The following is a 57,671-nucleotide window of genomic DNA, read 5'->3' on the forward strand; positions in this document are numbered from 1 at the left end:
TTTGGTTCATCCGTATACTTTGTTATTAGGGCTATTGCTTTTATTGGTGATCATTTTTTGGAGATATAAAACGATATTAAGAATCATTGACGGATTAATGCTTCTTCAAAGTTTTTTCCAAAGGGCAATTATAATGCTACTAATTCCATTAGCAGGTATTCCTTTCTTTTCAAGTATTATTCTTAAAAGTAATCAATATCTAGGGAAAAATGCGACTATTTTAATTTCTTCTACAGCAAATTTGTTTCGAGATATTGGAAGATTACTAATATTTGGTTTATTACTAATAATCACTTTATGGGTAAAACAACAATTTATTGACCGTCGTTATATAGAATTTATAATAATCTTCTTCTGCTTTGCCTGTGGCGCTTTCTTTGATCAGTTGCTTTTCGAGAGATGTATGTTGGTATCATTACCAATTATCTTGCCTTTAATCATTGTTCTACCAGCTGAGTTTAGTTCTGAATTAAGAAGTAATGAGTCTATATCGTTAAAAACGGTTGCTATTTATATAATGATGATAATTCTTTGTTTATATGCAGGATTTTGTCTTGTTGATAATCTTCGAGCTGGTACTTCATACTATGAATTATTCACTTTTGTTGGGAAATATTAATATGACAGTGTTTGGAATAGTCATTTTACTATGGTTATATTTGCTTTATGTTCTTAAGAGAACAAAGTTAAACGCATTTTTCTTCATAGTTGGTAGTATTGGGTTGTTCCTTATTATTTTAACTTTTAAGGATTTTTTTATCCAAAGCTCGATAAAATCAGTTCTTTATACTATGAAATCTCTATCTTTCTTCTTCAAAGGATATTCAATTAGTATGTCCCGTGATTTTGTAAGCTTTTATGATTCTAAAGTAAAGATTACATATGAATATACTGGAGTTATTGAAATAATCTCACTGGAAAGTTTACTATGCTTTTTTCCAATATATACTGTTTTAGAAAAAATTATTATTGGCTTTTATAGCTGTATTTTGATATTTATAGCCACTATCCTTAGACTACTATTAATTATTTATCTAAGTCGCTACCTGAGTGAAACAATAACCCAGCTTATTATTTGTCGCTTATTATTCTATGTATTTATTGTTGTCGTCTTTTATGAAGTATTTACTCGTCCGCAAATTATTAGGTGGCATTAGATCACTATAGAGTTAGGTTGGTAATAAATTGAAAACGAAGAACAATTTTATTAAAAGTGTGTTCACAGTTATATTTAGTAATATTTTTATTTTGCTAAGTGGTGTTTTAGTTGGCTTTGTCTTACCTAAAATAATGGGTGTTGATGAATATGGTTACTATAAGCTCTTTATGCTTTATGCAACGTATATTGTGTTGTTGTATTTTGGCTTAGCTGATGGGATGTTAGTTAAATATGGCGGACAAGATGATACTCAGATAGACAAATTCAAAATACAATATATAACAAAATTCTTTATAAAAATGGAGATAGTAGTAAGTGTGGTAATGTTTATTTGCTGTGCTTGCTTTTTACAAGGCGAATATAGGCAAATCTTTTTACTTCTTAGTATTTTTACCTTATTAAGTAATATCGTAACCTATTACCGATATTTGGCTCAGGCTATGTTGAAATTTGATTTGATTAGTCGGGTAAACATGTTGCAATCACTTTTGACATGCTTGATTGTTATAATCTGTTTTTCAATCGTTAAGCTTAAATTACTATCTCCATTACCAGCAGTAGTTTATTTGATTCTCTTTTTAGTTGTGTTTCTAATTCTATTAATTGTTTTACACAGTTCATTAAAAAAGACACTTTCTATAAATAAAAAATTGCTAAGAGAAACAGTAACGAACAAGTCTATAGTTGAACTCTTTAAGTTAGGAATTCCTGTTGCAATTTCTTATCAGATAGGTACATTTATTCTCAATATAGATAACCAACTTATTTCAATGTTTTTTGATAACCGTTTATTTGGTATTTATTCATTTGCTTATAGCCTGATTTCAATAATTTCTACTGTGATTGTTCCAATATCAACAGTGATTTTTCCCTTTTTGAATCGTCAAAGTGAAAATACCGTAATGGGGCAATATAGCTTTAATACAGCTATTTTGTTCATTTTTATATATGCTTCTCTAACTGTTTATTATCCTGTTCGACTTTTTATTGAGTGGTATCTACCAAATTACGATGAATCTTTAATATTTTTCCGTTTATTGCTTCCAGGTGTTGGTGTTTCTAGTTGTATCTCAATATTAGTTTTTAATTACTACAAAGTTATTAAGAAATCTAATGTTTATCTTGTTCAAGGTATTGTAACTTTAATTGGCTCACTTGTCCTTAATTTAATTGGGTATTACTTGACTAAAAGTGCTATTGTCATTGCAGTCATCTCCTTAATTGTTCTTTTTTGTTGGTACGTTTTTACTAATACTTATTTCATTCAAAAGTACAAAATTGATTGGAGAAAGAACACTTTCTATCTTGGAGGAATGATTCTAGTTTTTGAATTAACCACACAGATCAGTAATATTTGGATTTCGTTAATTATTTATCTTGTTATATATACTATTTTGACTCTTTGTGTTTATCATGTTGAATTAAAAAGAATACTAAAAGTTTTCTTAAAAAGATAAGTTAGATTTATAAAAAAATAAATAGTCTAATATATGGTAAAATTACAGTATTACTAAAGAAGCGTAAGGAGTTCTTACTTTGCAAGAATATCAACTAATAGCGACTGCTGCTTCTGGAATTGAAGCACTGGTTGGTAAAGAATTACGAAACCTCGGTTACGATACTCGAGTAGAAAATGGTCGGGTACGTTACATCGGGACAATTAAAGATGTCTTAAATACAAATATTTGGTTACGGACAGCAGACCGGGTCAAAATTATTGTTGGTGAATTTGAAGCCAAAACATTCGAAGAGCTTTTTGATCGAACTGAAGCTTTACCTTGGGAAAACCTATTACCTGTTGATGCCCAATTCCCAGTAGAGGGTAAAAGTCATCATTCACAATTACATAATGTTCCCTCAGTTCAAGCAATCGTTAAGAAAGCAATTGTTCGTCGATTGAGTGATGTTTATCACCGGCGAACACGTCTTCCGGAAACCGGTGCTCTCTACCCACTAGAAGTAGCTATTAATAAGGATCATGTAATGCTAACGCTTGATACTACTGGTGACAGTCTATTTAAGCGTGGCTATCGAAAAGCAAAGGGTGGTGCACCATTAAAGGAAAATATGGCAGCTACCCTGGTAATGCTTGCCCACTGGTTCCCTGATAATCCATTTGTCGATCCAGTATGTGGTTCGGGAACTATTCCAATCGAAGCAGCTCTATATGGTCATAACATTGCTCCAGGAATTAATCGTTCCTTTGTTTGTGAACAATGGACCAATTTGGTGCCAGACGGCTTAGCCGATGATGTTCGTGACGAGGCAGATAGTAAGGCCGATTATGATGTTGAACTGGATATCCATGGTTATGATATTGATCAAAATATGATTGATATTGCCCAAGAGAACTGTCGAGCAGCCGGGCTAACCCACGACATCACTTTCAAACAGTTAGCAGTTAAGGATTGGCATACCGATAAAATCAATGGTGTTATTGTTGCCAACCCTCCTTATGGTGAACGACTAAGTGATAAAGAAACCGTACATGAGCTTTATCGCCAAATGGGAAAGATTTACCGACCAATGACCACCTGGAGTAAGTATATCCTAACGGCAGACTTGGAATTTGAAAAATACTACGGTGCCCCAGCAACCAAGAAACGTAAACTCTACAATGGTGCATTAAGAACTGATCTTTTCCAGTATTGGGGAAAGAAAAAGCGTTAGAGTTTATTATTTCTATAACCATTCATAATTAGTAATATTAATCAATAAAATAACTCAGAGTACTTTAAGGTACAACAGAGTTATTTTTTGTTTCAGTTATTTTGTTATAACAAAATATGTGAACCTTTGAGAAGGGAGAATGAAATAAGTGTTTTTATCTGGAATCATCGTTGAACTTGGCTTTTGGATCTCTTGGCTTCTACTCCCTTTGATTTATGAATTTCTTCCAGCGTTATATGGTTTTATTACGTTAGGAATAGCAGGAAGAAAATTAGGAAAGTTGAAGAGACTAAATTATTTGCCTAGAATATCATTGATAATTCCAGTATACAATTCTGAGAATACTATTTATAACTGTATTCGCTCGGTTGCTGATTCAACTTATCCAGATCACCTAGTTAGTATTATTGTGGCGAATAATCAAAGTATTGATCGCAGTTTTAGTGAGTATCGTCGAGCCCATTTTGAATTTCAACAGTTATTTATGCAGTGGATAGATACTACTAAAGGAAAAGCGCGTGCATTGAATTCTGCAATCTATCGTTCAAATGGTGAATATATTATTCACATAGATAGTGATGGACAACTGCAAAAAGATGCATTAATGAATATTGTTAGAGCATTTGAAAATGATCCTGAACTTGATGCACAGACTGGCACAATTCTCACCCAAAAGGACTCAATCAAGAAAACTAGGAGTCCATTATTAAAGTTCCTAAGAGAAAATGAATACTTTGAATATGCTCAGTCTTTTTTAGCTGGTCGTGCAATTGAGTCTCAAGAAAATCACTTATTTACAATGTCAGGAGCTTTTTCAGCTTTTCGCCGAGAAAAACTTCTTCAAACAAAGCTGTATAATATTCAAACTGTTGGTGAAGATATTGATATGACTTTTCAAATTCGTTATCAACTTAAGGGAAAAGTTGCATTATGTCCTGAGGCAATTTTCTATGTTGAACCACTTGATAATTTAGGTAAATTATATACTCAAAGGCAACGATGGCAACGTGGTGAACTAGAAGCAATTCACTATTATATGAATAAAAAACAATTGAGTCTAAAGAACATATTTAAGAACTTTATCGTTCGCCGTTTAATTATGGATCATACAATTTTATTTTTGCGGATTATCTGGATGGCAGCGTTCCTTGTTTTAATTCCGTTTGGTTATTCTCTTAAATTAATTCTGATATCTTTTGTAATTTTGTATCTGCTCTATGTCTTTATTTGTTTACTAAATTTTATTGATATTCAATATTATTTACGCTTTTTTCCGGAGGAACGTCATTACTATGTATCAAAGTTTTATATACTAGTAACCCTCCCGTTATATTACATGTTGTGTAGCACTATTCAGTTTATTGGGATCATTAATTCAATGACTGAACCTGCCGCCTGGAAAGTTGAATCCTTTAGCGCTGAAATGAAAGAAATAAAGAAAATGTTTAGAAAAGATTTAAGGAGAATTTTCAGAATAAAATGGAAAACGAAACATACAGATTAACTTTTTTTCTTAATGCAACTCATATGGTAGTTATAGATGGTAAAAGTTCATCAATTCACCCTCATACGTTTGAAATTAACTGCTTTATTAAAAGCAAAAAAATTATTGCATTTGAAATAATGGAGGATAATATCAATCAAATCCTTAATCAGCTCAATAATCAATACTTAAACGGGCTTGAAGCATTTCAAAATATTATACCAACACTAGAAAATCTAACTAGGCTTTTATATAGAGCAATGAGTGCTAATCTGAAATCGGTTAGTTGTAGGTTAGTAAAACTTGAAGTATCCGAATCACCGGTAAGAACTTTTATGATTGAAGCAAAATAAGGCTCTTAAACTCTAAGGGCTTGTTGCTATTAATTTTCGTAATCTTTCTTGATTTAAGCGCTGGGCTAGTATATAGGTTAACTATTTCCCTTTAATACTGCTAAAAGTATTTGCAGTAATTTGATAACTTACTCAATCGTCAGGGGAATCCTCTTTATTTAATTGGGATCTAAAAACATCCATAATTTATCCCCCCAGGGGGACTTTAGGGGGATTATTTTTGATAAATTTTGTAGAGAATAGCTTATGTTGCTTGATTAAACGGTATTTAATAATATCGAGCTACTCCCCTAGGATTACCTCTAAACAGCTACATATCAATGAATCCTCCCAATATTTATTCAAAGGGAGGATTATTATTATGGAAAACCGTAATAATGCTTTACATTACAAGATGTACAAGTCTGGTAAGAGCATCGTTTATGCTGGACTTGCTACTACTGCCGCTTTGGCAGGTTTAGTATTAGCTAACACTAATGCTACTGCTGTTCACGCTGATGCTGCTACTCCAGCTTCAGCTGCTGTTACTTCACAAGCAGCTACTACTGCTAACTCATCTGCTGCTACTTCAGCAGAAATTGCTAGTCAAGAAGCTGTTGTTAACTCTGCTAGTGCTAATGTTGCACAACAACAAAATGTTGTTAATGCCGCTAGTGATGCACTTCAATCAGCAACTAACTTGAACTCCAATTCAGCTGCTGTTGCTTCTGCAGCTTCTGCTTACAGTGCTGCTAATAGTGACTACTATGCCGCACGTCATGCACAAGCTGTTGCTCATAAGGCTGCTAATGCTGCTTCAGATTCAGCTGCTGTTGTAAGTGGTGTTAATACTGCTGACCTTACAGCTTGGTGGAACCAAAGTGGTCAATCAGACTACAACAAGGTAATGAATGCTAAGAGCACAGCACAAGCTAACTTAGATGAAGCACAAGCTCAAAGTGACTCTGTTGTTAATGCCTGGAACCAAGCTTCTGATGCTGTTGCTGCAGCAGAAAAGGCTGGCCTTAAGTCTGACAGCAATGAAATGAAAGCTTTGAATGCTCAAAAGCGTCTTGCATGGAACAACATGCAAACTGTTCAAAACGCAATTGTAACTGCTCGAAAGCAAGTCAGAGCAGCTGATACAATGCTTAATGACGAAAAGAACGGCATTTCTCTGAATGATGCAAAGGCAATCATGGATCAACTTCCAGCACTAAAGAAGGCTGCCCAAGACGCTGAACAAGCATACAAGGATGCTGTTCAAGCTACTAAGGATGCTGGTGATATTGCAAATGCCAAGTACGATGCTTGGACTGCTGCTCGAAAGGCTAACAACTTACCATACGGTACTGATGATCCAGTTTACCAAAGCTTAAGTGATGCTGCATCAAGCGCTGCTGCCCAAATTTCCCGTGATGAAGCTGGTATGAAGGCATTACCAACTGCTGATGGTACTAAGCTTAGCCAAGCTGAAGAATGGGCTAAGGAAGCACAAACTAGGCTTGATCATACTAACTCAGAACTTCCAACATTTGAAAACAATGTCAAGTTCTTCCAAACTAAGCTTGATGAAGCTAACAAGACTCTTGAAGAAGCTAAGGCTAACTATGCTAAGAATCCTACAACTCTTAACAAGCAATTAGTTGATAATGCTAATGGCTTAGTTGGTACTTTCAATGGTCAATTAGTTGCTGCTCAAACTACACTTACTAATGCTCAAAAGGCACAAAAGCAACAACAAGAACAAGTTGACTACTGGACTAACCAAGTTAAGGGAGTTAAGGATAGTGCTCGTTACGCAGAATTTGTAAACGAAATTAACACTGACAAGGCAATCGTTCAAAAGTTTAACGATGCAAAGACTAACATGAAGAATGCTGCTGCTTCAGCTGAAAAAGTTGCCCCTCTCAAGGCTGCTTATGATGAAGCACTTCAAACTTTGAAGGCCTACCAAAACCAATTAGCCGCTGCTCAAGCTAAGTTGGCTGCCATGAAGGGTGAAACTCCAGTTACCCCAGATCAACCAACTAATCCAGACCAACCAAGCACTCCTGATCAACCATCTGACAAGCCTGGTCAAAACACTAATGATAACAATAACGGTAACACTAATACTAACAAGGATAATGTTGCCTCTAACTTCACTGGTGAAAAGAACGGTAACTACTATGTAAACGGTAAGCAAGTAACTAAGGCTGCTTACGATGCACATGTTGCTAACCAATCACTTGCTACTGTTAAGACATCAGTTAAGGGTGCTAGCGCTGCTGCTACTGCTAACGACTCCAAGGCATTGCCACAAACCGGTAACGAAAATGCCTCAGCTGTTGTTGCATTAGGCGCTGTTTCTGCAATGTTTGGTCTTGGCCTTGCTGCTAAGAAGCGTGAATTCTAATTACCTCTTTTTGGAAGATAACTAGAACTAACTTTATTTGTTCGTACTAATAAGAGAGAGCCTCAAGCATTTATTGCCTGGGGCTTTTCTTTTATGATCCCCACTAAATTATCAGAAAATGAAAATGCAATTAATTTTGATTTCTATATTAGCCGTTGTACTAACGATCCTCAGCACTTTATTATTAATTTCAATATTAGTTTTATGGATTATTAAGAACCGAAAGAAGTGAGTGTAATCATATCATTAATAATCATTATCCTGGGTGGCTTTTCAGCTATTCGAATAATTCTAGGATTATTACTGGCAAATATTCATCAAATCATCTATCTTACAAAAGCAAGGAAAGAAAAATACGCGCCATTAGTATCAGTAATAATACCAGCATATAACGAGGAAAAAACGATTGTGGCCTGTGTCTCTTCTGTACTGAAGCAAACGTACCTAAATCGACAAGTAATAATTGTTAATGATGGTTCTGATGATGCTACTAAAGATATTTTGGATAGTATTGATAAAAAAGTATATTCTAGTAATTCTGTTGATCAGTTATTTGAGGATAGTATTCCATATAAAGAACGATTTATAATTGTTAATCAACCCAATAGTGGAAAAAGTATCGCATTAAATAATGGAATTAGAAATCATGCTAAGGGTGAATTGATAACTGTCTTGGATGCTGATTCTGAGCTAAAGCCAAATTTTTTAGCTAACATGGTTAACCACTTCCAAAGTACGAATGTTATTGCGGTTGCAGCAAATATAAGAATCAAACGGGCTCTCAATCTGATTGAACTGGTTCAATATATTGAGTACTTAGTTGGTTACCAGCTAAAATCATCAGAACAGGTGCTCAATTTAGAGTATATTATCGGTGGGATAGGATCTACTTTCCGGCGTACTATTATGGAAGCAGTAAATCTTTACGATACCGATACCGTCACGGAAGATATTGATTTAACAATGAAACTCTTAAGGCAATTTGGTAATGCATCATATAAGTTTTGCTATGCTTTTGATTGTGTTGTATCCACACCAGCAGTTCATAATTTTAGACAACTTATTAAGCAAAGGTATCGGTGGAAATTTGGACGGTTTAGAGCACTCATCAAACACCGTAAATTAATTTTTAACAAGAAACTTAATCTTTACAGTATCACCTTAAGTTGGTGGAAATTACCTAAAGTTTTTTTCGAAGAATTTTTACTTTTGATAGAACCGGTTATTTTAATCTGGATGTCTATTATTATTTTTATCCACTGTGACTTTTCGATCATATTTTCTATTTTGATTATCTATTTTATTTTTGCGATCGATACGATTATTGTTGAAAGCATCTCAACAAAAGTTAAATTAAAATTAACGTTAGTTTCGCCATTTACATACCTATTTCTATATATCATTAACATTGTTGATTTTATTTGTTTAGTACGTTGTATAGCTAATTTCAGGGAAATCTTATTGAAAAAAGGTCATAGCAAATGGACCCATGTGGAACGTTAAGTAAAATGGCATATCATCATAGGTTAATTCTGTGATGGTATGCCATTTTATAAAAGCAATTACTTGTTTTTCTTTAATGTTTTACGATATTCAGCACGTGTCATCGGTTTATTTTCATCATTAGCTAGCTTGGTTGAAGTAAATGAAACTTTGATATGCTCTTCTTGATTACTATCTTTAACAGCTGGTTGATGACTAGATGGCTTAGAAACTGAAGGGACTACTGGATGGCTCGTTATACTATCAGCAATCTCTAAAGTCTGTTTAGCAGTATTATAGTTACCTTCAATAACCCTTCGTAACTCCTTATTTGGATGGGGATCGTTATCGATTCTTGCCAATTCATTTTTAGAATTTTCCATAATTCTTTTTGATGAATTAATGATCTCTTGTAAATTACGTTCCATATATCCTGCTCCTAAATATTAGTACCTTCTAAATAATTATATCCCAACTTTATTATTTGTATACAAGCACAAGAAAAGCCTCAAGCGAAGAATTTAGTGCTTGAGGCTTTTCACTTATCAGTACGAACAATTAAAGTCAGTTCTAGTTATCTTGGGAGGAGGTAATTAGAATTCACGCTTCTTAGCAGCAAGGCCAAGACCAAACATTGCAGAAACAGCACCTAATGCAACAATAGCTGAGGCATTTTCGTTACCAGTTTGTGGCAATGTAGCAGCCTTAGTATCATTATTATTGTTGCTCTTAACTGCAACCTTTTCAGAAACTAAACCATTGTTAACAGCATGGCTACTACTATTATTTACATTTGAACCATTGTTGTTAGTGATGATGCTATCATCGTTAGTACTGTTTGAACCACTGTTATTGTTATCTGAACCGTTGTTAGCATTTTGGTTCCAATCAATGTTCTTAAGCAAGTTATTTGCTTGTTCAAGAAGTTGTGAAGCCTTAGCAGCGTTAGCAGCAGCTTCGTTAACAACCTTTTGGGCAGCCTCAACGTTTGCTTGAGCATCCTTTAAGTTTTGGTTAGCATTCAGAACATCTTGGTGAGCAGTCTTAACAGCTTCATCAGCCTTAGTCAGAGCATTTTCAGCATCATCGTAAGCTTTAGTAGCTGTAGCTAACTTATCATTAGCAGCCTTAGCAGCTTCGTCAGCTTTAGTTTCGGCATTACGAGCTTCGTCAAAGGCAGTTTGTGCTTTATTAAATGCTTCTTGAGCTGCAGCTTGTGCTTCGTCAGCCTTAGTTTCAGCATTACGAGCTTCATCAAAGGCAGTTTGTGCAGCTACAACGTTTGCCTTGGCAGTCTTAATATCATTAGCAGCCTTCTTGTAGTTGTAGCGAGCAACAATTACTTGGTGTTGAGCACCTTTAAGGTTTTGTTGAGCTTCTGTTAATGCGTTTTGAGCATTGTGTAAAGTAGTTTCTGCCTTTTCGGCTGCCTTTTCAGAACTCTCAACATTTTGTTGCCATTCATCTACAGTACCAGCCTTAGCAGCAGCTTCTGCAGCGTTTGTTTCAGCATTACGAGCTTCATCAAAGGCAGTTTGTGCAGCTGCAACATTAGCCTTAGCAACCTTAACATCATTAGCGGCCTTCTTGTAGTTGTTACGAGCAACAATTACTTGGTGTTGGGCAGCCTTAAGGTTTTGTTGAGCAGCTTCTAGATCATTATTAGCTTTCTTCACAGCTTCTTGAGATTTATTGTATGCAGTTTGGGCATTTTCAACAGCCTTAACTGTATCAAATGTAGCTTGAGCTTTTTGGCTTGCCGTATCAAATGCGTCAGAAGCAGCTTGTTCTGCTTCATCATTCCACTCATTTGGAGTATTGATGTTTTCCTGCTTAGCATCCATGTAAGCATTGAACTTCTCCAAGTAAGTATCATAGTTCTTCATATTATCAACAACACTCTTAGCTTTATTAAGAGCAACTGCGTTTTCATGACTTGGATCGTGACGCCATGCACTCATTGCTTTTTGAAGTTCGTGGTTAGCATTATTGAAAATTTCTTCACGTGCTTGCTTAGAATCAGCAGCATTCTTACTTGCTTTGTCATATGCGTCAGAAGCAGCTTGTTCTGCTTCATCATTCCACTCACTTGGATTATTGATGTTTTCCTGCTTAGCATCCATATATGCGTTGAAGGCTTTGGCAGCAGACGCACTATCAGTATTAGCACTATCAGCAGCATTCTTGTATTGGTAGAGCGGATCATTTTGTGCACTGGTCAAACTATTCTTAGCATCAGATTCTTCCTTACTTGCATCATCAAAAGCAGTTTGTGCATTTGATGCAGCATTTGATGCGGCGTTGTAATTGTTAATAGCATTAACATTGGCTTCGTGGGCAGCATCTAAAGCTGTATTTGCACTAGCAAGAGCAGAATTTGCATCTTCAAGTTTTGCTCCTGCATTATTAGCGTTATTTTGAGCTTCAGTATATGCACTAGCGGCACTCTTAGCATTTTCCAAGCCGTTTTGAGCAGCAGTTACATTATTCTTTGCTTGGTCGGCTGCATCTTGAGCACCCTTAACAAGCTGTTCAGCTTTTTCTAGCGCACTCTTAGCATCATCGTAACTCTTAATAGCAGCAACGTTAGCTTCATGAGCATCATTCAAAGCTTTATTAGCATTAGCTAAAGTACTCTTAGCTACTTCAAGCTTTTCACCAGCAGCATTAGCGGCAGCTTGTGCATCAGTAGCAGCCTTCTTAGCAGCAACTAAGGCATCAGAAGCTGTATTAAAGCTTTGCCCCGCTTCATTTGCTTTCTTTTGAGCGGCCATAGCAGCAGATTGAGCATCCTTAGCAACTTGTTTAGCAGTAGTGTAATCTTCAGCAGCCTTATTAGCGTTCTTAGAAGCAGCGTCTGCAGCACTCTTAGCAGCTTCGTAAGCAGTTGCGGCACTCTTAGCATTAGCAGAGGCACTAGTTAACGTTGTTTGTGCATTGCTTAAGTTTTGTGAAGCAGTAGCAGTATTATCAGTAATTCCCTTAGCTTGGCTAGTTAATTGAGCAGCTTCTGAAGTAGCAGCCTTTGGTTCAGTTGTGGTGCTTGAAGCAGGTACAGTAGTATCTGCATCACTCTTAACAGCAGCAGAGTTTGAAGCAATTGCGTTGGAATTAGCTGTGTTAGCACCAGCAACAGTTGAGTTTGCATCAGAAACAGCATCTGAAGCAACAGCAGTAGAAGCAGCTGAAGAAGTAGTAGCAGTTTGTTCAGTAGCTGGTGTAGCATCAGCGTGAACAGCAGTAGCATTAGTGTTAGCTAATACTAAACCTGCCAAAGCGGCAGTAGTAGCAAGTCCAGCATAAACGATGCTCTTACCAGACTTGTACATCTTGTAATGTAAAGCATTATTACGGTTTTCCATAATAATAATCCTCCCTTTGAATAAACATATAAAAAAAACTAGAAGAGGCACTCCAATCTTTTAGCAATCCCGAAGTTGTTTTTGAAGCAACAGGTGTTTATTCACGGCGGCTTCAGCGCTTCCTTGATGATCTTGACCAGGACTATACCTGCCTTAACCCGCTAGTTGCCAAGAAGCAGCTTGATGGCCTTCGACCGTATAAAACTGATCGTAATGATGCCCGGCACCTTGCCGAAACACAATTTATCATGAACCGGGCAATTACTTATAAGATCAGCCCAACTTACCGTAAGTTAATGGATTTCAGCCGATTTTATCAAGAAGTCTGTAAAGACGTTGCAACTCACAAAAATCGCCTCCACCGCTCACTCCAGCTTGTCTTTCCTGAGATTGAACACGTATTAAGTAATACTAATAATGAACTGTACTGGTCGGTGGTTAGTCGATTTTCTCAAGCAACTCGGGTTACTGGAGAATATACTTTCGCTGAAGTCGCTGATAGTATCCTTAAAGGAACCCATAAGAATATTTCCAAATCCCGTGCTGAACAGATTGCGCATAGTCTTTATTCAGCAGCCCGTCTTTCGTATTCAGCAGTTGATGATGATTCACCTGTCTACCTGCAAGTAAACCACCTGGTAACCCAAATTCAGGAAGGAACCAAGCTTAAGAGCAAGATCATTGAACAGATGACCGTCCTCGCAAAGGAATTACCTGAATATAATAAACTCCTTAGCATTCCTGGATTAGGTGCCCGGACCGTTGTTTCTTTAATCGGTGAGCTTGGTGATATTCGGCGCTTTCGTAATAGTAATGCGCTAAATGCTTTCATTGGAATCGATCTACGGCATTATGAATCTGGTGACTATGTCGCAAATGATCACATTAGTAAACGCGGTAACACGGTTGCCAGGAAGATCCTCTTTAAGGCAATTCAGAACATCGCTTCAGCAGCTCATTACCACCCTAACCATATTAACGATTACTATCAGCGACGAAAAATGGACGCTGGGCAATACGGAACTAAAAAGATCGCAATCGCAGCAATTCACCGACTAATTCGAACAATTTATCATCTCGTCATCAATAATCAATTCTATGATTACTCCTTAGCTACTAAAGGATAACCAGCAGAATTGGATATAGGATCAAGTTCAGTCCACTGTTTAAATCAGCATTAACATTGGGCTTTTTTGTCGTGGATCTAGATCACCGTTACACGCATTCAATTACTAAATTTAAATTAAAGAAAAGTACTAATTGGATCCAATAATTACTTTGAATCATCATTACTATATTAGACTTGTGATAAAATTTTAACTATTTTTAACAAATTATTCTCGTTTTCGTAACAAAATGATAAAGCAATTCACAGATTTATAAGAAGTTGTTCATTAAGTGAGCTAAAGCTGTTTTGGTAGTGATAAGTTAAAAATAGTGATTTATGCTCACGAATCCTTGTCCTTAAGGGATCCTAAATTAGTTCATTAGGGAAGCTCGTTTACCCCCCCCCCACTTCAAAAAGTTCAAATTCGCTTATCCCTTTATCAGTGAAATTTTTTTGAGATCTTTTAGTAATTATTTTCCTGCATTGTAGCTGGCCAACCATCAATTGACTTCTTAACATCAAGATCACGAAGCTTTGCCATTTCCTCACCATTAAGTTCAAAGTCAAAAATATCAATATTTTCTTCCATATGCTTAGTGTTTAATGATTTAGGAATAACAACAATTCCACATTGAATTAAATAGCGTAAGGTGACTTGAGCTGGTGTTTTCTGATATTTATCACCAATCTCTTTTAGAATAGGAATATCTAAGAAACCAGGATTACCTTCTCCCAGAGGTGCATATGATTCATGAACTATATTATTTGCAGTTAAGTAATCATGCATCCGCTGTTGTTGCCAAAGAATATGAGTCTCAATTTGGTCAACAACTGGTTTAATTGACGAATGATCAATAATCTCTTGAACTTGTAGTTCATTAAAGTTGCTTAAGCCAATTGCACGGATTTTACCTTCCTGATATGCATCTTCCAATGCTCGGTAAGTTTCTAAATCATTTCCCATTGGCCAATGAATTAGTACAAGATCAAAGTAGTCCTGATTGAAGTCAAGCAATGAGCCATCTAGCCCTTTCTTAGTCTCTTCATAGCCACTCGTTTGGACCTTAGTTGTTACAAACAGTTGCTCACGATCAAGACCACTTTCCTTAATCGCTTCACCAACGCCCTCCTCATTTCCATAGTACTGCGCAGTATCAATCATTCGGTAACCTAAGCGAAGTGCCTTCGCAACATTCAATAAAGTAGTATTAGGAGTAATTTGGTATGTTCCGAATCCAATCATTGGCATTTCAAGACCATTATTAAGTTTTACTATTTTCATTAAACTCATCTCCTTATCTCTATTATATTATTTCTTTGTTATGATTGTTGTTTTGACAATTAGTTAAAGTAAATATATGCTTATTATTACTAAAAATTTAAAAATAAAAAAGCCCGGGCGAACCCGGACCACCTGAATGCAAGAATCTGTAGGCCATGTTTTGTCGTAGTATAACTATCAGGTAAAAGTTATACCGAGGTAATCATCTATCTCAGAGCATAAAGCTCTCCCCTGGAATCACTTCAATTCGTTATCCAAAGCTCCCCTACCGTAGTTTGGGTTTACCGCTTGAGGGGTTTACCGCGTTCCACCAATAAAGTTTCCCTTATTGTATCGTCACTGTGGCACTTTTCAGGAATACTCGGACATAGTAAAACCGTAGTCATTTCTTCCGCCGTTACCGAATAAATCGGTACCCCGCCTTATTTTTTCAGCGAGCACAAACACTACAGACATCGCAGTCTGTGCGAGCATGGACCTTCCTAACATAACATCAGTTATGCTCAATTACCCAAGACTTGCATCTGAAATTATTAAAGTAAGTGTGAGTCGTTCTCTTGACCATTAGCTCCCATTTGAGCACCAAAGACACGCCGTTCCAAATTAGATAACCGCTTTAAGATATCCATGTTAGTAGCGTTAGAAACTGGTTGAGAAGCAACCCCATTATTCATTGATGAACCAACTTCAACTTGACGGTTAAGTTCATCAACCTTAGCACGAAGTCGTTCATTCTCACTATTTAAACGATCAACTTCCTTGTTAAAGGTGTCATAATCTTTGATAACATCGTCCAAGAAGGAATCAACATCAGCTTCATCGTAGCCTTTTCCGATGTTCCGTTCTTTAAATTGCTTATGCAAAATATCTTGTGGAGTAAATTTAATGTTATCCAATTTATACACCTCAATTGCTAAACTTCAAAAGTACATTAATTATCATACCTAACTCATCCCGCAAATTCAAGCAATTTCGCCTGATATTCACGAAAACCTAGAATTTATCATTTATCTGCTTCTTCCGCTTCCTGTTGACGTTCTTGCCATTCAATGGCTGCTTCCTGAAGTTCATCAAAGTCGATTAAGCGATAAGAATAATCATGGTTAGCTTGATACTTTTGAATTGCCTGGTAACCATACTTTTCCTTTCCTTCATGGTCTGGATCGTAAAGTAAGAGCGCCTCATCGGTATGAGTTAACATGAACTGCTGAAAGGCACGAAGCTGTTGCGGTGACTGATATGGATGATCGCTGACACTCGCACTGAAATCAACAGCCGATTGAAGGTTAGCTAATTTAGCTTGATTATTCTCATTCCATTGTTGACCAAACTCGGTAAACGGCAGCATCATCGAAATCTTCAACTGTGGATAATCATCCCTTAGTTTCAACGCTACTTCAATTGCCCATTGCTCAGTTCCCAACTGAGGACCAGTAATCAACCAAAATTCTTCATCACTCTCTTCTAGTCGTGCTTTTAGTTCACGAGAAAGGACATCTTTGATTACAGTAACTTTTGGATCATCATCCTTGAAAACATTTAATTCATAGCTCCGGTAACCCGTGATCCATAATCGACGCATTTAATCGCCACCTTTTTCTACTATTATATAGGTAAAGTTATTTTTAGAGGAAGTGTTTATTTACTGCAATATAGACCAAACGTGTTCTCCATGACCTTCCTCGAGCTAACGTTCTAGGCAACCGCCAGGAACTTGCTAGAGCTAATGTTCTAGGCGACTGAGCCGAAATGCGTTCGCCATGACCGCAACTTCCGCCTAGCTATCCCGTCCTTGATTGTAAACAATCATCGTCCGGGATTTTCTAGTGCTCAGTTGCTAATTCGTCACGGCTCGCACTCTAAATTTAATCATTCTGTATCAATCATCTTGATGTATCTCTGGTATAATACTTCTAGTTAGGAGAGTGATCAATGGTGAATATTCACTATCCCAATGGTCAGCAACCGAAGCGGGAGTATAACCCGCAACGAGATTTGCCGACCCCCCATCAATCGATTTACGCAAAACGGGGAATGTCACTGGAAGATGAAATTAATCATAGCAACCAGTATTATTTAACAAACCACATTGCCGTGATTCATAAGAAGCCAACACCAATCCAGTTAGTAAAGGTTGATTACCCGAAGCGAAGTGCTGCCGTTATTAAGGAAGCTTATTTTCGTCGACCATCAACGACCGACTATAACGGTGTCTACAAAGGCTACTACATTGACTTTGACGCGAAGGAAACGCGGAATAAGCGATCATTCCCGTTGAAGAATTTTCATCCCCACCAAATTCGCCACATGCGTGAATGTATCAAGCAGGGTGGGATCTGTTTCGCATTTATTAAATTTACCGAATTAGATCTTATTTATTTACTACCAGCTACCAACCTGTTTGAATTCTGGGATCAGCAAGAATCCGGCGGTCGAAAATCAATTCCGCTTGCTTCAATTGAGAAGTGCGGCTATCAAATTGGTTACCGACTTAATCCCCGTCTTCCGTACTTGGAAGCAGTCGACCGAATTATTGCTAATACAAAGTAAAAGGAGAATATCATGTCGAATAACGATGAACCACGGCGCGAAGATCAGTATCGTGCTGATGGTAGTTATGATGATGGCGGAAAAAAGCCATTGTTAAAGCGCATCCTCCTCTGGATAGCAGGGGCAATTGTCCTCCTGTTCGTGGCTGGATGTGCACTATTTTTCTACTACGCTTCAAGTGCCCCGAAGATCAGTCAACGGGAATTATCAAGTCAGAACACAACGATTATCTATGATGCCAACAATAAGGTAATTTCTCGGCTTGGTGCTCAAAAACGGGATTATGCTAAAGATTCGCAAATTCCTGACACTTTGAAACACGCGGTAGTCGCAATCGAAGACCGACGTTTCTATAAGCATCATGGGGTTGATGTTCGGCGAATTTTCGGTGCCGCGATCAATAACGTGATTGGTCGTTCAGACGGAATGCAGGGTGGAAGTACCCTAACTCAACAACTGGTTAAATTATCGGTCTTCTCGACTGCTCAATCTGATCGGACCTTCAAGCGAAAAGCCCAAGAAGCCTGGTTAGCCTTAAATGTTGAACGGCACTTTAGCAAGGATCAAATTCTTAAGTACTACATTAATAAGGTTTACATGGGTAATGGGGTCTACGGAATGCGAACTGCTGCCCAGTATTATTATGGTAAAGAATTGAAAGATTTGGATCTTTCACAGTTAGCCTTGCTTGCCGGAATGCCTCAATCACCAACTAACTACAATCCGCTTGCTTCGAATACTAAGTACGCAACCGCACGGCGGAATGAAGTTTTGAACGCGATGGTTCGGGCTGGCTACATTACTAAGTCTGCTGCTCAAAATGCTGCCAGTGAAAGTGTTACTGATGCCCTCGACCCAGATCATGGTGACGTTGAATCAAGTGAGACTAACGTTAAGGAAAAGATCGTTGATCCGTACGTCAAGGAAGTTCTCGCTCAATTACAAGCAGAAGGATACAATCCAAACACTGACGGCTTGCTGGTCCACACCAACATGGATCTGGGTGCTCAAAAGAAGTTATACAACGCTGCAAATAGCGAAATTTCCTTCCAAAACGACCAAATGCAAGCTGGGGCAGCCGTTACCGATCCGCATAACGGTCAAGTAATTGCCATGCTTGGTGGCCGTCATTCTAACGTCATCTATGGACTTAACCGGGCTGTTCAGGAAAACCGGAGTTCTGGTTCTACCGCTAAGCCACTGATGGATTATGGTCCGGCGATTGAGTATCTTCAATGGCCAACGTTCAAGACCGTTTCTGATACGAAGTTCTACTGGCCAGGAACAAATAAAGTTCTTCACGACTTTGATAACAAGTACAAGGGGAACATGACAATGCGTTCCGCACTGGTCGAATCACGAAACGTTCCTGCTATTCGGACACTGCAGGAAGTCGGTATTAAACGGGCAACAACCTTCTTAGGTGGCTTAGGAATTTCGCAAAAGGATCCTTACACCCTCCAAAACGGGATTGCCCTCTACATTTCCCCACTTCAAATGTCAGCCGCCTATGCAGCCTTTGCTAACGGTGGAACTTACTACAAGCCATACTACATTAGCTCAATCACCACCATGGATGGTAAGACTAAGACCTACTCTCCTCATGGTAAGCGAGCAATGAGTAAGGCAACCGCATACATGATGACTGATATGTTAAAGGGCGTCTTCACTAACTCTGCTTCTACTGGGACTTCTGCTTACTTAAGCGGTGTTCACCAAGCTGGGAAGACAGGGACAACCGACTTCCCTAACCGGAACCAATCAGGAGTAATGGATTCCTGGATGGCTGGCTACACTAAGAACTACTCGATCGGGATCTGGACTGGTTTTGATCACCCAATGAACGGTGGTGCAATTTCCAGCCAATACGAACGAACTGCGGTCCTCCTCTACAAGAGCATCATGCAGTACCTCGACGAGCAAAACCATGCTTCAAACTGGAAGATGCCTGATACTGTTGAAGCTGTCCGGGTAAACGGTAAGCGTCAACTTGTAATTAAGGATTCCAAGTGGGCATTAATGTATGGCGCTTGGGATGGCGGTGATGATGATAATGAATCATCCCGTTCCGACTCTAGTTCAAGTTCTAGTTCTTCTTCAGGTAGCCGGAGTGAATCAATTTCTGAAAGTCGCTCCATTGAAAGTATTTTGAATGGCGGCTCAAGAAATGAAAGCAATTCATCTTCAACTACACAAAGTAGCAGTGCTAGTTCTGCTTCATCTACTAATCCAACACCACCAGCTCCGAACACTGGTAATGGTCAATAATTATTAACATAAAAGCTAAAGGAGTAGTTAACGTTTGCATTTCAGACGTCAGCTACTCCTTTTAAACTGATAAATTTTAACTTGTTTACTTTGCCGTTAACCCGCCATCAACAATAAACTCAGAGCCGGTAGAATAATCAGCTTCATCTGAGGCGAGAAAGGCAACCATTTGCGAAACATCTTCTGGTTTAGCGATTCGCTGCAACGGAATTGTCTTTGCGAACGCCTTAACTTCATCACTATTATCATTTTGCTTAATCATTGGTGTTTCAACAACTCCGGGGTGAACCGAGTTAACACGAATGTTATACGGTGCTAGCTCAAGGGCGGCTGCTTTGGTCATCCCCCGAACAGCAAATTTAGTGTCAGTATAACCGATTGCACCACCAACTAACCCATCAATTGATGAAATGTTAACGATACTTCCCGATTTCTGGTTCTTCATTACTTCGCCAACGTACTTGATTCCAATAAAGGTTGAAAGCTGATTAATTTTAACAATCTTCAAGTAATCATCGACGCTATAATCAAAGATTGACTTAGTAATACTAATTCCCGCATTGTTGACTAACACATCAATCTTGCCAAACTTAGCTAATGTTTCCTTAACGACCCTTTGCCAATCCTGTTCGCTCGAAACGTCCTGCTTAACAAAAAGCGTCTTTTCACCACTCGGGTCAAGTTCCTTCGCTAAAGCTTCACCCTTTTCAGCATTAATATCAGTAATGACAACCTTAGCACCATCCTGGACAAAGAGACGGGCATGACTTGCACCCATTCCCTGTGATGCACCAGTGATGATTGCTACTTTACCATCTAATTTACCCATATTCATTTCCTCCATTCCGAGATACTAAGCATCTTTATAATTTTAATTATAACGACTGTCTTTTCATTAAGCAAAGAATCGGCTCCCTTAACCATAATCTAAAGCATCAAATGCCCCATAATCGTTAACCAACCTGCTAACGACTATGAGGCATTTTAATTTCATTATTCACTAAATGTTCCGTACGCTTCATCCGTAACAGCATTACGACATGGTAGGTAACCATATTGACCATTGCCACGTGGTTGACGGATCCAAACTTCACCATCATGCCGTGACCAGGCATCATAGTCAATCACTGAACCTGCCGGTAATTCCGCAATTGCAGTCGAGGTTGGTAGCGCACCCCAGCGCAAAGTTAATGGCCGATTACTCGTGAACCGCCCAACTTCACGGTGCCAGGTATCACCAAGATTATCAGTCCAAGTCTCGTTATTTGATATACTGCTAGCAGAAGAGTCTCCAGAGATTATTGGTCGTGAACTTACCTGTCCAGTGGGATTAGCTAATCTTTGCCAACCATCCCGATCCACTGTAGCAATCGAACGATCCTCGTCATCCCCCGCAAATTGCCATAACGTATATACCGGCCATGGTGCAGTGTTAACCTGCATATCCGGTACCTGCCAGGAATGCCAATTCATTGATGGGTACTTGGCAACCCAGAGGCCACAATCATTCGCGCAATTAGCAACCTGCCAAATTGCCGATTCTTGAACATAGATTAGCGGCCAGACGTTTGTTTGCCGGTGCACTTCATCAACAAACTTTCGGACCCAATTTGGGTTACCCCAAGCAGCATTTTGGTACTGTTCCCAATCAACTGCTAAAACCGCTTCACCAACCTTCTCTCGAATATGATCGAGAAAATATGTTGCCTCGGCGACCGGGTCATTGCCACCCGCATAGTGATAAAGACCCAATAAACGACCGTTAGTTTTCGCTAAAGAATACTGGTATTCATATTTTGGATTAACATAGCCCGTTCCCTGGGAAACCTTCACAATTGTCCCCTGGGCATGGGGATCAGTTACTATCCAATCCGCACTTCCGGAAAAAACGTCCGTAAAATATAGTGCCATCTGCCCTCACTTCTTCCTTATTAGATAACTTCATTATACCTTTTATGAGAAAAGGGTTGGCTGAAGCATTTTGAATTGATGATGGTCTTCAAAAAATTTGGCCATTTGGAGAAGCAAGCTTTCATTCCCTTTTCGGGCAATAAACTGGATTCCTAGTGGAGTTCTATTAGCCCAAACATGGGTCGGCAAACTAATCGCTGGTTCACCGGTCATATTTGCCTGTTCGGTAAAAGGTGTATAGGTCAGCGCCGGAAGCCATTGATCATAAATCAATTGGCGCTGCTCTTCTGGTGAGAGTTCTGTAATATTTTCCATTCGCTTGCGGTCGTTTGGCGTAATCAAGTCATGATCAATTCGGGGCGCCGGTTGAGCATTAGTTGGCGTAAGGAATAATGGATACTGATCGTGTAACTGATCATGAATGTAGCTTGCATGATCCCATTGACTTAATGCTTCACTGTATTGAGCCGCTGAAACATTCACACCGGTTTTCCAAAGGGCATAGGTCAATAATTCCATATCTTCTCGCTTAGCAGGCCGCCCAAGATACCGTTCAATTCCATCAAACATTGCTGCGGTTTCACCAGCATTCATCGTGTAATAACTATTCATTAGCGCTCTACCATCAACTGGATCGGTAAATTCAGTACATTTAAATCCTTGATCACTTAAAAAAGTTACTGCATCCAAGACTGCTTGCTTAGCTTCGTCACTGACGGGGGTTCCAACCGGCGATTTGACTGTATAGCCAATTTCGATATCTTTCATTGGCTGTTGCAAAATGCGATTAAATCCGGGAGTAAACTTTGGCACTTGAAAAACTGCTGCTGATTGAACAGTTTGTAACTGATCTAGTAGCCGGGCAGAATCCTCAACTGAGCGTGTCAGAGCAAAGTTAATCGAGGCTCCCTGCCAAGAGCGCCAATCCCTCGGTCCAGTTGGTACACGACCACGAGTTGGTTTTAAGCCAATTAGTCCTGACCAGCTAGAGGGAATCCGGATCGAGCCGCCACCATCATTTCCGGCAGCTAACGGAACCCAGCCAGCGGCCACCGCAGCAGCTGATCCGCCAGAAGAACCGCCAGGGGTAACCGCAGTATTCCACGGATTCCGGGCTGGACCAAAGAGCTTCGCGTCAGTAATATTTTTCCAACCAAACTCGGGGAAATTAGTCTGACCAATAATGATAAACCCCGCTTGTTGCAAGGCTCGAACAAAGTTACTGGTCGATTGGGCAATATTATTTCGAAATAACTTATTGCCGTTAGTATCTGGCTCACCAGCAAGTTGTTGACCCAACCCTTTAATCAAGATTGGAACACCCAGAAACGGCTGCCCATGATCAACTAGTTGCCGGGCTTCCTTCAGGGCTGACTCCGCACGCAGGTGAATCACTGCATTTAGTTGCGAGTTCTCCGCTTTAACCTTTTCAATTGCGGCACTTACTAATTCAAAGCTACTGACTTTCTTTGCCCTAACCATATCCGCTAATTGATAAGCTGGTTTCCTTAATAAAGAATGAATATCCATCTATTTTCTTCTTTCTGATAATCACAGTTACAAATAGGCATTTATATTATAAATCGTCTACTAGTCATTGTAAAAGCGTTTTCAATTCAATATACTTTAGGTTAGTAAATTAATTTGGAGATGGTTCGATTGAATTGGGAACACTGGTTTAACATTCCCGGATTTTTTGATGCACCACTAGCCTGGCAGTCACTACCAACTATTCTTAGCGGCTTACCGTTATCAATTATCCTGCTGGCAATTTGTTTTGTCACTTCTAACATTGTTGGTGTCTTGATAATGCTGATGAAAATTAGTAAATACCGACTTCTTCGTGGGGTTGCTCGCTTCTATATTTCCTTTTTCCGTGGTGTTCCAATGCTAGTTGTACTTTTCTTGACCTACTTTGGATTGAACATGGCTGCCCTGCCCGCGGCGATCCTCTCTTTTACTGTCGTCCCAAGTGCTTTTCTTGCTGAATATTACCGGTCCGCTCTCAAGGGCGTTAGTCAATCTCAATATGATTCCGCGCGCGCCTTGGGAATGTCCTATTTCACCATGATGACTTACATTATTTTGCCCCAAGCCTTTCGGATCGTTCTTCCGTCATTGGGGAATGTCTTACTCGACATGTTTAAGAGTACCTCCCTTGCCGCAATGATTACCGTTTCTGAAATGTTCATGAAGGCAAAAGTCGTCGCTGGAGTAAATCAGGATTACATGACCATTTATATTGAAATTGCCATCATTTATTGGATTGTTTGCTGCATTCTAAGTTGGGGTGAGCAGAGAGTTGAAAATCATTTACAACTTTACGTTAATGAATGATCATTCTTAATAATGTTTATCATTATGGAATAGTTATGCAAATGTGATTGAATTGACTAAATAATCGGAATATAATTAAAGTGTTTTCACGTCACTATCAGAATAAATTACAGGAAGAAGTCTCCTACATGAAGAAAAAATTTTTGACTATTCTCTCAGTAGTTGTTTTAACAATTATTGGGTTGTCTGCTTGCGGAAAGAAGAGTGCTGCAGACAAAGATACCTGGACCGTCGCAACATCTGGAACCCTTTACCCAACTTCCTATCATGATCCGAAGACTAAGAAGCTGACTGGTTATGATGTTGAGGTTATTCGCGCGGTTGCTAAGGGACTCCATAAGAAGGTCAAGTTTAAAGAGTACGATGTTGATGGGATGTTAACCGCGGTCAAGACTGGAAAAGCGGATATGGCAGCGGACGACTTTGCCATTTCACCTGCCCGCCAAAAGAACTATCTGATGTCATCCCCAATTAAACATTCTTTCAATAGTTTGATTGTTCGGCAGAGCGATAACTCTGGAATCAATAACTGGAAAGACATTAAAGGAAAGAAGTCTGCCGGTGAAGCTGGAACCAATTACCAACGATTAGCACAACAACTAGGCGCCAAGTTAGTTAACTACGACAATGTTTCTAACGATGTTTATATGAAAGGCGTTGCCAGCGGGAAGACCGACTTTATTATGAATGACTACTATCTTCAAAAGTTGGCCCTCAAAGCACAACCGAATAGTGGGCTTAAAATCAAGCAGGGAATGTACTTTACCACGAACGAAGATGGTAAGGGTGAAGGAATCGTCTTTAACAAGAATGACCAAAAACTGCAAAAACAATTTAACGATGAATTAGCTAAATTAAAGAAGAACGGTACCTTATCTAAAATTGCGAAGAAGTACTATGGCGCTGATGTTACTAAGAAGCCGAATGTTCATATTGACCGTCACTTTACAATTGAGAGTAAGTATAAGGGGGATTAGGGAATAAATGAAAAGGATGTCCAGAATTAACGGGCATCCTTTTTTGTCACAATTATTGCTCTCTTTTTCCATGCCAAAGTTTAATCTATAAGCAACGTCGATAATAATGTATAGAGATATTGATTAGGTGTTGTTAACTCAATATTATACTTTTCTTCGATCTTACTTAATCGGTAATTCAGAGTCGATCGATGGATTTGCAACTCAATGGCTGTCTCTTTTTTGTTCTCACGATTAATTAGGAATGTTTTTAGTGTTTGAAATAGTTTTTGATCCTTTTCTTTTAGCTCCAGCACCTTTTTACTTAGATAATTACTAAGCGATTGATCCTGACTAATATGATCGATTAAATCTGCTGCAATATAATCGTGATATCCGTTAATCCCAACACTTTTCCCAAGCTTAATTGCCCGGTCAGCTTGTTGGTAAAACTGGTTAAATTGATGTAACTGAGTAAAAGCATTACTGATTCCTGCACAAGTGCTATTTGCTTTCAAGTATGGGTCTAACTCCTGAATAATGGTTTTAAGAATCGTTGGGTTACTATCCTCAATGACATAAACGTCATACTGTTCATAATGAAAAACGACAAACTTTGTCAGAATTGTTCCTAATGGTTGAAGATTGGAATGCGGCGTCTTAAGGCATAAAACCCGTAACGGTCTCTTTAACCGATGTGGATCAAATTGTAGCCGATTCTGAATCTCATTAATTGAAATGTTAGGGCGAACCAAAATATCTCGTAATAGTCCCTCAAGATTGCCACCTCGTGATTGATACGGAAAATTATGAAGACCAACCGTTGCCGCAATTTTATCAGTTACTGATTCAATAACAGCCAAATCCTTCTGAAGTTTACTCTGCTCTTCAAGCACAATAATCATATAAAAGTGATCATCATTCCGTAAAATAATCTCTTGAAGGTAGAACGGTAATTTAAAACCAGATAACCGGCATACTCGACCAGAAATTATCTCAGTTGAATTAAAAAGCTCAGCTAATTTAGAATTAGTCTTTCCACTTACACTAATATAACCTGCCCTAACACTTTTTTGCCAATCAGTTAATTGGTTCCGGTTACCCGAACTGTGTCCTAATAGCTTTAAACTAGAATCAAAAATCAAGAGCGGGTTAATTATTTTTTGCTGTAAAACATGAAGAATCCTTTTAACTGGTTGCTTGTAAGAAAGTGATTGGGATAACTGATCTTCCCATTTTAAATACTGAATAATCTTACTCTGAAACTCAGTAAAAAATATTGTCGCTGAGTTTTTAGTAATTAACCATGATTCATCATTATTACATGGCCTTTGATCTACAATCAGAATGTTTCCGATCAGTTGCTGGCCTAGAGGATCCACCACTTGAATAGTTTTTGAGTGTAATTTAAAGTTCACTTGATTAATTTCAACATCCAGTAATTCATTGTTTAAATTGTAACGATCTACAATTGAGTCTAAGAATAGTTTTAGTTTCATTTCATGTTTCTCCTACATTATGTAGTAATAATACGCTGAAAATTGACGATAATTGAATGATGATTTAGCAAAAATCCATCACTATACTTTAATTATAGAATGTGAAAGGAGAAACAAGCAATGAGCAAAATAATTATCAATGGAGTTGATGGCAATCTTGGTAAGCAAGTTGTTACTGATATTACTAACTTAATTCCAAAGGAACATGTCATTCTTACTGCTCCTTCTAAAGAGCCATTACAACAATACCAAAAGCTAGGGTTCAAAACAGCAGTGGTTGATTTTACCTATACCGAAACTTTGGATCCCGTTTTTAAGGATGCAGATAAAGTTTTATTAATTTCAATGCCATTTGTTGGTAAAAAACGTCGCCAAGCCCATAAAAACGTGATTGATACCTGTGTAAGAGCAAACGTTAAACAAATTATTTATACCTCTGTTCTTTCATCAGCTAACCCATTAAATCCAAGTGTAGAAAATATCGATCATGGCTATACAGAAACCTTAATTCAAAACTCACCCCTTGATTACATCATTTTACGTAATTCATTATTTGCTGAAGCTTTTATTTCTGACTACCTCAGAGCAGTTGATAATCACGAAGCAGCGATTAATAAAAATATGGGCACAGGGCGTGTCTGGTTTATTTCCCGCAAAGATGCCGCATTAGCAATTGCTTTTGCCCTTAATAATACCCTACTTCACCGAGAGGTTCTCAACATTAACGGGATTACACCATATAGCTATCAAGACTTTCTTAATATTGCCAATAAAGTAACTGGAGCTAATATTAAATACAAGCAGATAACCGACCAGGAACTTTATCAATACTTTGATAGTATCCATGTTCCACGAACCACTGATGGAGATTTTTCTAAAAGTCCAATTCAGGCAACATCTGAAGGAATGGTAAGCTTTGGAACGACTGTAAGAGAGGGATTCCTTGACGTTCCGGTCAGCGATTTCGTCCAATTAACTGGTCACCAGCCGATTACAATGAAATACATGTTTGAGCACCAAGACGAGTTTCTTCTTGGTGAACGTCACACAACAGAAAAATAATGGAGGATATAGATAATGGAAAAATTAATCGTTACTGGAATTGATGGCAACTTAGGAAAAGTAGCTGCGCAAGAAATTCAAAAGTTAGTACCAGCAGATAAGCTAATTTTTTGTAGCTATGATAAAGAAGCATTGAACGATTACGAACAATTGGGAATTGAAACGTACCAGACTGATTTTAATCATTATGACGGTCTAGCAGAAGCATTTCAGCATGGCGCCAAATTACTTTTAATTTCAATGCCATTTGTTGGGAAAAAACGTCAAGCAGCTCATAAGAATGTCGTTGACGCTGCTAAAAAAGCTGGCGTTAAACAGATCGTGTACACTTCACTCGTCAATGCAGATGATCCTACTAACCCGAGTGTTGAAAAGAAAGATCATATCTATACTGAAAATTATATTAAGGATTCAGGATTAGACTATATTTTTCTTCGGAATTCACAGTATGCAGAAGCAATGATTACTAACTACTTTACCTATGTTAAGGGTGATGGGATATTAAAGAATAATCAAGGTAATGGTTTGATGGCTTATATCTCCCGACGAGATTGTGCCAAAGCTGCAGCTTATGCACTAGCTTCGAATGACTATCATCACGCAATTTTAAACATTAACGGGCCTGAAGCCATGACAATTAGTAAATTCATTCAAATTGGAAATGAAGCAACAGATAATCATGTTACTTATCAGGAAATTACTGATGAACAAAACTATGAAGTCTTTGATGCAATGGGAGTTCCTCGTACCACAGATGGTAAATTTAAAGAAGATTCAGAAGCTCCATTCTCTAGTGATGGGATGGTAACTTTTGGCCAAGCAATTCGTGAAGGTAAAATGAGTCTCCAGACTAATGATTTTCAAAAATTAACTGGAGACGAGCCACTAACAGTTAAATATATGTTTGAGCATGCGGATGATTTCCAGATTGGTGCACGGCATTCGGAAGATAAGTAAAATAAATAACCTCCTCAAGGCTAAATAAAGATTCAGTCTTGAGAAGGTATTTTTTATCTAATGGCAGATGAAAATTACTTGTTTTGGAACACGAGGTTAAGGAAAAGTGAACTATCATTTTCACCTTATTATTTATACTAAAGTATGATAACCTATTATAGACAAGCGTAGAAATAACCAAGGAGGAGTATTTCTATATGAAAAAGTTTGTATCGGTTTTGGGCGGAGTAATTGCCGGATTATGTTTATTCATTACACCTACTCTAGCTAGTAGGACGCAGCTTACCGTTAATATCCCAGATGGTCACAATGCACAAGTGACAAATCAAAGTATCAAAATTGACTCTGAGAATGACGGAAGCGTCACCTTTACAGGTAAGGCTGACAAAGATGCGGTTATCACTATTGAAAAGCATAACGGTAATAAGCATCACTATAAGGTTAAACCTGATGAGAATGGTAATTTTACCAAAAAGATAAATCTGGCTACCTCAACTAAAAAATGTAAATTTATTGTCTCAGCTAAATCTACTGAGGAAAGTCAGAGTAATAAAGAAGTCTTTGTAGTAAAAAATACTGCTTATGTTAAGCCAGCTCCCCAAAATGATGATAGTAGCGCATCAAGCGAGGAAGCAAGTAGTATATCATCTTCAAGTTCATCCATTGAAAACAATGGAGACATGAAGACCGATGAAGCTAATGGTTTAATAGTTGGTAATTCTCGTTCAAAGATTTACCATACACCAGACCAACAAGGTTATCATATGAATTCCGCCAATGCTGTTTACTTCAATTCTGAAGCTGAAGCATAAGCCGCCGGTTACCGGAAGTCATTAAGATAAATAAAAGAAGTTAGGGATTCATCTATCCTTAACTTCTTTTATTTATGCTTCTTTCATTTCTCTTAAAGCATTAGTTGTAACTTGAGAAACATTAATATTATTCTCTTTCGCCCAGTTATTCAATCCTTCTGGGAGTGAAATATTCCGACGCACGGTTTTACCATACTGGTTAAGCCACTTTGCCATATTCACTGTAACCCACATAACTGAATCGTCTTTACCAAGTTTCCACTTTCTCGGATCTTGTACTTCCGGATAGTCCGCCATATCACTAATCATCGTTGCTATAGCATCTTCCGCATGAAGGATAGCTTCCTGCATAGTTTTACCATCTGTAACCATCCCCTTAATATTTGGAGAAGAGATCCCATAATAATGACCTGCCTCATCATTACACTCTGTTACAATCACTGGATAAATTAAAATTTTTTCTTTCATAATTAATAGTTAGTATGCCGTATTCCTATTACTTATTTAATTTTCAACTTGGCTTCTTGTATTATTTTTCTTTGTGTAAAAGGAGTTAGCTCTTTGCTATGCATGGGAACCTCAGTCATGCGGCCATCTGGATGAACAAACTTTCGATGACCACCACTTTTAGCAACTTCCTTAAATCCAACTTTCACAAGATAGTGAATCATTTTTCTTGCCTTAATGGGCATACCTTTACCTCCTCCTTTGATTATACACACTATCTTGTGTATATCAAATAATTGAGCAATTTATCTTTCACTAGATTTACCCCTACCAATTAACTTAATTGATGGTATCTCCGTTATACCCTCATTACCAATCTTTAAAATACCATCATATAATGTCCTTGCTAGCATACTTTCAGGTAAATTATAGTTACGACCAAAATTTCTTAAATTCCAATCCTCTGCAATTGCTCTTTGACCTCGCGATTCTAATCCTGTTATCACTGAATTAGCAGCTCTTTTCTTTGGTACTTTTTCCTCGGTTTGCCACTGAACTACGTAAGCAACAGAGATATAAATTAACCGCCAGATTTGACCGATAGAAAAATTATTTAGTAAATTATTTAATACCAAATTTGTCTTTTTTCCTGGATTGAAATTAAAGCCAACAGCCTTCATTCGATAATTCAAAAATTCTATACACTCTGCCAAAGCCAATTCTTTCCAAAAACCTAAACTTATTTTAGGTTCTAAATAAAATTCTTCAGATTTTGGATACTCTAACATCCCAATTAATTGATCATGATTATCGTTCTCGCTAGTTACATTAAGCAGATAATCGACTTTATAAATATAATAAGTTTCAGGGAAATTCTCATCGGTAAAGGCATCGAGTGATGATTCTGGATCAACTAAAATTATAGCTTTAGATACTAAATTAGATAAAATATCTTTGTTCATATCTGCTAACGGTGAAAGCTTCCCTTCCGCTAACTTACTCCCAATTATTTTAGTTGTCTCCTCATTCAAACCAGTTTTTAACACCGCTGCTAAAAGTAACTTATCTCTTAGTGTGAGTTCTTCAATTTTTACTTTCTCTTTAGGAACTAAATAGGTATCACGAACCTTATTACGTAAATTCTCTAAATACTTTTTCTCTTCCTCCAAACAGTTTTCACAACGACAATATTGTGAATTCTGATGCCCACAAATTGGACAGTATGGTTCACCACTTAATCCAAGCCCGTCTCGACTATGCAAATTAACGATCATTTTTTCATTGTCATAAGGACATTTTTTATCCACAACTATTGGAGGAAACTCTTTTATTAATTGAGGACTAAGTATATTTAAAATGATACTTCGTAATAATATCTTTTACTTTTATTTTATTCGTATAATAATCTGCAATTATATTTTTGACTTCAGTTTTATCTAAATTTCTTAATCGATTACCTATTTTATCCCAACAAAAGTTTATTTCACCTTTATTTTCCATAACGTTATCTCCTTTCGAACATATGTTTTTACATAATAATACATCAATTTTTGCTCTTTAGCAAACGTTAGTTCGAAAAGGGGACCTTCACATTTTTAATAATGAACAATATCGCTAATCGCTATTACTAACACCCATACGCAAAAAATCCTTCTAAAATCAGCTTAAGTTACCAATTTTAGAAGGATTTTATCCGATTTTAATCTAATGACGGGATATCTAAATTTATGAGTTGCTGTTCAAACCGTCTGATAGTACTCTGATCAAAGTCACTATCTGTAAGTAAATACAAAATAATTTCAATTGGATCAATTGTCGCCGACTTGATCATTTTAACTAATCGTTTATTCAAAGTTGACTGATGATTATCCAGCAATTCAAGTGCATTCGGATATGTCCTTGCCTGTGAAGGAGAGTGTCCACGCAATGACCATTTTGGCGTAATGTTATAAAGAGCAATTAAATTCTGAACTAACTGTTCCAATTCTGCTCGATCCTTGCATCCATAGTCTTGCTTAAGGAGCATTTCATTAATCTCACTAAATAACGGATTTATTTTGTCTGATGTCCAAGTTCGGAATTTTCTAATTGTATCGTTTATATTATCCAATAATTTAGATTCAGGTATTCCCAGAACGTCCTGATAAAATATTTTAAGGTTCTTCAATTGTGGAGAATCTTCAACATAATCTTCATCAACGTACTTTAGTAAAATTGTTCGCTTTGGAATTGCGAAAGGACGTCCTTCAGTTAATTCGTGAAGGCTTGATAGGCTATCAGGAGCAGTTAATAATTCATGATTGATTATCGTCATTTGTGGCGAAGAAACAAGACTATATAAATGCTGGTTCTGGTATTGAAAGCGTTCAATTAATTGAATAAAATCATCAACTGACAATTCTAACTGTGGATTTTGTCGACGAATAATCCGATAAGCTTGATCGCAGGAAATTACACCATACAAATTAGCAAAAGCATCAAAATAATGTTCAATCAGCTCATCAATCTCAGCACTAAATACTGGACTACTTGCTTCTAATGCAGCTAAAAGTCTTTGATTTTCTTCTCGAAGCATTTGTCGTGCTTCTGCAGCACTGAATTGTGGCTTTAAAGTCTCAAGCTGTTGCTGATAAAGAGCACCAATAATTAATTTTTGACTACGAAGAAACTTATAGAATTTATTTAATGCTGTCTTAGTCTGACGCAACTCTTCTACAGAAAAGCCAGCATCCAGAGCCAGTTCTAGATCAACGACTTCATCCCCAAAAAGATTTTCTAAGTTACCAGCTAAGTAACCACTTAGAAAATCATCAAGGCGATGATGGTGTCGAGTAATTGTTTTCCGAGAAAGATGTTGACTTAGTTCATCGGTAAAGGCACTAATTAGTATTTGGTTAAGCTGAATTAGTTTATCAACATTATGATCAATTTGGGCGGTTGATTGTCTAAATATCTTTTCACGATTAATTTGAATACTTTCTATTTAATTAATAATATTTTTTAGTGACGACTCTGCTGACATAATTTCTCCCCTTAGTAGTAATGCACCAGGTTTTACTTATCCTCACCAACTTCATCCATAAACCTTCCCAACGCCTCTTGCCACGTTGGAACTTCAAATCCAGTTGCTTTGACCTTATTCAAGCTCATGATTGAATGCCGCGGACGGTAAGCCTTTTGCGGATATTCGGCTGAAGTAACGGGGCTAACTTCAACATTTTCATTTTTTAAGATCTCTCGAGCAAATTCATACCAAGTACAAGAATCATCATTTGATAGCTGGTAAGTACCATATGGGATCTGATGGTCAATTGCATATAGCATAAATTTAGCTAACGTCCGCGTCCATGTTGGCCGGCCGACTTGATCATCAACTACTGTTAAATGATCGTGAGTCTTAGCTAGACGAAGCATCGTGTAGACAAAGTTCTTTCTATATTCACCGAACACCCAAGAGGTCCGAATAATATAGTACTTATCCATAATCGACTTAACAGCTTCTTCACCAGCTAATTTTGCCTTTCTATATTCATTTTTTGGATTTGTTGGTGCGGCAACTTGGTATTCACCTTCGCTAGTCCCATCAAAAACATAATCAGTGCTAATATAAATCAGCGTTGCGCCAAACTGTTGCGCGGCATTCGCGATGTTTTTCGTTCCCTGCTCGTTCACTTGCCAGTTAAGATCCTTAGCTTCATCTTCCGCCTTATCAACTGCAGTATAAGCTGCACAATGAAAGACAGCTTCCGGCTTTAATTCAGTGAACTTTGCTTGAACTTGAGCTCGGTTGGTAATATCCAATTCTTTCGAACCACAGGCAACATATTCAATCCCCCGTTCATCAAGCAAGTGACACAGTTCAGTACCCAGTTAACCGTGAGCACCAGTAATTAAAATTTTTGACATAAATGAAATTCACTCCTCTAAAAAGCAAAACCTCAGAACTGATTTAACCAGAACTGAGGTAATGTTAGTTCTACACCTACTCCCAAGGCCCTTCGAACTTGGTCCATAAGATTATCTCAAGTCGCTTTTTTCTATGTCAATTATAACAGGGAAATAAATACCAACATTGCTCTTTAAGAAGAGACATCGATATTCATAAAATACATACCTCTTACAATTAACACTTTACTCATTTACCAATACATTATTATTCTTAGTGATCTCTTCAAACCCAGTAACATCAGCAATTCCATCTTCAAGTCCAGTAAGCGCAGTATTAATGGTCTCTTTTTAACTTAACTTTATGAGTAAAGTCATTCAACACATAATAGAATTTAGCATTAGATCTTGACGGAAGCGTTACCCGAACGTCAAAATTAAATGCTTTGGCATAGTTCAAATCATTAGGTCGAGCAGAAGTTTTTACTAAACGCTCAACCCCTGATTTACTAGGAATTGAAAAGTCAAAATGAGATGAAATACCGTTTCCATTCGCGATTTCAACATTAGGAGTATATAAAACTTCTTCTTTAAGTAAGAACTCTTCAATAATATCATTAAATGCTTCTTTGACATTTCCCTTACTTAAATAAGAAATATCATTAATCCTCATAATCGCTTGTAATAATCGATTCTTCGCCACTGCAAAATTATCTAGAGAAGTTCTGATTAACAATGCTTCGTCCTCTCTAGTAATCCCAAAATCATTTAATGCGTTCGTATAAATTCGCCAAGCTACTTTAGAGCGACGATCAAGATGAATCCCAGTATCCTCTAGATTTGCAATGGTATAACCAAAATCTGATACTTCTACTTTATCCTTAGATAAGAAACGGGCATACAAATTAATATTATCGAAATTAGTATCAATAAATGGCGTACTAATTGAAACGTAGTCGTCTTCAATATTTTTAAAAATTAAATCATTTTTTAGCCATTTATAGTAGTTATTTTCAAGTAAAAAAGCATTATTCAAGGGATTTCACTTCCTAGTCGTACTATTTATATGCGTATAGCCTATAAACTGATCAATTCCATCTTTTATCTTTTTATATTCTTAAACTCTTCGATACTACTAATGGGAATCACATTTTTTGAGATATACTTTCCTGCTGGAGAATATACGTGTGCATGTGAACCTAATACAACAATTTCATTATCTGTCCCATAGTTATTCGTATGTCGTAGATCATCACCAAAATCTAACCTAATTAAATGAATTCGATTATCAATAAACATAAGGCCAACAGAAAATCTAGTAGCAATAGGCGTTGAATGAACTTGAAATTGATATATAATCTTTCGCTTTTCATCTTCTACTGAAGTTCGATAAGTATGAGAAGATAAAATTAACGTTTGCTGAATTTGATTAACAATTTCTTGATATTCCAATTCATTAGTTAGATTCTTCTCGGCTTCAATTAGAGTTCTCACTTCGTTCTCATTAAGATTATTGATGTCCATTATCTTAGTTTATTCCTTCATAAGTAATTACACCTAATTATACATTAATAAGATACATATTGAACTATTCAAGAATACAAAAAATCGTAAATTAGGCTCTACAATTTTAAGTACTGATGGATTTAACATCAGTGCTTATTTTGGTTTAAATTTAAAATAAAAAACGAAAGATGGTTGGACCCCGTCTTCGTTTAAGAAAGGACCATCTTTCATGAATTATTCTACCAGAGTTGCCTTAGGAGTTAAAGATTACCACCTAGAATTAGATGACAAACACTTTTCTGAACCGATTGAAGACCAAGGCGACCGAATCGTTATTCACTTCATCCAATCTTATCCATTACGCTGCCCACGCTGTGGCCAGCTCATGCTTAAAAATGGCTTTAGGACCGTCAATGCCCTTGGTCCCGCATTCCACTATAAACCGACGATTTGGTCCATTCGGAAACAAAAATACCTCTGTAAGCCTTCTGATGACTGTCCTAATATGGTAACCAGGCTTGCCCAAGTTAAAGATATTGATTACCACACTCATATCGCCTGGGCCATTAAGCAACGGGCAATGATGCTTCTCACCACTAATCAATCACAGAAAGACTTAGCTAAAAGCCTGGGTGTTTCTGACTGGACAGTTCGCCGTGTTATCACTAACCTTGATAGTTCCTTCAAGCCCAACTACCGTTGGCTTCCCCGGCACCTGGCCTTTGACGACTTCAAATCTGGCAAGATGGCACCCAGTGGAATGAGTATGATTTTGATGGATATTGAACGCCACCGAACTTTGGACATTATTCTTTCCCGCCGTAATCGTTACTTACGGAGCTACTTTCTTCGTTACGACCGTTCAGCCCGCTTAGCTGTCCAGACCGTTACGGTCGATTTATACACCCCTTATCGGCGCCTAATCCAAGAACTATTCCCGAATGCCATTATTCTTGCGGATCACTTTCATGTCGTTGCCCAGGCCTACCGTGCCCTTAATCAAATTCGAATCCAAGCCATGAACAATGCTGGAAAAGGAACTCACCAGTGGCGAGCGCTGAAACACTTCTGGAAGCTCATCCTAACGCCAGCGAATGATCTCAAGTATGATAACTACTGGTGCCGGGCTAACTTTGGCTATGCCCAATTGACCGATGTCGAAGTTATTCATCGCTTGCTCGATTTTGATGAAGATCTTGCACAGGCTTACCGCTACTACCAAGACTTAATCTTCGCCGTCAGTCAGCGAAGTCGTAGTCGACTAAACCAACTGCTTACTACCAAGCTAACTGCGCTTCCTCACCCCCTGCAAAAGGTACAGCGGACATTGCGCCAGCACAAGGAAGAGATTCTGCATAGCTTTAAGTATGAGGGCTACACTAATGGTCCCGTTGAAGGAACCAACAATAAAATCAAGGTCATCAAACGGGTTGCCTATGGATTCCGAAACTTTGCCAATTTCAGAATCAGAATTCTCCTCGCTCTGCCTAACACTTATATCGCCATTAACTGGAAGAATAAGCAAACAGCTCGTGCCAAAGTCCAGGCACGAGCTGCTTAACAAAATTTATTCTATTTTCTCATCAGTACTTCTTGACGAAGAGCCTTTCTATTTCATGCGGAATTACTTCGCATTAGTTACTTAACACTGACTACTTGTTGTCATCCTTACGCTTCTTACCGCCTGCAATGCCAAGAAGAGCAAACATTGCGGAGATGAAGCCAAGGTCAGCTAACATTTGAGCGTTACCAGTATTACCAGTTTGTGGTAATCTCATGTGACCCTTCTGACTAGCAGCTGCGCCATTACCAGCTCCCGTACCAGTAGCACCGTTACCAGCAAGACCTGCAGCACCGAAGTCAAGGCTTGATGCAACTTGACCTGCACCTGTGCCGTAACCGAGGTTAGTAAGACCACCGTTACCAGTGAGGCCAGTATTACCAGTGTTGATTACACCGTTGCCGTTATTAGCAGCACCGTTGTTACCTTGGTTGCCATTGTTCTTACCACCATTATTGATGCTGGTTGAAGTTTGGCCACCATTGCTACCGCTGACACTTGAAGCGTTACTCAAGCTCTCACTGAGGCTTGCGGATAATGACTCAGATGCACCAACGCTGATTGAGTTACTCAATGAACGACTTGCACTATCACTAAGGCTAGTAGATACAGAGTTGCTCAAGGAGTCAGATACTGAAGCACTGTCAGATAATGATGTGCTCAAGCTCCGTGATGCACTATCGCTAAGACTAGTGGATTCGGATTGACTACCACTCAAGCTGGTGCTCAATGATGCAGATTCACTAGAACTCAAACTAGTTGAAGCAGAGTTGCTCAAACTGTCTGAAGTTGAAGTACTGAGTGATTGACTTGCACTTGCACTAACACTTGCAGATGCACTAGCACTTTGTGAATCGCTGAGACTAAGTGATGCGGATTCACTAGTACTCAAGCTAGTTGAAGCGGAGTTGCTGTCACTGATTGAGTTACTCAATGAACGACTTGCACTATCACTAAGGCTAGTAGATACAGAGTTGCTCAAGGAGTCAGATACTGAAGCACTGTCAGATAATGATTCACTGTCTACCGTTGACTGAGAAGTGCTTTGTGATATAGAAATCTTAGTGCTCTCTGAAGAACTCATGCTACTTTGTAAGTCATTTCCAGGCTGGTAAAGCAGTCCCACATATGTTATGGGGTTATGATCATGAACACTATATTGGTAAACATTATTAACTTCTGAATTACCTTTGGTCACCTTTACCGTACCATCTTTATTAATTTCAGCAGTGGTTTCAGGAGAATAACCTGTCGAATCTGACGTGACTAATTTCCACTTAACATATAACTGATTGCCATCAAGAATGCCGCTATTTTGAGAGAAGTAATTATCGTTAAGGTTTCCTCCAATATTACTAATGCTTTCACCATAAGTATTAACTACTAATGGACTATCGACTGTTGTCCTGAAAATCTTATTCAGTGTGAGACCAGGTTCATCTTGTATAAAAATGACAGTAGCATTCTGATTAATATTAACCGTTGTATTTTTCGATGAGGAAAGCATGTCCACTACATTAAATCCATCATTTGCATAATACAGAAGCCCTAATTGACTAATAGAACCGCTATTGAAGTTGACAATATTTTGACCATTATTATTAAAATCAATAAGTCCTGTAGTTACCGAATTAGTATCATCCATAACATTATTACTATTATCAGTGCCAATTACAGCTTGACCGTTAGCATTGATAGTATTAGTACCATTACCTTGCATTAAAATACCAGTCCCAGGAGTAGTCATATATATATAACTACCCTTTGCAAGATTTACCGTAGCATTCTGAGGAACTGTATCAGTCATACAAATCAGTGATGATGTATGTAGTGGTGAGAGCAACTCAACTTTACTACCCTCGGCAGTATTAAATGACACGTCATTACCATTAAGAAGAATATTCCCGGTAGAATGTGATCCATTCTCCATTGGTTCATCTGGATAACCTGATCCAAAACCACCACCAGGATTTACAAAAGGCGCAACGTTTTCAACCATAAGTATTGCACCACGTCCAACATTCACACTACTTTGATGACTAACATTATCACCGGTTGCACGAATACCCCAATCGGTATGTCCAGTATATACGCTTAGTTTTGAATTATCTGCAACATTTACACCATTACTGGTATAAATTAAGCTAGAATTGCGTTGAGCAAGTTTACCTGTAAGGTGCGTTCCCATTCGGAAGTATTTTGTAGTATATACTTTTCCTTGTGCATGTTGCTCATTATTTAAGTAATATCTTGCAACTCCAGTAACAGTAGTATCTCCTTTAGCGGTAAATGTCTTGTCGGCACCAAAGGTATCTGTCCATATAGCTGTACCACCATAAGCAGTAACATTATTATATGTTAAGTTTTGTGCACCACTACCAGTTAATGCAATTGCACCACGTTGACTTGCATTAAATAACGTTGCATCGTTAACCGTAACGTTAATCTTCTTCGACTGATTACTATAGGTAGTCCAAATTTCATTTGTCCCAACATTTAAGGTGTGACCATTCCCGTTGATCGTAAAGTCATGATCAAGGTTCATCTTCCAAATTTGGTTATTGTAATTAGCGCCAAGATCAATATCGTCTGTTAAATCGACTACAGTAGTTGTCTTATTCTTGATCGCAGTAACGAAGTCCTGGGCGGTCCCAACCTTGGTACCTTCCTGTTCAGTTACGGCATTCTTTTGGGTTAGGTTAGACTTCAATTGTTGAGCATTAGCTGTTCCATTGCCGGAAAGTGTGGCTAAGTTCAACGTTTGTGTGGCTAACGAACTAGCCATTAAACTAGCAACTGACGTATTCAAACTATCAGTTGAGCCGGATGTAGAACCACTAGTACTATTTTGACTGCCACTTAGGTTGTTTTGTGTACTGGTGCTTTCGGAATCTGTTGAACTACTAGTGGAGCCAAAAGTACTGGAAGAACTAGAAGCTGAATTAGAGTTTGATGCGGTAGAACCACTGGTACTTGAACTGCTTGAAGTAGAAGAACTAGTGGAATCACTGGTTGTTGACGTACTGCTGCTTTCTGAAGTTGAAGCATTGCTCATACTAGTTGAGTTAGTACTGTTGCTGTTTGATTGAACATTACTTTCTGAGTAAGTCCGTGATTGGCTAGTACTATTAGCGGTTAAGCTATCAACGGTACTAGAGTTTTGGTTGCTCACGGAAGCTGAAGTTGATTCAGTCTGAGAAGCAGTCCCTAAAACTTGTTTGCCGTTTAAGTTAGCTTGCTTTTGAACATTAGTATCGGCAAAAGCATTTCCAGTCATCATTGCACTACCACCAAGAACGGCAGTCATTGCAGACAACCCTTTAATATAAGCTTCTGTCGTGTCACTTAATTTACTTTCGTCTAATGCATCTGGGTCAGCATTCTTTGCCTTGACACTGTTCTTATCTTGAACAGCAAGAAGCTTGAAGAACCGATCCAGAGAACTCATCTAACCCTGGTGAGACTTGTAAAGTTTTACTTTACTGTCATCAGAATTGAACATCTTCTTTTTATTTCTCCGATTGACCATAAAAAGGCTCCCTCTCATTAAATGGTTAAGTAAATGTAATGAATTAATTAAGAAAAGGAAAAACTTATTAAACTCCTATCAAGTAGTAGTAGTATACTACAATTCCCGGAAATGTTAACGCTTTTGATTGAATTTATTTATCACATGTTTACTTCTCTGTAATGTCACTGTTAAGGCATTTATTGGCATTCAATTATGCGTTTGGTTAATGAATATTGAAAAGCAGTCAATCACTCTATTTAACGGCATTTAGTAACTTCAAATAAGTAATGTCATTTTGAAAAATACAAATTTATTTTTTATTTAAAGCCATTTGACAAAAGAAAAAACTTCAAACAATTATTTTATCTAATGAAATATCCATCATATGTTGATTGTCTTATAGACTTTTTAGCGATTTTTGTACCGTACTTTTGCTTTTTAGTTTTCAATTGATAACTTAGGTTTAAAGGTAAAGGAAAAGGAACTTAACAGAAGTTGTTTATGGCTTCTATTAAGTTCCCGTCGACAAGTTTCTTCTATTGAATTGTTGGTTGATAAGTAGTGCAGATTTTACGACCGTTGCGCATGAAGACGCAAACTGTTTGGGGATCAACCGTCCCAACAAATGACCGTTCTGGGTAGTAAGTAATTAATCCGCTATCAGTCTCAATCTCTGCTTCACCAATTCGTTCACCATTTGCCGTCATTTCAATAACTGTCGTTGTCTTGTTATTTTTAACAAAAACTGCTGGCTGAGCAGCCGAGATCTTCATATTCGGAAGAACCTTTCCCGCAACAACCTCAACCTTTGATTGACCATTCTGACCATTAACATATGTGGTATTTTTTATATCATATTTTGCAACGTCAATTGTAAAATCAACCTCGTGTGAATCGCCATTTGCGGTTTTCGCTAATAGCCTGATTGGTGACGTTTGACCACTAAATCCAGTAGCCGCTTCAAAATGAATTTTGTTTCCCTGGGTTAAGGTAAAGGTATTTACCCCACCGCCAATTAGCTTTTGCTTTAATACTTTAGCTGGTGTTTCCTGACCGTTAACCACGAAGCTTAACTTAGTTACCGGCAATTCCAAAATTGGCTGACCATTAGGAAGGATTAACCGCCGTGCCGTAATTTGCGGAACATAACTAGAATTGCTGTACAGGTTATTAATCATCGTCTGGTACTGCTCAATCGTTAGGTTAGTGTATAGGAACAAGCTCGTTGTTGTATCACTAAACATGATCCTTCTCTGCAAATGATATTGTGGAAGAAGAGTGTTTGGCTGATATTGCAAGAAACCAACACGAGAGAACTCATCATTAGCAATGATGTAAACCGGTGCAATCTTGCCCTCATATTGAAGGTCATTATTATAAAAGGCTACCTTTAACTGGAATAGCTTATCAGTTGCGACAAACGTTAATTGGTAGGTTCCCACGTTAGCACCAGCAATTGGCTGACCGTTGTCATCAGCTCTTAGTGCCGGTAAAGTAGCGACCGCTTGTTGAGCACTCTTCTGGTTAAACGAAACAAATTGCGTCCGTTGCGGATCATTAAGGTATGGCGAGGTGCTCAATGCAAATGAGGTTTTGACGCCCTGATCATTTTGAATATCAATTGTCTTTTCCTGAACCTGTGTCCCTAACAAGCCAAAGCTTTGTTGCCGACCACCAATAAACATATTAGCAAGGTAGATCTGGGCATTTCGCCCCTCTTTTACAATTGTAGTGGGATCAAAGCTGGTAATTTGATTACCATATTGATCAAGCAGGACTCCTTGGGGGGCCTTCAAACTAATTGGATCATACTTTCCCGCCGCATTAGGGGAGAAAGAAACTACTTGAACGGGGTGCTGCATATCACCACTAACTGAATTGATGATAAGCGAACCCTTCGTTTTACTCTTATTTTGGCCCATCCCAGCATTAACGTTGTTAACCAGTGCAGCGTTACCGTCAACCTTGCCGGAAACGGACCGACCGGCCACGTTATTAGGTTTGGTGTTTATTTTTTGATCATAATCGGTCATTTAACGTCCCTCCTGCAAGGCTTTCAACTGATAACCTTAAAATTTTCTTAACATTATTTTAACCTAATATTAGCCCCTTCCATTCTTCTTTTCAAGTGACTTGTTAAAAAAATAACAATAAATTTATTATCAAGTGTTCAAAAAGATAAAAGGCCAAGTAAACACCGTCACTTAGCCTTTTATCTTTTTGAATAGAGGTATAATTTTCTTCTATTTTTAACGTCCTTAATTAACAAATCGTTAAACTACTGTTAATTAAATGCTCAGTCTTTAAATACTGGTTGATAGCTACACTTAACCACCTGATTGTCATTCAGGTAAATCAGAACAGTAATCTCATCCAATTGGCCGGTATAACCTGATAACTGAACCAGGTTAATCTCGCCAGTTGCTGGATCAATTTGTGCCTCGCCAACAGTTTGCCCATTAGCAGTAACATTAATAATTGTTGTGTTACTACCATCCTTAGCAAAGAAGACTTGCTGTACATTAGCCTTCTTTAAGGAAACATCAGTATTTCCAGCACGAAAAACAACTTGATCCTTTTGGTGGTCAGCAGAATGGTTAATTGCCGGTTTTAGGATTGTGGTAACGTAATCGACCGTATGGCGATCACCATTAACTGTTGTTACGCTCAGCTTAACCGGAGCAACTTTACCGCTAAATTGCTTTGCCGGAACCACATTAATTGCGTTTCCCATAATTTTAAACAGGTTGCTCTCCCCATTAGCTAGAAACTGTTTTAGCTTTGAAGCATTCGATTGCTTACCATTAATAACAAAATGGATCTCTTTGATTGGAATTTGGAGAAACTTCTCGCCGTCTTGACCATCAACTTCTTTAGCAACAACTTGGTCAACCTTTGCCTTCACTGCAGCAGGATTAACCAATGCTGGTGTTTGCGGTTGGGTGATAGAAATTGTTTGAATCTTCTTTCCAGCAGATTCCGTTGTCGTCTGTTGAACATCCGGTTCTGTTGATAATTCATTATTAGGTACCGCAGACTGCGCATTCTCAAGTTGTTTCCGAAACATTGACCGATAATCAGCCAAACTCATCTTTGTCCGTAAAGAGAGCGGTTCGCCCTCCCCTGTTGCCGTCGTGAATGCAGTCGCAACAAATAAGGATTTTGCATTCTTATTAGTCGATAAGTCTTTTGGTGCTGATTCACTTTCTCTTTTGAGCGATTGTGTCGGTGCTTGACTAGTTGTTAAGACCTGTTTATTGTTTGCTGACGTTTCAGATTTATTTTCCATAATATTACCACTGCCTTTGTTAAATCATTATTCCGTTAGCAGAATCGCGGTTATCTTATGGATAAAATCCACAAGAACACAGTAATTGTTTTCCATTAAATTACTGCAATAGAAGCTAACCTCTTTTTCATAATTCAGTTGATAGATTAATTCATTACTCAACTATTACTATAACCCTAGTAAACTGATTTCGCAATGTACAAATTTATCCTAAAACTTTTTCAATGCGTCTCCAAGAAACTTCCAATAATCTAATAAAAGTGACATGTCAACCACGTTCAGATTATCCAAACTTAATTTAGTCATATCATTTACACTAACCCGCAAGATATTGAGGAAGCTGGTCATTCGCACAATTTTAGCCTGCTGAACCTGTGGTAGTCGATCTAAAATAACAGTTTGTAATTCTTGAAGGACACCGTCATAAAAACCGACCTTATCCGTTGCTTGAATTGGGAAGGCCTCAAAGATTTCTTCACTTTGCTGGGCAAATGATTGGTGCCATTGATCCATAGCTGTCCAATATAGCTGGTATAATCGCTGATCATCCACTGTCCCTTTTTCAGGATGGTAACGATTAACCGCTTTCCACTGTGCAAGGATTTCGAGGTATAGGGACTCATGTTGCGTCCATACCTGGTCTTCACGGTTAGCGGTAATCCAATGCTGAAGATCATCAATTAACTTTTGCGGATTAGTATTTTGATCCACTCAAAAAACTCCTTTCGGTCTCCAATAATATTAAATTTTATTCCCCGTGACTAAAAAATTGCGCAGCCTTAATTGCTTGCTGCCAGCCATCATAGAGAGTTGCGGCCTTTTCTGGTTCCATTTGTGGGGTAAATTCATCCCCAATCTTTGAGAGCTTCTTTACTTCATCTTGGTCGTGCCAAAAGTCAACTGCAAGGCCAGCAAGAAAGGCTGCCCCTAAGGCTGTCGTTTCCTCCATTGCTGCCCGTTTAATTGGTGTTTGTAAAATATCAGCCTGGAACTGCATCATGAAATTATTCCGTGATGCTCCACCATTTACGGTTAAGGCTTTCAATGGCAAGTTAGTATCCTTAACCATCGTATCAACGACATCACGAGTCTGGTAGGCGATTGACTCCAGAGTTGCCCGAACGATGTGCCCCCGATTAGTTCCCCGGGTCAAACCAAACATGGCACCACGGACTTCCTGATCCCAGTATGGCGCTCCAAGTCCGGTAAACGAAGGAACAACGTAAACACCACCAGTAGTCTTTGCGTCAACAGCCATTTGTTCTGACTCGCTCGCATGCTTAAATAACTGCAGGCCATCACGTAACCATTGCACTGCAGACCCGGCAACAAAAATACTTCCTTCAAGGGCATAGTACGTTTTGCCGTTGATCCCATAAGCAATCGTTGTTAACAGGCCATTATCCGAAAGGGTCGGTTCCAGTCCCGTGTTCATCACGATAAAGGCCCCGGTCCCATAGGTATTCTTAACCGAACCCTTCTCATAAGCTGCTTGCCCAAATAAAGCTGCTTGTTGGTCCCCCGCAATTCCAGCAATTGGGATCTGCACACCAAAGAAGTGGTAATCACCAGTATAGCCATAGATTGCAGAACTCGGCTTGACTTCTGGCAGCATTGCTTCTGGAATATCTAATAATTTTAGGATATCCTGATCCCACTTCAGATCGTGGATGTTGAAGAGCATTGTCCGGCTCGCGTTAGTAACATCCGTAGCATGAACCCGTCGACTAGAAAGGTTCCATAATAACCAAGTATCGATCGTTCCAAAGAGCAAATCACCATTGGCTGCCTTTTGCCGTGCTCCAGGAATCCGATCCAAGATCCACTTAATCTTGGTTGCTGCAAAGTACGAGTCGATTACCAACCCGGTCTTTTGATGAATCATGTCCTTATAGCCGTCTTTAATTAGCTGTTCAGCAATCTCACTAGTTTGTTTTGACTGCCAAACAATTGCGTGGTAGATCGGCTTACCGGTGTGACGATCCCAAATAACGGTGGTTTCCCGCTGGTTAGTAATCCCGATGGAAGCAATCTTATATGGTGGGATCTGAGACTTGATCATAACATCCGAGATTACTGACTGGACAGCATCCCAAATCTCCATTGCATCATGTTCAACCCAACCAGGCTGCGGAAAGTATTGGGGAAACTCTCGTTGGCTCATTGCTACTTTATTTCCTTGGTGATCAAAGATGATCGCCCGCGTACTAGTGGTCCCTTCATCAATTGCCATTACATATTGTTGTTCATTCAAAATTCTCATCCTTTTCAAATTAAACTCAGGAACGGTCGAAAAAAGGGAGCCAAGCTAACTGCCCAGCCCCCTCTAATGCTCTGTTTACTTGTCGCTAACCATCTTGCCAGCAACGCTGTAACGGTCTTTTCGCATTTCATTTAAAACGATGTGAATTCGTTCAGCTGGGACATTAGCATCCTTTGAAATAGCAGCTGTAACATCCTTTACCAAGGCCTTTAACTGTTCGTCAGTCCGACCTTCAAGCAAATCAATATGTACTAATGGCATTTGTATGCCCTCCCTTGTTAAATTTACTTAATCTTACCATAATCGACTATCTTCCGGCAATTATTCTTATTAACCACGACGACCAAGCCGTTTCCGTACTTCGTTAACAATCTCATACGGCCCGGTGTAAAGAATGTGATCACCATATTCAAGAACAGTATCCCCGCTTGGCGAAATTGGCTTATGCTTGCGGTAAATTCGACTAACCGTAATTTGATCAATAAATGGTAGGCTGCGAAGTTCAATACCAACATAACGCTGATTATGAATCGTTGCTTCAAATAATCCTGAGTGAGCACTCATCAGCATTTCAAAGACCGATGGTGATTCAATCAGCGAACGCAGAACACTATTCTGGACCACAAAGCTATTGAAGATTTCTACTCCGAGACGGTTAAGCTCATCAATATGTTCGGTTGAAATCTTTGGGTTTTGAACACTCGCAATTACCCGTTTAACACCATGTTTTTTTGCTAGGACTGCCATTTGATAATTCTTATTATCATTTCTGAAGCCAAGAACCATCACGTCAGTATCAAAGTAATCACCGTTATCAAGCGCCTGCTCATCAATTTTTTCAAGGTATTTTAGATCATCAACCTCGCTGTTGAAAGTCTTGTAGTTATCCTGGTTATCGGTCAGCATCCGAACAACATACCAATTATGGGACAACTGCTGGGCAACCGGAACAGTTAGGGTATTCGCACCAATAATGACAACCCGTTCCTTAACCAGGTCTTCTTTATTTAACTTATAGGTTGAATTAAAGACGATTGGTGCCACGACACAAACAATCACGGCCGCCAACACGAAGGCATCTGATTGCGTATTTGTAATTGCATGAAGGTTCTTAGCCACTTGTAGTGATGGCAGTACCAAAGTAATGGTTGTAACGGTTAGGAAACTACCAGCAAACGAATTTCGGCTGTTAAACCGCCGACGATAGATTAACATTGTTGGTAGCTTGGCGATAATAAAGCAGGCCACCAAAACTGGAATTAACGCTAGTGCAGTACTATTAGCAAATAACGATTTTAGATCTAATCGGACCCCCGTCATAATAAAGAAGATCGGGATAAAGAAGCCGTAACCAATTGAAGTTAAATTTTCCTGAGTAGCCTCGCTTGGTTCCAGTAATTTCATAACCATTCCAGCAAGGAAGGCTCCCAGAATATTTTCTGCCCCAACTGATTCAGCAACCGTCACCAGAGTAAAAATCAGGAAAAAGGCTAATCGAATATCAAGTTGGGTAGTCGCCTTAGAAACATTATTGAACCAGACATAGGGTTGACGGAACCGACGTAAAAGGAAAATGGCTGCCAAGAAAAGAAGCACGATTAGCCAAAGACGCCCCGCGTTGTGACCATAAATTGAGGCATAAAATGTCAATGCCAACATCGGAATTACTTCACCGAGGACAGCGGTTAACAAGAGTGTCTGCCCCATCGGTCGACCGAGGATCTCCTTTTCCTTAAGCGTTGCGATAACAACCCCTAAAGCAATCGTTGAAAAGAGCAACGTTGCCAGTAGAATATCAGAGAACAGTCCAGTGAAGTAAAGGAACACACCCAGCAGAAAGGCGGTAATAATCACACATGCGAAACTAAGGACAGCGATTGAAACTGGGGACTTAGCATCACGTTTTTTCTGACCAGGGGCTTTTTTAAAGAGGTCAAAATTAATTTCCATTCCGGAGAGGAACATTAAGATAATTACCCCTAAACTAGAAAGCAACGTCAGTGAAGACGTTTCCTGAACAATATTAAAGGCACTCTTCCCCAGGAGAATTCCCGCAACGATTTCTGCAACGGCGGTTGGGATACTTGAAACCTTAAATCGAGCCATTGCAATCGGGGTAATAAGTGCCGCCAACATAATAATTAGCATTGATAACTGTTGCATAATTTTCCCTCTCTTACGAAAAAAATAATCAACCTATTATATGATCTTTTTCTAGTACACGGCAAAAGAATTCACTGGGTGAAATTTTCACTGCCAATCTAAGCGGTGTATAATTAAGAAAGAATGTTAGTGAGCAACCGCTGTTTTAAGAACAATTTGGTACTCACACTTAATTAATTAAAAGGGGTTTTAAATATGCCAAACAAATTATCCGCTTGTACGAGTATTTTGATTGGAAAAAAAGCCAGTATTGATGGCTCAATTATGATTGGTCGAAACGAAGACGCTAAAGCCGCATGGCCAAAGCACATGGTCGTTCACCCTCACGGTGCTGTGCCACGTAAATTCATTTCAAAAGAAACTAAATTGGAACTTGAACTTCCTGATGACAGTGCTCGCTACTCCGCTACACCTGAATGGACTGATAAGTACGGGTTATTTGAAGAAGACGGAATTAACGAGTACAACGTTGCAATGAGCGCAACCGAAAGTGCCTATTCCAATAGTCTGGTTTTAGGTGCTGATCCACTAGTCAAGAACGGCCTGAATGAAGAAGCAATGGTAACCGTTGTTTTGCCATTCGTTAAAACTGCTCGTGAAGGAGTTCTCCGTCTTGGTAATTTAATCGCCAAATACGGAACGGGCGAAACTAACGGTGTCCTATTTGCTGACGATAACGAAGCTTGGTACTTTGAAAGCGGTGCTGGCCATTACTGGGTTGCACAGCGAATTCCTGATGATTGTTATGCGGTTGTTGCTAACCAATTAGCAATCCAAGAAATTGATTTTAACGATCCAGATAACTTCATGTTCCATCCTGGGATCCAAGAATTCGTTGAAAAGAACCATCTTAATCCAGAGCCAACGACATTTAACTTTCGTAAAATCTTCGGAACAGCTGACCGGTCGGATGCAATTTATAGTGAACCACGGGTTTGGATCGGTCATCAAATGTTCAGTCCTCGTCAAGCTAGTGCTGAAACACCAGAATCAACTGAATTACCATTCTTGATGAAGCCGGATCGCCTTCTTTCAGTGATTGATGCACAAAACTACTTGAGCAATCACTATGAGGGAACCGAATTTGATCCGTTGACGAGCAGTCCGAATGCTCACAAATATCGGCCAATCAGCTTAGCTAAAACTCAAGAATCACATATTCTCCAAACCGGCCGTAAGGGTCCAGATATTCACTGGCTCGCCATGGGGGTGGCTAATGAAAGTACCTACGTTCCATTCTTTAACGGGATTACCAAGTTGCCAGCCGCCTATGGTCGAGGAAAACTACCGGCCCAATTAAATTCCGCTTACTGGATCTTCAAACATGCCAGTGTTCTGGTTGATAGTCACCTTCATGACTTTCTTCCCCTACTACGGGATGTTCAAAAGGAACGGAACGCCGCTGCACAAAAGTTAATTCGCGAAACTGATACTAAGGCAGCTGCATTGCAAGGGGATGCATTAACCAACTACTTAAATGATCAAAGTGACAAATTTGCTAATGATACCCTAACCGCTTATCGCAACCTCGCAATGGAGTTAATTACGAAGATGACTGATTACTGCGAGTTAAACTTTAAGACGGATGAAAATTTGTAATTAGTATTATATTCAAACTGAAAAACCAGCAACACCAATTACGATGTTGCTGGTTTTTTGTGTTGGCTGTTTTACTACAAACGTTGGAGTGAAACAGAAATTTGCTAGCGTTTCTACTGCAACAGAGCCAAAACGCGCTCGCCCTAACCTTCCTCGAGCTAACGACCTCCACCTCCGACGACGAGACGTCGTTCGGTGGAGAAATCGTTAGCCACCGGAAGGTTTTAACGGGCTCGCGCTCTACCTCAAACGTGCTTCGCCCGAGTTCCCTAGAGCTAGCAACCTCTCTCCTAGGCGCAAGCCGCCTTCGTCGAGAGAAATTGCTAGCTTTCTGGGAACTCTTTGGGGCGAAGGCACTCTACTTATTATTCAGCACAATATCCGATGGCTTTACTTCACTACCGAAGTAAGGCTTGAGTTGGCTATTGTAATCTTTGGTAAAGAAGTCTTCCTTGTTTAACTTGGTAATTTCCTTATTACTCCAATCGAGGAGGGACTTGTTCCCCTTCTTTACGGCTGGAGAGATGTATTGCTTAGGACCGATACTCTTAATACCAACAGTGTACTTAGGATTATTCTTTACCCAAGCGTAAAGGTATGAGTTGTCATCGGCAAGTGCTGCGGCCCGGTTATTCTTCAAGGCATTAAATTGTTGGGTCTTTGAATCGAACTTCAATAGTTGAACACCTGGTTGCTTACTGGTGAAGTAGTTTTCAGCAGTAGTTCCCTTAGTAACGATGACCTTCTTACCTTTTAATTGACTAACCTTAGTGATTGCCTTCTTCTTTGGCGAAACAACCCCAACGGATACTTTCATGTAAGGCTTGGCAAAGTCAACAACCTTCTTCCGCTCAGGAGTAACGGTGAAGTTAGCCAAAACAATATCAGCCTTATTCGAGTTCAACGTATCAACCCGGTTGTTAGCGTTAACTTGAACAAACTTGGGCTTAACACCAAGATCCTTCGCCATCCGCCGTGCCAATTCAACATCGTAACCAACACGCTTACCATCCTTGTTCACCCAGCCATATGGTGGTAAGTCACCAAAGACGGCAACCCGTAAAGTCCCCCGCTTCTTAATTGCGGAAACGGAACTAGAATCACTTGCAGCATTTACGGTGGCTGGCTTAAGGTAACTTGAACCAGCGAGCAAGGCAACTGCTCCTGCTACAGCAACAGCACCGGCAATAATCTTTTTCCAATTAATCTTCAACATATCAATTCTCCCTTTCTAAAACTCCATGCTTGATAAGAATTCTTCTGCCCGAGCAGTTTGCGGATGTTCAAAGAACTGCTTCCCTGGTGTCTCCTCTAAAATTCGACCGTTTTCCAGGAAGAGAACCTGATCCGCAATCTGTGCCGCAAAATTCATTTCATGAGTAACAATAATCATCGTCATGTGATCCCGGTCAGATAACTCCTTAATAATCTCGAGAACCCCCCGCACCATTTCTGGATCGAGGGAGGCGGTGACCTCATCGAAAAGCATTAGTTCAGGATGCATCGCTAATGCCCGAACAATTGCAATTCGTTGCTTCTGACCACCTGACAACTGACGAGGATATGAATTTGCTTGGTCTGTCAGATCAACCCGTTCCAATAGGGTCATTGCTTCTTTCTTAACCTCTTCCCTATTCCGCTTCTGGACCTTTGTCGGTGCTAAGAGGATATTATCCAAAACAGTCAAGTTCGGGAATAAGTCGTAACTCTGAAAAACCATTCCGATCTTTTGGCGCAACTCCTGCCATTCCTTTGGTGAAGGGTTAACCTTATTTCCCTTGAAATAGATGCTCCCATCCCGAAACGGCTCCAGACCATTCAGGGTTCGGATCAACGTACTCTTTCCAGAACCAGAAGGGCCTAGTAACGTCACAACCTCGCCCTTCTTCAATTCAAAGTTAATGTCATGAAGAGCTTGCCAATCACCATAAAACTTATTTAAATGTTCAACTTTAAGAATTTCTTCTGCCATATTACCACCTACTAAAATTAATGCTCTTCTTTTGCAGTGAGATGCTTTGCCCAGAGAGATAATGGGTAGTCAACAATGAAGTAGAGGATGAAAATCAGACCATATATCCAGAAAATACCGGTTGGGTGCGTTTGGTTATTTGCTTCGATGATCTGTTGACCAACATTGATGACATCCATAACACTAATCATCAGCAATAGCGAGGTTGTCTTAATCACCCGCGTTGCTAAGTTGATTGTTGCCGGGAGTTCCAGCTGGATTGCTTGGGGCAACAGGACATAACGGAATAATTGCCATTGGTTCAACCCCAATGCTAATCCTGACTCACGCTGGTGTTTAGGAACCGATTCAAGCGCTCCCCGAACAATATCGCTAAATTCAGCTGCAACCCACAAGGAGAACGCCAGAACTGCCATCCAGGTTGCCGGCAAATTAACATTAAACTGTCGCGGTAAAATGTAGTAAACCAGGAACAAGAGAACTACTGTCGGCACAATCCGAAAGAACTCGAGGTAAAGAAGCAGGATAAACCGAATAATTCGACTAGGCAGGGTTCTTAAAAGACCGAAGATGGTTCCCAGTAACAAGCCAATTGCTAACGAAACAACCGCAATCCAAACCGATGTCCACAGCCCACCCATTAACCGGGCAAAGTTTGTTCCTTCAAATAAAACACTAATTCCCGAATGAGCCATACCGAACCCTCCTTTCAAGCCAGTCAAGCACTATGATTACCGGGATCAAGATAATTGCGTAGGCGATTACCAACACAAACAAGTACTCGTTTGACCGGTAGTACATTCCAATCAAGTCAAGAGCCGTATTGGTCAGCTCTGGAATTGCAATTACGGAAAAGATTGACGTTTCCTTGATTAGGAAAATGATGTTAGCCGCCAAAGCCGGAACGCTTAATGACAATCCCTGCGGAAGAATAACGTACCGTGCAAGCTGATACTGATTCATCCCCAGTGCTTCACCAGCATCAATCTGGGTTTGGCTAACCCCATTAAAACCACCGGTAAATCCTTCGGCCATGTATGCCCCGCCAAGGAAAATCAACCCAATAATCCCACAGGTCTCGGCCGTCATTTTAATCCCCATTACCGGAAAGGCATAGTATAAGAAAAATAGCTGAATTAGTAATGGAGTGTTCCTTGCAACCTCAACGTAAACGTTAAGAACCTGCCGGAGAACCGGAATCCGAAAGTACTGTACTAAACTGGTGATAATTCCAACAATGATTGAGCCGACAATCCCAACTAGCGAAAGCCAAAGAGTTAATTTGAACCCTTGGACAAAGTTGGGGAGGCTCTGTTGGATAATCGTCCAATCCATATAAAGATCATCCTCTCTTTTCTTTTACCGCGAAGTGAAAAAAGGCTTACAATTCAAATTCAGAATTGTAAGCCTAGTTTGTTAATAATCAATCTAAAAATAGCTTGATTACCTTTGATTTTACTAGAATACAAATTACTGAATTTTAATCACGCCAAAAAACTTGTTACAAGCAACGCAACAAGCAGAACAGAATTCATTTGGCATGACATTATTCAGCATAATCTGTACTCCCTTCGTGATGAATTAATTAAATTCTACCCGATAATGGCTAAAAGTCAATAGAATATCCTAACTTTTTGTAAGTTATTAATTGAACAAGATCTCGTTTTAGCTAAAAAATACTTACCAACGAGGTTAGCAGAACAATAATCAGGATAATCCCCATAATAATCTTGGCCGGACTAAACTTTTCAGGTTTCTTAGCATACGCTTTTCGGTGTTCCTTTTCAACGTGGTTCAACCGGTCAAGAGCATGTTTCTCTACCATTGATTCATTATCTTTATCTTGCTTTGCCATTTGTCAACGCTCCAATCACTTCTTTGTACTGTTCAACAGTCGCATCATTAGCATGTTCACGCTGGGTATCGATTAGTTTCTCCATCAATGCTGGCTTAAGCAACGCTGTCAAAATCGTTTGGGTCATTTCTTTGGCCTGGTTTTGATCAAAAATATTTTGTGGCGCAACAAATTGCGGTTCATGCAAGGTGTCCTTAAAGCCAAGGATTAACATGTTTTGTTCAAACGCTGCCCGGACACTATCAAGGATTTCACTCCCCCGGTTAATATCAAGGTAAATGTCACAATCTTTCAATAATTGCAAAGCCCGTTGACGGCTAACATTTGGATAAACCGTTACGTTTGGTCGCTCACCAAACGCAAGGAGCTTCCCGGACATTTCGGTCACCGCAGCAATATGGAATTGAATATTTAGCATTGCCCGCACTAATTCATCTAAATGATCAATTTGGTCAGAATTAGTCATAATGAGAATTCTTGGTTGCAGCTTATTCCCCCGTGGGTGCGGGTAAATCATCCCCAAATAGTGAAGATCGTCAACATTACCAGTACCATTAGGGAATAATTCGCGCCGACGCATCCAATCACGATGACGCTGGAAAACGATATGCTTCGTTCTTGTCTTCTTGTCTAGTAAGTACTGCATATTTCCGGGAATTTTTGCACCGGTATCTTCATTCCAGAAGAGCGTATCTGAACCGTCAGCCGGCAATTGATCCATTACCCATAATGGGTAGCTAAGGGAATTGTAGAAGATGTGATCAAGGTTATACTTTCGTAATTGAAGATAGAATGTGACGAACTGCGGTAATGAAGTAAAGTGGCGGTGAATCTTCTTGGTATCTAAGAAAATATCGCCAGCAGTAAGGTTCCACTCAATCACAATTTTGCCGTGATTATCAAAATACTTTCGGTACTTTGCCTGACCATTCTCATAGTAAGTTTTAGCAAATAAGTGCCCATGATTATTGTAATGATCGACCCATGAAACCGGCCCAATATCATCAGACCAGCGAACTTCCTTCACCAGCCGTGTGTTATTTGTAGAACTATAAAAGATCTGGGCCTTTCTCTTGTCTAAATCATAAATCCGGCCCTCAGAGGCTGTACTTAGGATTCGCCAATAATACGGAATCTTAAGCTGATCAAAGTACAACGGATCATGGTTATCAGTCAAATTACAGAAATACTTAAACGGCGAATCAACATCGTCAGGCAAGAAGCCATCATCAACCATCGCTACTGACGGAATCTTGATCTTTGCCGCTTTTTGTGAAAAGAGGAAGTCACGAGAACTGCCATCATATTTTTCAAATAGGTTAATCATGTTTTAATTCCTCCAATAGCTTTCCCCACCGCTTAGCAACGTTATTGGTGAGGTATGGTTCCGCAAGGTCATAGGAGTGCTGGATAAATTTCTCCTGATCAGCGGTGGTAAAGAGTTTGATAACTGCATCAGCTAAGAGGTCAACCTTCTTATCATCGCTCCAATCTTGGGTATATGGTAATAAGTAACCGTTCTTGCCATCATCAATGAAGGTCTGGTTACCATATGGCACGTCAAACCCGATCATCGGCAACCCTGACCCAACTGCTTCCAGAAGACTCAAGCCAAAGCCCTCACTAGTAGAACCAGCAATATAGGCTGCATAATTCTTATAAACATCGGTAAGGTCATGTTGCCCCATCAACCGAATATAATCATTTGCATGGTACTGGTTGATTAGCTCAGTCAGCCGGCCCATTTCGCCACCCTGACCGTAGATATCCAAGGTAACGTCTGGAACTTCCTTATGTGCCTTAGCAACTGCCTTTACTAACCAGTCAATATGCTTTTCAGTAGCTAACCGCGAGGCAGTAATTAGTGAATGCGGCTTCCGCTTAGTAGTTGGCTTCATCAACTTTTGCAGGTTTCCCACCGGAATAGTAGTAACGTTCGGTGTCACGTTCTGGTATTGCTTAAATTGCTTGGATAACAGTTCACGCTGCTTATCAGTGGCCACGATAAAACTAGCGACATCCTTTGTATGGGTAAACTGGTACTCGTAGAAGTTATTCCACAAAACATTCTTCTTGTTGGTATAGTGTTCATCATAGTGATCTGCATGAACAACAATTACTAACTTAGCCGGATTATGATGTTCAAAAATTAACTGACCATTAATCAGAATGTTTCCATCATCCTCACGGTCAAGAATAATTGTGTCATCCTTCGTCAGGTGAAGTCGTTTTAACATTTCAAGGTAAAGAGCGTTCTTTGAATAATAAATCTGATCAGTGAATTCAAAGACTTCATGCTTTCCCCGCAGATGTTGAGTATAAGCAACGCTACCATCCTCATTATAGAAGTCACGGTAAACTACATGGTTACCGTTCTTTTCACCGCTATAATATTCGGTTGCGTATTTCGTGTATGAATAGAAATCACGTTTTACCATTGCCCCATTAGCAACGTAGGAAACCTGATCAATCGTCTTCTTTTCGGGATCATGGAAGCGAACATTGATCGATAACCCTTCTTCATCAGAAGTATAGAAATAATTCTTCCCCCCATTGATCTCCTTACAGTTAAAGCTCCGGTCTTTAAGGTTAATATCATCCGCAAACTTACTCAGGGGATAATCTGATGGTGCAATTTTGACATCAGTAAAGAAATTGTAGAACCAGATGATCTCATCGTCAGAATAACCAAGGTTTTTCGTTAAGTCCTCAATGTTGTTTGCCAAGATTAGATCCGAAAAAATAAACTTAGCTGGTATTTTTAATTTTCGTAATGATTGGGCGCGGTAAGCCTGGGCGTACTCGACACCGCTGCTTGCCCAACCAATTCCGAGGTTGACATTATATACAGTCATCTAATCGTCCTCCCGTTTACCTAGTTGAAACTAACCACTAGTTGGTTCTTCTTATTTAACTTAATCCGACTAAGCAGCAAGTTATCAACCGCTTTTTTCCGTGCTTCACGCAGCATGTTTTTGTATGATTCAAAGGCCTTTACTTGATAAATATAACCGGGATCACGACCAGAAAGCGACCATGGCTCAACAATAATCCGTAAATCATTGAGATAATTAACCTGATCAGTCCAACAACTATCCAAGGCAGTTAACAAGGCTGAACGGTAAAACTGGTTTAACTGTTCAGTATTAATCAGCGTCTTGTATTTCTCCTTGAGAATATCTGTACATAGGTTTTCCAGGTACTTTTTTCAGTGCCTTACGGTTATACATTAAATTATCGGGAATCTTAACTTCCTGATAAGTAAAATGCTCGTTAATCAAATGTTGCAATTGACTAGGCGACCAATCTGTCTGGGTATTAAGGAAGTCGTCAATTCCTTCGCTTAACCAGTTACCAACGGTTCGTTCGAGACGGGCATTATTCATCAACTTTTCCCGTTCCTTATAGAATTGGGTTCGTTGAATTCGCAGGGCAACTTCGTACTTGTTAGTCTTCTTCCGTGACCGGACTTCACCATCAGCTACCCGGCTCTTTAGCATTTCCAGACTTAAGCGAATCCGAGGACTTGTAAGCTCCTTCGGCATTGCCCCCTTACGACGCTTTTCAACTAACTTGCGGTACATCTTCTTAAACCGCTTTGTACTTGCCTTTGCAATATAACTATCTTCCAACGAAATGTAGAATTGGCTAGAACCAGGATCCCCCTGCCGTCCAGCACGACCGGCAAGCTGCAGCTTAACCCGTTCTGGTAACATTTCAGTCCCAATAACAGCAAGGCCGCCCTTCTCCTTAACACCAGGACCCAACTTAATGTCAGTCCCCCGTCCGGCCATGTTAGTTGCGACCGTAACGGCTCCTGGCTGACCAGCATCCTTAACAATGGCAGCTTCACGGGCAATGTTAAAGGCGTTCAAGACGTTGTGCGGAATTCCGCGGTCAAGTAAGAGTTCCGAAATAATTTCGGAATTTTCCACCGAACCGGCAACTAGCAGGATTGGTCGTCCCGCTTTATGGAGCGTGATGGCATCATT

48 protein-coding genes, 1 other RNA gene and 2 pseudogenes (2 of these 51 cut by a window edge) are annotated in these 57,671 nt (G+C 39.2%); 18 read left to right on the top strand and 33 right to left on the bottom strand.

The genetic code is table 11. The annotated features are described in order from the left end of the window. From HUK45_RS00570 to HUK45_RS00605, 8 genes are all read left to right on the top strand, one after another. Positions 1 to 619 carry the 3' portion of a hypothetical protein gene (locus tag HUK45_RS00570; protein ID WP_191910616.1) on the top strand. 614 nt of this gene lie to the left of the window's left edge, so 619 of the gene's 1,233 nt are visible here — the last part of the coding sequence; the start codon falls outside the window, past its left edge; the stop codon is at positions 617 to 619. A gap of 1 nt (position 620) precedes the next feature. Next, positions 621 to 1,157 (top strand): exosortase family protein XrtG, encoded by a 537-nt coding sequence (gene xrtG, locus HUK45_RS09780; RefSeq protein ID WP_102169317.1) that lies wholly within the window; start codon positions 621 to 623, stop codon positions 1,155 to 1,157. Between the two features lie 28 nt (positions 1,158 to 1,185). Beyond that, a complete protein-coding gene (locus tag HUK45_RS00580) occupies positions 1,186 to 2,616 on the top strand; it encodes a lipopolysaccharide biosynthesis protein (RefSeq protein ID WP_102169318.1) in 1,431 nt (476 codons plus the stop codon). Between the two features lie 79 nt (positions 2,617 to 2,695). Continuing rightward, positions 2,696 to 3,829: a THUMP domain-containing class I SAM-dependent RNA methyltransferase gene (locus HUK45_RS00585; protein WP_191910617.1), complete on the top strand. Its 1,134-nt coding sequence runs from the start codon at positions 2,696 to 2,698 to the stop codon at positions 3,827 to 3,829. 148 nt (positions 3,830 to 3,977) lie between these two features. Next, on the top strand, positions 3,978 to 5,333 hold the full coding sequence (locus tag HUK45_RS00590) for a TIGR03111 family XrtG-associated glycosyltransferase (protein ID WP_191910618.1): 1,356 nt from the start codon (positions 3,978 to 3,980) through the stop codon (positions 5,331 to 5,333). Further along, positions 5,309 to 5,665 carry a 6-carboxytetrahydropterin synthase gene (locus HUK45_RS00595; protein ID WP_102169321.1) on the top strand — a complete coding sequence of 119 codons (357 nt, stop codon included), beginning with the start codon at positions 5,309 to 5,311 and terminating at the stop codon, positions 5,663 to 5,665. The genes HUK45_RS00590 and HUK45_RS00595 overlap by 25 nt, the downstream gene beginning before the upstream one ends. Positions 5,666 to 6,026: 361 nt before the next feature. Next, complete coding sequence (locus HUK45_RS00600; protein WP_191910670.1) at positions 6,027 to 8,042, top strand: LPXTG cell wall anchor domain-containing protein; 2,016 nt, start codon at positions 6,027 to 6,029, stop codon at positions 8,040 to 8,042. Between the two features lie 228 nt (positions 8,043 to 8,270). Further along, on the top strand, positions 8,271 to 9,545 hold the full coding sequence (locus HUK45_RS00605; RefSeq protein WP_191910619.1) for a glycosyltransferase family 2 protein: 1,275 nt from the start codon (positions 8,271 to 8,273) through the stop codon (positions 9,543 to 9,545). Positions 9,546 to 9,604: 59 nt separating this feature from the next. On the opposite strand, the gene HUK45_RS00610 is transcribed toward HUK45_RS00605, so the two are convergent. Both HUK45_RS00610 and HUK45_RS00615 read right to left on the bottom strand, forming a co-directional pair. Beyond that, positions 9,605 to 9,952, bottom strand: a complete 348-nt coding sequence (locus HUK45_RS00610) for a hypothetical protein (protein WP_191910620.1) — start codon at positions 9,950 to 9,952, stop codon at positions 9,605 to 9,607. A 165-nt stretch (positions 9,953 to 10,117) separates the two neighbouring features. After that, entirely contained in the window at positions 10,118 to 12,886 is a 2,769-nt protein-coding gene (locus HUK45_RS00615; RefSeq protein WP_191910671.1) for a KxYKxGKxW signal peptide domain-containing protein, read from the bottom strand. Positions 12,887 to 12,936: 50 nt separating this feature from the next. On the opposite strand from HUK45_RS00615, the pseudogene HUK45_RS00620 reads away from it, so the two are divergent. Further along, positions 12,937 to 14,013 (top strand): annotated as a pseudogene (locus tag HUK45_RS00620) (IS110 family RNA-guided transposase); the annotation flags it as partial. A 444-nt stretch (positions 14,014 to 14,457) separates the two neighbouring features. Here HUK45_RS00620 and HUK45_RS00625 read toward each other — a convergent pair. The 4 genes from HUK45_RS00625 to HUK45_RS00640 form a co-directional block, all read right to left on the bottom strand. Beyond that, positions 14,458 to 15,276 (bottom strand): aldo/keto reductase, encoded by an 819-nt coding sequence (locus tag HUK45_RS00625; RefSeq protein WP_191910621.1) that lies wholly within the window; start codon positions 15,274 to 15,276, stop codon positions 14,458 to 14,460. Between the two features lie 144 nt (positions 15,277 to 15,420). Then, positions 15,421 to 15,795: RNase P RNA component class B (gene rnpB, locus HUK45_RS00630), an RNA gene on the bottom strand. Positions 15,796 to 15,809: 14 nt separating this feature from the next. After that, positions 15,810 to 16,172 carry a cell division regulator GpsB gene (gene gpsB / locus HUK45_RS00635; protein ID WP_191910622.1) on the bottom strand — a complete coding sequence of 121 codons (363 nt, stop codon included), beginning with the start codon at positions 16,170 to 16,172 and terminating at the stop codon, positions 15,810 to 15,812. Between the two features lie 107 nt (positions 16,173 to 16,279). Continuing rightward, positions 16,280 to 16,858, bottom strand: coding sequence for an SLOG family protein (locus HUK45_RS00640; protein ID WP_191910623.1), 579 nt, complete (start codon positions 16,856 to 16,858; stop codon positions 16,280 to 16,282). A 353-nt stretch (positions 16,859 to 17,211) separates the two neighbouring features. Between HUK45_RS00640 and recU the strand changes: the two genes are divergently transcribed. Together recU and HUK45_RS00650 are read left to right on the top strand one after the other, a co-directional pair. After that, entirely contained in the window at positions 17,212 to 17,826 is a 615-nt protein-coding gene (recU, locus tag HUK45_RS00645; protein ID WP_191910672.1) for a Holliday junction resolvase RecU, read from the top strand. 12 nt (positions 17,827 to 17,838) lie between these two features. Beyond that, on the top strand, positions 17,839 to 20,094 hold the full coding sequence (locus HUK45_RS00650) for a PBP1A family penicillin-binding protein (RefSeq protein WP_191910624.1): 2,256 nt from the start codon (positions 17,839 to 17,841) through the stop codon (positions 20,092 to 20,094). Between the two features lie 85 nt (positions 20,095 to 20,179). Here HUK45_RS00650 and HUK45_RS00655 read toward each other — a convergent pair whose 3' ends face one another. The 3 genes from HUK45_RS00655 to HUK45_RS00665 form a co-directional block, all read right to left on the bottom strand. Continuing rightward, positions 20,180 to 20,923 (bottom strand): SDR family NAD(P)-dependent oxidoreductase, encoded by a 744-nt coding sequence (locus tag HUK45_RS00655; protein ID WP_191910625.1) that lies wholly within the window; start codon positions 20,921 to 20,923, stop codon positions 20,180 to 20,182. A 164-nt stretch (positions 20,924 to 21,087) separates the two neighbouring features. Beyond that, positions 21,088 to 22,005 (bottom strand): GH25 family lysozyme, encoded by a 918-nt coding sequence (locus HUK45_RS00660; protein WP_191910626.1) that lies wholly within the window; start codon positions 22,003 to 22,005, stop codon positions 21,088 to 21,090. Between the two features lie 42 nt (positions 22,006 to 22,047). Next, positions 22,048 to 23,535, bottom strand: coding sequence for an amidase (locus tag HUK45_RS00665; RefSeq protein ID WP_191910627.1), 1,488 nt, complete (start codon positions 23,533 to 23,535; stop codon positions 22,048 to 22,050). 120 nt (positions 23,536 to 23,655) lie between these two features. On the opposite strand from HUK45_RS00665, the gene HUK45_RS00670 reads away from it, so the two are divergent. Both HUK45_RS00670 and HUK45_RS00675 read left to right on the top strand, forming a co-directional pair. Further along, positions 23,656 to 24,342, top strand: a complete 687-nt coding sequence (locus tag HUK45_RS00670) for an amino acid ABC transporter permease (RefSeq protein ID WP_191910628.1) — start codon at positions 23,656 to 23,658, stop codon at positions 24,340 to 24,342. Positions 24,343 to 24,470: 128 nt separating this feature from the next. Continuing rightward, complete coding sequence (locus HUK45_RS00675; RefSeq protein WP_191910629.1) at positions 24,471 to 25,319, top strand: transporter substrate-binding domain-containing protein; 849 nt, start codon at positions 24,471 to 24,473, stop codon at positions 25,317 to 25,319. An 80-nt stretch (positions 25,320 to 25,399) separates the two neighbouring features. On the opposite strand, the gene HUK45_RS00680 is transcribed toward HUK45_RS00675, so the two are convergent. After that, entirely contained in the window at positions 25,400 to 26,797 is a 1,398-nt protein-coding gene (locus HUK45_RS00680; protein ID WP_191910630.1) for a PucR family transcriptional regulator, read from the bottom strand. Positions 26,798 to 26,917: 120 nt separating this feature from the next. Between HUK45_RS00680 and HUK45_RS00685 the strand changes: the two genes are divergently transcribed. The 3 genes from HUK45_RS00685 to HUK45_RS00695 all read left to right on the top strand — a co-directional run bounded on the left by HUK45_RS00685 (position 26,918) and on the right by HUK45_RS00695 (position 29,628). After that, on the top strand, positions 26,918 to 27,859 hold the full coding sequence (locus tag HUK45_RS00685) for an NAD(P)H-binding protein (protein WP_191910631.1): 942 nt from the start codon (positions 26,918 to 26,920) through the stop codon (positions 27,857 to 27,859). Positions 27,860 to 27,874: 15 nt separating this feature from the next. Further along, positions 27,875 to 28,816, top strand: a complete 942-nt coding sequence (locus HUK45_RS00690) for an NAD(P)H-binding protein (protein ID WP_191910632.1) — start codon at positions 27,875 to 27,877, stop codon at positions 28,814 to 28,816. 197 nt (positions 28,817 to 29,013) lie between these two features. Continuing rightward, on the top strand, positions 29,014 to 29,628 hold the full coding sequence (locus HUK45_RS00695; RefSeq protein WP_191910633.1) for a sunset domain-containing protein: 615 nt from the start codon (positions 29,014 to 29,016) through the stop codon (positions 29,626 to 29,628). Positions 29,629 to 29,700: 72 nt separating this feature from the next. On the opposite strand, the gene HUK45_RS00700 is transcribed toward HUK45_RS00695, so the two are convergent. From HUK45_RS00700 to HUK45_RS09480, 8 genes are all read right to left on the bottom strand, one after another. Then, complete coding sequence (locus HUK45_RS00700; RefSeq protein WP_102169262.1) at positions 29,701 to 30,096, bottom strand: type II toxin-antitoxin system HicB family antitoxin; 396 nt, start codon at positions 30,094 to 30,096, stop codon at positions 29,701 to 29,703. A 32-nt stretch (positions 30,097 to 30,128) separates the two neighbouring features. Then, positions 30,129 to 30,320, bottom strand: a complete 192-nt coding sequence (locus HUK45_RS00705; protein ID WP_191910634.1) for a type II toxin-antitoxin system HicA family toxin — start codon at positions 30,318 to 30,320, stop codon at positions 30,129 to 30,131. 60 nt (positions 30,321 to 30,380) lie between these two features. Next, complete coding sequence (locus tag HUK45_RS00710; protein ID WP_191910635.1) at positions 30,381 to 31,382, bottom strand: hypothetical protein; 1,002 nt, start codon at positions 31,380 to 31,382, stop codon at positions 30,381 to 30,383. A gap of 34 nt (positions 31,383 to 31,416) precedes the next feature. Beyond that, entirely contained in the window at positions 31,417 to 31,575 is a 159-nt protein-coding gene (locus HUK45_RS00715) for a hypothetical protein (protein ID WP_191910636.1), read from the bottom strand. A gap of 199 nt (positions 31,576 to 31,774) precedes the next feature. After that, complete coding sequence (locus HUK45_RS00720; protein ID WP_191910637.1) at positions 31,775 to 32,782, bottom strand: hypothetical protein; 1,008 nt, start codon at positions 32,780 to 32,782, stop codon at positions 31,775 to 31,777. 347 nt (positions 32,783 to 33,129) lie between these two features. Next, positions 33,130 to 33,945, bottom strand: coding sequence for a dTDP-4-dehydrorhamnose reductase (gene rfbD, locus HUK45_RS00725; RefSeq protein WP_235971906.1), 816 nt, complete (start codon positions 33,943 to 33,945; stop codon positions 33,130 to 33,132). Between the two features lie 352 nt (positions 33,946 to 34,297). Continuing rightward, entirely contained in the window at positions 34,298 to 34,996 is a 699-nt protein-coding gene (locus tag HUK45_RS00730; RefSeq protein WP_191910638.1) for a DUF1828 domain-containing protein, read from the bottom strand. Between the two features lie 65 nt (positions 34,997 to 35,061). Further along, the gene (locus HUK45_RS09480) at positions 35,062 to 35,484 is read right to left on the bottom strand and encodes a DUF6978 family protein (RefSeq protein WP_235971898.1); all 423 of its coding nucleotides are present in this window, start codon (positions 35,482 to 35,484) and stop codon (positions 35,062 to 35,064) included. A gap of 211 nt (positions 35,485 to 35,695) precedes the next feature. Here HUK45_RS09480 and HUK45_RS00740 point away from each other — a divergent pair, with 211 nt between their 5' ends. After that, a complete protein-coding gene (locus HUK45_RS00740) occupies positions 35,696 to 37,027 on the top strand; it encodes an ISL3 family transposase (protein ID WP_191910639.1) in 1,332 nt (443 codons plus the stop codon). A gap of 91 nt (positions 37,028 to 37,118) precedes the next feature. On the opposite strand, the gene HUK45_RS00745 is transcribed toward HUK45_RS00740, so the two are convergent. The 7 genes from HUK45_RS00745 to HUK45_RS00775 all read right to left on the bottom strand — a co-directional run bounded on the left by HUK45_RS00745 (position 37,119) and on the right by HUK45_RS00775 (position 48,253). After that, a complete protein-coding gene (locus tag HUK45_RS00745) occupies positions 37,119 to 40,475 on the bottom strand; it encodes a pectate lyase-like adhesive domain-containing protein (RefSeq protein WP_191910640.1) in 3,357 nt (1,118 codons plus the stop codon). Positions 40,476 to 41,074: 599 nt separating this feature from the next. Then, positions 41,075 to 42,571: a hypothetical protein gene (locus HUK45_RS00750; protein ID WP_191910641.1), complete on the bottom strand. Its 1,497-nt coding sequence runs from the start codon at positions 42,569 to 42,571 to the stop codon at positions 41,075 to 41,077. 263 nt (positions 42,572 to 42,834) lie between these two features. After that, the gene (locus HUK45_RS00755) at positions 42,835 to 43,827 is read right to left on the bottom strand and encodes a hypothetical protein (protein WP_191910642.1); all 993 of its coding nucleotides are present in this window, start codon (positions 43,825 to 43,827) and stop codon (positions 42,835 to 42,837) included. 210 nt (positions 43,828 to 44,037) lie between these two features. Then, positions 44,038 to 44,538 carry a hypothetical protein gene (locus HUK45_RS00760; protein ID WP_191910643.1) on the bottom strand — a complete coding sequence of 167 codons (501 nt, stop codon included), beginning with the start codon at positions 44,536 to 44,538 and terminating at the stop codon, positions 44,038 to 44,040. Between the two features lie 37 nt (positions 44,539 to 44,575). Further along, positions 44,576 to 46,081, bottom strand: coding sequence for a glycerol kinase GlpK (gene glpK / locus HUK45_RS00765; protein ID WP_191910644.1), 1,506 nt, complete (start codon positions 46,079 to 46,081; stop codon positions 44,576 to 44,578). A gap of 84 nt (positions 46,082 to 46,165) precedes the next feature. Next, entirely contained in the window at positions 46,166 to 46,351 is a 186-nt protein-coding gene (locus HUK45_RS00770; RefSeq protein WP_124031687.1) for a 2-hydroxymuconate tautomerase, read from the bottom strand. A gap of 69 nt (positions 46,352 to 46,420) precedes the next feature. Further along, positions 46,421 to 48,253: a monovalent cation:proton antiporter family protein gene (locus HUK45_RS00775; protein WP_191910645.1), complete on the bottom strand. Its 1,833-nt coding sequence runs from the start codon at positions 48,251 to 48,253 to the stop codon at positions 46,421 to 46,423. A gap of 195 nt (positions 48,254 to 48,448) precedes the next feature. Here HUK45_RS00775 and HUK45_RS00780 point away from each other — a divergent pair, with 195 nt between their 5' ends. Then, entirely contained in the window at positions 48,449 to 49,852 is a 1,404-nt protein-coding gene (locus HUK45_RS00780) for a C69 family dipeptidase (protein ID WP_191910646.1), read from the top strand. A 358-nt stretch (positions 49,853 to 50,210) separates the two neighbouring features. Here the strand turns inward: HUK45_RS00780 and HUK45_RS00785 are convergent, their stop codons facing one another. The 8 genes and pseudogenes from HUK45_RS00785 to secA2 all read right to left on the bottom strand — a co-directional run. Beyond that, entirely contained in the window at positions 50,211 to 51,068 is an 858-nt protein-coding gene (locus HUK45_RS00785; protein WP_191910647.1) for a transporter substrate-binding domain-containing protein, read from the bottom strand. Between the two features lie 15 nt (positions 51,069 to 51,083). Beyond that, the gene (locus HUK45_RS00790) at positions 51,084 to 51,824 is read right to left on the bottom strand and encodes an amino acid ABC transporter ATP-binding protein (RefSeq protein ID WP_191910648.1); all 741 of its coding nucleotides are present in this window, start codon (positions 51,822 to 51,824) and stop codon (positions 51,084 to 51,086) included. 17 nt (positions 51,825 to 51,841) lie between these two features. After that, complete coding sequence (locus tag HUK45_RS00795; RefSeq protein WP_191910649.1) at positions 51,842 to 52,519, bottom strand: amino acid ABC transporter permease; 678 nt, start codon at positions 52,517 to 52,519, stop codon at positions 51,842 to 51,844. Next, complete coding sequence (locus tag HUK45_RS00800; RefSeq protein ID WP_191910650.1) at positions 52,500 to 53,159, bottom strand: amino acid ABC transporter permease; 660 nt, start codon at positions 53,157 to 53,159, stop codon at positions 52,500 to 52,502. Before HUK45_RS00800 ends, HUK45_RS00795 begins: the two co-directional genes overlap by 20 nt. Positions 53,160 to 53,493: 334 nt before the next feature. Further along, on the bottom strand, positions 53,494 to 53,679 hold the full coding sequence (locus HUK45_RS00805; RefSeq protein ID WP_102169239.1) for a hypothetical protein: 186 nt from the start codon (positions 53,677 to 53,679) through the stop codon (positions 53,494 to 53,496). After that, positions 53,663 to 55,006: an accessory Sec system glycosylation chaperone GtfB gene (gene gtfB / locus HUK45_RS00810; RefSeq protein ID WP_191910651.1), complete on the bottom strand. Its 1,344-nt coding sequence runs from the start codon at positions 55,004 to 55,006 to the stop codon at positions 53,663 to 53,665. Before gtfB ends, HUK45_RS00805 begins: the two co-directional genes overlap by 17 nt. Then, on the bottom strand, positions 54,999 to 56,534 hold the full coding sequence (gene gtfA / locus HUK45_RS00815) for an accessory Sec system glycosyltransferase GtfA (protein WP_191910652.1): 1,536 nt from the start codon (positions 56,532 to 56,534) through the stop codon (positions 54,999 to 55,001). The genes gtfB and gtfA overlap by 8 nt, the downstream gene beginning before the upstream one ends. A gap of 20 nt (positions 56,535 to 56,554) precedes the next feature. After that, positions 56,555 to 57,671: pseudogene (secA2, locus tag HUK45_RS00820) on the bottom strand (accessory Sec system translocase SecA2); it runs 1,252 nt beyond the window's last position.

The sequence above is a fragment of the Limosilactobacillus urinaemulieris genome, assembly GCF_014838745.1.
Lineage (GTDB): Bacteria > Bacillota > Bacilli > Lactobacillales > Lactobacillaceae > Limosilactobacillus > Limosilactobacillus urinaemulieris.

What these genes read in the sequence shown, in the direction of transcription:
- xrtG (WP_102169317.1), top strand. Translation starts at nt 621, where the DNA reads ATGACAGTGTTTGGAATAGTCATTTTACTATGGTTATATTTGCTTTAT.
- HUK45_RS00595 (WP_102169321.1), top strand. Translation starts at nt 5,309, where the DNA reads ATGGAAAACGAAACATACAGATTAACTTTTTTTCTTAATGCAACTCAT.
- HUK45_RS00600 (WP_191910670.1), top strand. Translation starts at nt 6,027, where the DNA reads ATGGAAAACCGTAATAATGCTTTACATTACAAGATGTACAAGTCTGGT.
- HUK45_RS00610 (WP_191910620.1), bottom strand. Translation starts at nt 9,952, where the DNA reads ATGGAACGTAATTTACAAGAGATCATTAATTCATCAAAAAGAATTATG.
- HUK45_RS00615 (WP_191910671.1), bottom strand. Translation starts at nt 12,886, where the DNA reads ATGGAAAACCGTAATAATGCTTTACATTACAAGATGTACAAGTCTGGT.
- HUK45_RS00625 (WP_191910621.1), bottom strand. Translation starts at nt 15,276, where the DNA reads ATGAAAATAGTAAAACTTAATAATGGTCTTGAAATGCCAATGATTGGA.
- HUK45_RS00640 (WP_191910623.1), bottom strand. Translation starts at nt 16,858, where the DNA reads ATGCGTCGATTATGGATCACGGGTTACCGGAGCTATGAATTAAATGTT.
- HUK45_RS00650 (WP_191910624.1), top strand. Translation starts at nt 17,839, where the DNA reads ATGTCGAATAACGATGAACCACGGCGCGAAGATCAGTATCGTGCTGAT.
- HUK45_RS00655 (WP_191910625.1), bottom strand. Translation starts at nt 20,923, where the DNA reads ATGGGTAAATTAGATGGTAAAGTAGCAATCATCACTGGTGCATCACAG.
- HUK45_RS00660 (WP_191910626.1), bottom strand. Translation starts at nt 22,005, where the DNA reads ATGGCACTATATTTTACGGACGTTTTTTCCGGAAGTGCGGATTGGATA.
- HUK45_RS00665 (WP_191910627.1), bottom strand. Translation starts at nt 23,535, where the DNA reads ATGGATATTCATTCTTTATTAAGGAAACCAGCTTATCAATTAGCGGAT.
- HUK45_RS00670 (WP_191910628.1), top strand. Translation starts at nt 23,656, where the DNA reads ATGGTTCGATTGAATTGGGAACACTGGTTTAACATTCCCGGATTTTTT.
- HUK45_RS00675 (WP_191910629.1), top strand. Translation starts at nt 24,471, where the DNA reads ATGAAGAAAAAATTTTTGACTATTCTCTCAGTAGTTGTTTTAACAATT.
- HUK45_RS00680 (WP_191910630.1), bottom strand. Translation starts at nt 26,797, where the DNA reads ATGAAACTAAAACTATTCTTAGACTCAATTGTAGATCGTTACAATTTA.
- HUK45_RS00685 (WP_191910631.1), top strand. Translation starts at nt 26,918, where the DNA reads ATGAGCAAAATAATTATCAATGGAGTTGATGGCAATCTTGGTAAGCAA.
- HUK45_RS00690 (WP_191910632.1), top strand. Translation starts at nt 27,875, where the DNA reads ATGGAAAAATTAATCGTTACTGGAATTGATGGCAACTTAGGAAAAGTA.
- HUK45_RS00695 (WP_191910633.1), top strand. Translation starts at nt 29,014, where the DNA reads ATGAAAAAGTTTGTATCGGTTTTGGGCGGAGTAATTGCCGGATTATGT.
- HUK45_RS00700 (WP_102169262.1), bottom strand. Translation starts at nt 30,096, where the DNA reads ATGAAAGAAAAAATTTTAATTTATCCAGTGATTGTAACAGAGTGTAAT.
- HUK45_RS00705 (WP_191910634.1), bottom strand. Translation starts at nt 30,320, where the DNA reads ATGCCCATTAAGGCAAGAAAAATGATTCACTATCTTGTGAAAGTTGGA.
- HUK45_RS00715 (WP_191910636.1), bottom strand. Translation starts at nt 31,575, where the DNA reads ATGGAAAATAAAGGTGAAATAAACTTTTGTTGGGATAAAATAGGTAAT.
- HUK45_RS09480 (WP_235971898.1), bottom strand. Translation starts at nt 35,484, where the DNA reads ATGGACATCAATAATCTTAATGAGAACGAAGTGAGAACTCTAATTGAA.
- HUK45_RS00740 (WP_191910639.1), top strand. Translation starts at nt 35,696, where the DNA reads ATGAATTATTCTACCAGAGTTGCCTTAGGAGTTAAAGATTACCACCTA.
- HUK45_RS00745 (WP_191910640.1), bottom strand. Translation starts at nt 40,475, where the DNA reads ATGAGTTCTCTGGATCGGTTCTTCAAGCTTCTTGCTGTTCAAGATAAG.
- HUK45_RS00750 (WP_191910641.1), bottom strand. Translation starts at nt 42,571, where the DNA reads ATGACCGATTATGATCAAAAAATAAACACCAAACCTAATAACGTGGCC.
- HUK45_RS00755 (WP_191910642.1), bottom strand. Translation starts at nt 43,827, where the DNA reads ATGGAAAATAAATCTGAAACGTCAGCAAACAATAAACAGGTCTTAACA.
- HUK45_RS00770 (WP_124031687.1), bottom strand. Translation starts at nt 46,351, where the DNA reads ATGCCATTAGTACATATTGATTTGCTTGAAGGTCGGACTGACGAACAG.
- HUK45_RS00775 (WP_191910645.1), bottom strand. Translation starts at nt 48,253, where the DNA reads ATGCAACAGTTATCAATGCTAATTATTATGTTGGCGGCACTTATTACC.
- HUK45_RS00780 (WP_191910646.1), top strand. Translation starts at nt 48,449, where the DNA reads ATGCCAAACAAATTATCCGCTTGTACGAGTATTTTGATTGGAAAAAAA.
- HUK45_RS00785 (WP_191910647.1), bottom strand. Translation starts at nt 51,068, where the DNA reads ATGTTGAAGATTAATTGGAAAAAGATTATTGCCGGTGCTGTTGCTGTA.
- HUK45_RS00790 (WP_191910648.1), bottom strand. Translation starts at nt 51,824, where the DNA reads ATGGCAGAAGAAATTCTTAAAGTTGAACATTTAAATAAGTTTTATGGT.
- HUK45_RS00795 (WP_191910649.1), bottom strand. Translation starts at nt 52,519, where the DNA reads ATGGCTCATTCGGGAATTAGTGTTTTATTTGAAGGAACAAACTTTGCC.
- HUK45_RS00800 (WP_191910650.1), bottom strand. Translation starts at nt 53,159, where the DNA reads ATGGATTGGACGATTATCCAACAGAGCCTCCCCAACTTTGTCCAAGGG.
- HUK45_RS00805 (WP_102169239.1), bottom strand. Translation starts at nt 53,679, where the DNA reads ATGGCAAAGCAAGATAAAGATAATGAATCAATGGTAGAGAAACATGCT.
- gtfB (WP_191910651.1), bottom strand. Translation starts at nt 55,006, where the DNA reads ATGATTAACCTATTTGAAAAATATGATGGCAGTTCTCGTGACTTCCTC.
- gtfA (WP_191910652.1), bottom strand. Translation starts at nt 56,534, where the DNA reads ATGACTGTATATAATGTCAACCTCGGAATTGGTTGGGCAAGCAGCGGT.